50 protein-coding genes, 3 pseudogenes and 1 riboswitch (2 of these 54 running past the window's edge) are annotated in these 57,671 nt (G+C 37.8%); of the genes and pseudogenes, 51 read left to right on the top strand and 2 right to left on the bottom strand.

Annotated elements, in window-relative coordinates:
• The 50 genes and pseudogenes from IEV41_RS07025 to mutL all read left to right on the top strand — a co-directional run.
• Positions 1 to 1,159 carry the end of a PolC-type DNA polymerase III gene (locus tag IEV41_RS07025; protein WP_188387683.1) on the top strand. 3,152 nt of this gene lie to the left of the window's left edge, so the window shows 1,159 of its 4,311 coding nt (coding positions 3,153-4,311); its start codon lies off the left edge, out of view; it ends in the stop codon at positions 1,157 to 1,159.
• Positions 1,160 to 1,482: 323 nt separating this feature from the next.
• Positions 1,483 to 1,953, top strand: a complete 471-nt coding sequence (gene rimP / locus IEV41_RS07020) for a ribosome maturation factor RimP (protein ID WP_188387682.1) — start codon at positions 1,483 to 1,485, stop codon at positions 1,951 to 1,953.
• A 17-nt stretch (positions 1,954 to 1,970) separates the two neighbouring features.
• Positions 1,971 to 3,071 carry a transcription termination factor NusA gene (gene nusA / locus IEV41_RS07015; protein WP_188387681.1) on the top strand — a complete coding sequence of 367 codons (1,101 nt, stop codon included), beginning with the start codon at positions 1,971 to 1,973 and terminating at the stop codon, positions 3,069 to 3,071.
• 12 nt (positions 3,072 to 3,083) lie between these two features.
• On the top strand, positions 3,084 to 3,350 hold the full coding sequence (rnpM, locus tag IEV41_RS07010) for an RNase P modulator RnpM (protein WP_188387680.1): 267 nt from the start codon (positions 3,084 to 3,086) through the stop codon (positions 3,348 to 3,350).
• Between the two features lie 6 nt (positions 3,351 to 3,356).
• On the top strand, positions 3,357 to 3,659 hold the full coding sequence (locus IEV41_RS07005) for a YlxQ family RNA-binding protein (protein ID WP_188387679.1): 303 nt from the start codon (positions 3,357 to 3,359) through the stop codon (positions 3,657 to 3,659).
• Positions 3,660 to 3,678: 19 nt separating this feature from the next.
• Entirely contained in the window at positions 3,679 to 5,829 is a 2,151-nt protein-coding gene (gene infB, locus IEV41_RS07000) for a translation initiation factor IF-2 (RefSeq protein ID WP_188387678.1), read from the top strand.
• Positions 5,830 to 6,004: 175 nt separating this feature from the next.
• Positions 6,005 to 6,355 (top strand): 30S ribosome-binding factor RbfA, encoded by a 351-nt coding sequence (rbfA, locus tag IEV41_RS06995; protein WP_188387677.1) that lies wholly within the window; start codon positions 6,005 to 6,007, stop codon positions 6,353 to 6,355.
• A gap of 91 nt (positions 6,356 to 6,446) precedes the next feature.
• Complete coding sequence (gene truB / locus IEV41_RS06990; protein ID WP_188388715.1) at positions 6,447 to 7,370, top strand: tRNA pseudouridine(55) synthase TruB; 924 nt, start codon at positions 6,447 to 6,449, stop codon at positions 7,368 to 7,370.
• Between the two features lie 76 nt (positions 7,371 to 7,446).
• Positions 7,447 to 8,419: pseudogene (gene ribF / locus IEV41_RS06985) on the top strand (bifunctional riboflavin kinase/FAD synthetase).
• A 97-nt stretch (positions 8,420 to 8,516) separates the two neighbouring features.
• Complete coding sequence (gene rpsO, locus IEV41_RS06980) at positions 8,517 to 8,786, top strand: 30S ribosomal protein S15 (protein ID WP_188388714.1); 270 nt, start codon at positions 8,517 to 8,519, stop codon at positions 8,784 to 8,786.
• Positions 8,787 to 9,038: 252 nt separating this feature from the next.
• On the top strand, positions 9,039 to 11,156 hold the full coding sequence (gene pnp, locus IEV41_RS06975) for a polyribonucleotide nucleotidyltransferase (protein ID WP_188387675.1): 2,118 nt from the start codon (positions 9,039 to 9,041) through the stop codon (positions 11,154 to 11,156).
• Between the two features lie 119 nt (positions 11,157 to 11,275).
• Positions 11,276 to 12,208, top strand: coding sequence for a polysaccharide deacetylase family protein (locus tag IEV41_RS06970; protein WP_373284202.1), 933 nt, complete (start codon positions 11,276 to 11,278; stop codon positions 12,206 to 12,208).
• 84 nt (positions 12,209 to 12,292) lie between these two features.
• Positions 12,293 to 13,531, top strand: coding sequence for a M16 family metallopeptidase (locus IEV41_RS06965; protein ID WP_188387674.1), 1,239 nt, complete (start codon positions 12,293 to 12,295; stop codon positions 13,529 to 13,531).
• Between the two features lie 139 nt (positions 13,532 to 13,670).
• Entirely contained in the window at positions 13,671 to 14,564 is an 894-nt protein-coding gene (gene dpaA / locus IEV41_RS06960) for a dipicolinic acid synthetase subunit A (protein WP_188387673.1), read from the top strand.
• Positions 14,564 to 15,160, top strand: a complete 597-nt coding sequence (locus IEV41_RS06955; RefSeq protein WP_188388712.1) for a dipicolinate synthase subunit B — start codon at positions 14,564 to 14,566, stop codon at positions 15,158 to 15,160. The genes dpaA and IEV41_RS06955 overlap by 1 nt, the downstream gene beginning before the upstream one ends.
• Positions 15,161 to 15,252: 92 nt before the next feature.
• Positions 15,253 to 16,290 (top strand): aspartate-semialdehyde dehydrogenase, encoded by a 1,038-nt coding sequence (asd, locus tag IEV41_RS06950; RefSeq protein ID WP_188387672.1) that lies wholly within the window; start codon positions 15,253 to 15,255, stop codon positions 16,288 to 16,290.
• A 25-nt stretch (positions 16,291 to 16,315) separates the two neighbouring features.
• On the top strand, positions 16,316 to 17,539 hold the full coding sequence (gene dapG / locus IEV41_RS06945; protein WP_188387671.1) for an aspartate kinase: 1,224 nt from the start codon (positions 16,316 to 16,318) through the stop codon (positions 17,537 to 17,539).
• 11 nt (positions 17,540 to 17,550) lie between these two features.
• Positions 17,551 to 18,417, top strand: a complete 867-nt coding sequence (gene dapA / locus IEV41_RS06940) for a 4-hydroxy-tetrahydrodipicolinate synthase (RefSeq protein ID WP_188387670.1) — start codon at positions 17,551 to 17,553, stop codon at positions 18,415 to 18,417.
• A gap of 64 nt (positions 18,418 to 18,481) precedes the next feature.
• A complete protein-coding gene (locus tag IEV41_RS06935) occupies positions 18,482 to 19,288 on the top strand; it encodes a GNAT family N-acetyltransferase (RefSeq protein ID WP_188387669.1) in 807 nt (268 codons plus the stop codon).
• 85 nt (positions 19,289 to 19,373) lie between these two features.
• The gene (locus tag IEV41_RS06930) at positions 19,374 to 21,035 is read left to right on the top strand and encodes a ribonuclease J (protein WP_188387668.1); all 1,662 of its coding nucleotides are present in this window, start codon (positions 19,374 to 19,376) and stop codon (positions 21,033 to 21,035) included.
• Positions 21,036 to 21,175: 140 nt separating this feature from the next.
• Positions 21,176 to 21,853, top strand: a complete 678-nt coding sequence (locus tag IEV41_RS06925; RefSeq protein ID WP_229722220.1) for a ClpP family protease — start codon at positions 21,176 to 21,178, stop codon at positions 21,851 to 21,853.
• Positions 21,850 to 22,053, top strand: a complete 204-nt coding sequence (locus IEV41_RS06920) for a YlzJ-like family protein (RefSeq protein ID WP_188387667.1) — start codon at positions 21,850 to 21,852, stop codon at positions 22,051 to 22,053. Before IEV41_RS06925 ends, IEV41_RS06920 begins: the two co-directional genes overlap by 4 nt.
• A gap of 84 nt (positions 22,054 to 22,137) precedes the next feature.
• The gene (locus IEV41_RS06915) at positions 22,138 to 24,477 is read left to right on the top strand and encodes a DNA translocase FtsK (RefSeq protein ID WP_188387666.1); all 2,340 of its coding nucleotides are present in this window, start codon (positions 22,138 to 22,140) and stop codon (positions 24,475 to 24,477) included.
• A gap of 69 nt (positions 24,478 to 24,546) precedes the next feature.
• Positions 24,547 to 24,649, top strand: a riboswitch (purine riboswitch).
• Between the two features lie 206 nt (positions 24,650 to 24,855).
• A complete protein-coding gene (locus tag IEV41_RS06910; protein ID WP_188387665.1) occupies positions 24,856 to 25,584 on the top strand; it encodes a GntR family transcriptional regulator in 729 nt (242 codons plus the stop codon).
• 96 nt (positions 25,585 to 25,680) lie between these two features.
• Positions 25,681 to 26,721, top strand: coding sequence for a BMP family lipoprotein (locus IEV41_RS06905; protein ID WP_188387664.1), 1,041 nt, complete (start codon positions 25,681 to 25,683; stop codon positions 26,719 to 26,721).
• 192 nt (positions 26,722 to 26,913) lie between these two features.
• The gene (locus IEV41_RS06900; protein ID WP_188387663.1) at positions 26,914 to 28,446 is read left to right on the top strand and encodes an ABC transporter ATP-binding protein; all 1,533 of its coding nucleotides are present in this window, start codon (positions 26,914 to 26,916) and stop codon (positions 28,444 to 28,446) included.
• Entirely contained in the window at positions 28,439 to 29,488 is a 1,050-nt protein-coding gene (locus IEV41_RS06895; protein WP_188387662.1) for an ABC transporter permease, read from the top strand. The genes IEV41_RS06900 and IEV41_RS06895 overlap by 8 nt, the downstream gene beginning before the upstream one ends.
• A gap of 1 nt (position 29,489) precedes the next feature.
• Positions 29,490 to 30,449 (top strand): ABC transporter permease, encoded by a 960-nt coding sequence (locus tag IEV41_RS06890; protein ID WP_188387661.1) that lies wholly within the window; start codon positions 29,490 to 29,492, stop codon positions 30,447 to 30,449.
• A 137-nt stretch (positions 30,450 to 30,586) separates the two neighbouring features.
• Complete coding sequence (gene yfmF / locus IEV41_RS06885) at positions 30,587 to 31,864, top strand: EF-P 5-aminopentanol modification-associated protein YfmF (RefSeq protein WP_188387660.1); 1,278 nt, start codon at positions 30,587 to 30,589, stop codon at positions 31,862 to 31,864.
• Positions 31,865 to 33,151 (top strand): EF-P 5-aminopentanol modification-associated protein YfmH, encoded by a 1,287-nt coding sequence (gene yfmH, locus IEV41_RS06880; RefSeq protein WP_188387659.1) that lies wholly within the window; start codon positions 31,865 to 31,867, stop codon positions 33,149 to 33,151. It begins immediately after the preceding gene.
• A gap of 30 nt (positions 33,152 to 33,181) precedes the next feature.
• Complete coding sequence (gene ymfI / locus IEV41_RS06875; protein WP_188387658.1) at positions 33,182 to 33,907, top strand: elongation factor P 5-aminopentanone reductase; 726 nt, start codon at positions 33,182 to 33,184, stop codon at positions 33,905 to 33,907.
• 68 nt (positions 33,908 to 33,975) lie between these two features.
• Entirely contained in the window at positions 33,976 to 34,221 is a 246-nt protein-coding gene (locus IEV41_RS06870) for a DUF3243 domain-containing protein (RefSeq protein ID WP_188387657.1), read from the top strand.
• A 227-nt stretch (positions 34,222 to 34,448) separates the two neighbouring features.
• Positions 34,449 to 35,240 carry a YmfK family protein gene (locus tag IEV41_RS06865; RefSeq protein WP_188387656.1) on the top strand — a complete coding sequence of 264 codons (792 nt, stop codon included), beginning with the start codon at positions 34,449 to 34,451 and terminating at the stop codon, positions 35,238 to 35,240.
• A gap of 21 nt (positions 35,241 to 35,261) precedes the next feature.
• Positions 35,262 to 36,176 (top strand): helix-turn-helix domain-containing protein, encoded by a 915-nt coding sequence (locus IEV41_RS06860; protein WP_188387655.1) that lies wholly within the window; start codon positions 35,262 to 35,264, stop codon positions 36,174 to 36,176.
• 95 nt (positions 36,177 to 36,271) lie between these two features.
• On the top strand, positions 36,272 to 36,847 hold the full coding sequence (pgsA, locus tag IEV41_RS06855) for a CDP-diacylglycerol--glycerol-3-phosphate 3-phosphatidyltransferase (RefSeq protein ID WP_188387654.1): 576 nt from the start codon (positions 36,272 to 36,274) through the stop codon (positions 36,845 to 36,847).
• Positions 36,848 to 36,880: 33 nt separating this feature from the next.
• Positions 36,881 to 38,116 (top strand): competence/damage-inducible protein A, encoded by a 1,236-nt coding sequence (locus IEV41_RS06850; protein WP_188387653.1) that lies wholly within the window; start codon positions 36,881 to 36,883, stop codon positions 38,114 to 38,116.
• 182 nt (positions 38,117 to 38,298) lie between these two features.
• The gene (gene recA / locus IEV41_RS06845; protein ID WP_188387652.1) at positions 38,299 to 39,333 is read left to right on the top strand and encodes a recombinase RecA; all 1,035 of its coding nucleotides are present in this window, start codon (positions 38,299 to 38,301) and stop codon (positions 39,331 to 39,333) included.
• Between the two features lie 362 nt (positions 39,334 to 39,695).
• Positions 39,696 to 41,261: a ribonuclease Y gene (rny, locus tag IEV41_RS06840; RefSeq protein ID WP_188387651.1), complete on the top strand. Its 1,566-nt coding sequence runs from the start codon at positions 39,696 to 39,698 to the stop codon at positions 41,259 to 41,261.
• 124 nt (positions 41,262 to 41,385) lie between these two features.
• Positions 41,386 to 42,183 (top strand): 2',3'-cyclic-nucleotide 2'-phosphodiesterase, encoded by a 798-nt coding sequence (gene ymdB, locus IEV41_RS06835; protein WP_188387650.1) that lies wholly within the window; start codon positions 41,386 to 41,388, stop codon positions 42,181 to 42,183.
• 113 nt (positions 42,184 to 42,296) lie between these two features.
• The gene (gene spoVS / locus IEV41_RS06830) at positions 42,297 to 42,557 is read left to right on the top strand and encodes a stage V sporulation protein SpoVS (RefSeq protein ID WP_101593997.1); all 261 of its coding nucleotides are present in this window, start codon (positions 42,297 to 42,299) and stop codon (positions 42,555 to 42,557) included.
• Between the two features lie 84 nt (positions 42,558 to 42,641).
• Positions 42,642 to 43,571, top strand: a complete 930-nt coding sequence (locus IEV41_RS06825; RefSeq protein WP_188387649.1) for a dipeptidase — start codon at positions 42,642 to 42,644, stop codon at positions 43,569 to 43,571.
• A 378-nt stretch (positions 43,572 to 43,949) separates the two neighbouring features.
• Entirely contained in the window at positions 43,950 to 45,686 is a 1,737-nt protein-coding gene (locus IEV41_RS06820) for a 2-oxoacid:acceptor oxidoreductase subunit alpha (RefSeq protein WP_188387648.1), read from the top strand.
• Position 45,687: 1 nt separating this feature from the next.
• Positions 45,688 to 46,554: a 2-oxoacid:ferredoxin oxidoreductase subunit beta gene (locus tag IEV41_RS06815; protein WP_188387647.1), complete on the top strand. Its 867-nt coding sequence runs from the start codon at positions 45,688 to 45,690 to the stop codon at positions 46,552 to 46,554.
• 279 nt (positions 46,555 to 46,833) lie between these two features.
• Positions 46,834 to 47,874 carry an L-threonine 3-dehydrogenase gene (tdh, locus tag IEV41_RS06810; protein ID WP_229722166.1) on the top strand — a complete coding sequence of 347 codons (1,041 nt, stop codon included), beginning with the start codon at positions 46,834 to 46,836 and terminating at the stop codon, positions 47,872 to 47,874.
• Between the two features lie 18 nt (positions 47,875 to 47,892).
• Positions 47,893 to 49,068: a glycine C-acetyltransferase gene (locus tag IEV41_RS06805; protein ID WP_188387646.1), complete on the top strand. Its 1,176-nt coding sequence runs from the start codon at positions 47,893 to 47,895 to the stop codon at positions 49,066 to 49,068.
• Between the two features lie 181 nt (positions 49,069 to 49,249).
• Positions 49,250 to 50,767: pseudogene (gene miaB, locus IEV41_RS06800) on the top strand (tRNA (N6-isopentenyl adenosine(37)-C2)-methylthiotransferase MiaB); the annotation flags it as partial.
• Positions 50,744 to 51,226 carry a YlbF/YmcA family competence regulator gene (locus IEV41_RS06795; RefSeq protein WP_308420335.1) on the top strand — a complete coding sequence of 161 codons (483 nt, stop codon included), beginning with the start codon at positions 50,744 to 50,746 and terminating at the stop codon, positions 51,224 to 51,226. The pseudogene miaB and the gene IEV41_RS06795, both read left to right, overlap by 24 nt.
• Before the next feature lie 321 nt (positions 51,227 to 51,547).
• Positions 51,548 to 52,093 (top strand): outer spore coat protein CotE, encoded by a 546-nt coding sequence (cotE, locus tag IEV41_RS06790; protein WP_188387645.1) that lies wholly within the window; start codon positions 51,548 to 51,550, stop codon positions 52,091 to 52,093.
• Positions 52,094 to 52,307: 214 nt separating this feature from the next.
• Entirely contained in the window at positions 52,308 to 54,941 is a 2,634-nt protein-coding gene (mutS, locus tag IEV41_RS06785; protein WP_188387644.1) for a DNA mismatch repair protein MutS, read from the top strand.
• 21 nt (positions 54,942 to 54,962) lie between these two features.
• A complete protein-coding gene (gene mutL / locus IEV41_RS06780) occupies positions 54,963 to 56,885 on the top strand; it encodes a DNA mismatch repair endonuclease MutL (protein WP_188387643.1) in 1,923 nt (640 codons plus the stop codon).
• 81 nt (positions 56,886 to 56,966) lie between these two features.
• Here the strand turns inward: mutL and IEV41_RS06775 are convergent.
• A pseudogene (locus IEV41_RS06775) lies at positions 56,967 to 57,176 on the bottom strand (tyrosine-type recombinase/integrase); the annotation flags it as partial.
• Positions 57,177 to 57,207: 31 nt separating this feature from the next.
• On the opposite strand from IEV41_RS06775, the gene IEV41_RS06770 reads away from it, so the two are divergent.
• The gene (locus tag IEV41_RS06770) at positions 57,208 to 57,381 is read left to right on the top strand and encodes a hypothetical protein (protein ID WP_229722165.1); all 174 of its coding nucleotides are present in this window, start codon (positions 57,208 to 57,210) and stop codon (positions 57,379 to 57,381) included.
• Positions 57,382 to 57,480: 99 nt separating this feature from the next.
• On the opposite strand, the gene IEV41_RS06765 is transcribed toward IEV41_RS06770, so the two are convergent.
• Positions 57,481 to 57,671, bottom strand: the final stretch of a protein-coding gene (locus tag IEV41_RS06765; RefSeq protein WP_188387642.1) for a hypothetical protein. 331 nt of this gene lie beyond the right edge of the window; only the last 191 of its 522 coding nucleotides appear in the window; its start codon lies off the right edge, out of view — the gene reads right to left on this strand; its stop codon occupies positions 57,481 to 57,483.

Here is a 57,671-nt window from a genome sequence, read left to right as displayed (position 1 = left end):
TTACATGGATATTTACGATTTCTCACCAATTCAATATCCTGCTGATGCTCAAACAGCAGAATGGCGTACAACGCACTTTGACTTCCATTCGATTCATGATAACTTATTAAAACTTGATATTCTTGGACACGATGATCCGACCGTTATTCGTATGCTTCAAGATTTAAGTGGAATTGATCCTAAGACAATTCCAACAGATGACCCAGAAGTAATGAAGATTTTTGCTGGGCCAGAGCCGTTAGGTGTAACAGAAGAACAAATTAAATGTAAGACAGGAACACTTGGTATTCCAGAGTTTGGGACGAAGTTCGTTCGTCAGATGTTAGAGGAAACGAAACCTACGACTTTCTCTGAGCTTGTCCAAATTTCTGGTCTTTCTCACGGAACAGACGTATGGTTAGGGAATGCGAATGAATTAATCTATAGCGGTACATGTACGTTAAGTGAAGTTATCGGTTGTCGTGATGACATCATGGTGTACCTTATTTATCAAGGTTTAGATCCATCCTTAGCCTTCAAAATCATGGAGTCGGTTCGTAAAGGTAAAGGTGTACCGCCAGAATGGGAAGAAGATATGAGAAATAACGGTGTACCAGAATGGTATATTGATTCATGTAAGAAAATTAAGTACATGTTCCCGAAGGCCCATGCAGCAGCTTACGTATTAATGGCCGTTCGTATTGCATACTTTAAAGTTCATCATGCACTTCTGTATTATGCGGCATACTTCACAGTACGTGCAGATGATTTTGATGTGGAAGCAATGGTTCGTGGTTCGAATGCACTTAGAGCAAAAATTGATGAAATTAGTGGTAAAGGCTTAGATGCATCGGTAAAAGAAAAGAACTTAATGACAGTATTAGAGCTTGCATTAGAAATGTGCGAGCGTGGCTACTCTTTCCAAAAAGTAGATTTATACCGTTCAAGCGCAGATGAATTTATTATCGATGGAGAAACACTTATTCCACCGTTTAATTCGATTCCTGGATTAGGAACGAACGCGGCGCTGAACATTGTAAAATCACGAGAAGAAGGGGAGTTCTTATCGAAAGAAGATTTACAGCAACGTAGTAAAATTTCTAAAACAATTTTAGAATATCTAGATAATCATGGATGTTTAGAATCGTTGCCAGATCAAAACCAATTATCGTTATTTTAATGAATAATCATGAATTTTTCTTTGCAAATATGGGAAAACTATGCTATATTATTTGTTGAATATACACAGTATGTAATGAACGAGCAGAAAGAGTGGGGAAACCCGCTCTTTTGTGTTACTATATGCTTTTTATGCTTAAGCAGAAAGAGAGGATTTCATCATCTTCTCTTTCTTGTATGTTTTCTTAGTAATACATATTTTGGTAATTTTTTTTACGGTTTTAGTTGGTAATACTAAGAAAAACAAGTCCCTGCTAAGAAAAGCGGGGTATTTTCATCATATAGTAAATAGTTAGGGGTTCATCTGTAGGAAGGAGGCTATATATGAGCAAGAAAGTAACAGAAATTGTTGCGGAATTAGCACAGCCGATTGTAGACGAATTAAATTTAGAATTAGTAGATATAGAGTATGTAAAAGAAGGAAAAGATTGGTTCTTGCGCGTATTTATTGATTCTGAAGATGGTATTGATATCGAGGATTGTGGAAATGTGAGTGAGAAGCTAAGTGAATTATTGGATGAGCAAGATCCAATTGATAACCTTTACTTCTTAGACGTTTCTTCTCCAGGAGCAGAACGCCCATTGAAGAAAGAGAAAGATTTCCAAAAAGCCATTGGGAAACAAGTAGCTATCAAAACATATGAGCCAATTAATGGAGAGAAAATGTTTGAAGGTCAGTTACTGAATTTTGATGGAGCTGAAGTGACACTATTACAAACGATCAAAACAAGAAAAAAAGAAATTGTTATTCCATATGAAAAGGTAGCAAGTGCAAGACTTGCTGTTACTTTTTAATAATAAGGGGGATCAGCATGAGCACTGAGTTAATGGATGCCTTACTAAAGTTAGTAGAAGAAAAAGGCATTGGTAAAGAAGTAATTATTGAAGCGGTAGAAGCAGCACTTATTTCTGCTTACAAACGCAACTATAACCAAGCACAAAACGTACGCGTAGATTTCAACCCTGAAATCGGAAGTATGCGTGTGTTCGCGCGTAAAGACGTGGTCGACAATGTATTCGATCCACGCCTAGAAATTTCTGTGCCACAAGCACGTGAAATCAACCCGAACTACCAATCTGGAGATATTATTGAAATTGAAGTAACTCCAAAAGAATTTGGTCGTATTGCAGCGCAAACTGCGAAGCAGGTTGTTACACAACGTGTACGTGAAGCAGAGCGCGGAGTTATCTATAATGAATATATCGATCGTGAAGAAGATATCATGACAGGTACTGTTCAACGTCAAGATTCAAAGTTCATTTATGTGCACTTAGGCAAAATCGAAGCGTTATTACCATTAAGTGAACAAATGCCTTCTGAGCATTATAAGCCACATGACCGTATTAAAGTGTTCATTACGAAAGTAGAGAAGACGACAAAAGGTCCACAAATTTACGTATCACGTACACACCCAGGCTTATTAAAGCGTTTATTCGAATTAGAAGTACCAGAAATTTACGATGGAACAGTAGAAGTAAAATCTGTTGCACGTGAAGCTGGAGATCGTTCGAAAATCTCTGTACATTCCGAGAATGCTGACTTAGATCCAGTTGGTTCATGCGTAGGACCAAAAGGTCAACGTGTGCAAGCAGTTGTGAACGAATTAAAAGGTGAGAAAATTGATATCGTTCGCTGGTCAAATGACCCAGTTGAATTTGTTGCGAATGCACTTAGTCCTTCACAAGTATTAGAAGTACAAGTGAACGAAGAAGAGAAAGCAACGACGGTTATCGTTCCAGATCATCAATTATCATTAGCAATCGGTAAAAAAGGTCAAAATGCTCGTCTTGCGGCTAAGTTAACTGGCTGGAAGATCGATATTAAGAGCCAATCAGATGCAGAAAAATTAGGTATGTACAAAGCGGATGAAAATGCACCGTTGTTCGATTTACTAAGTGATGAAATCGAATAGGAGTGAAAAGTAGTGAGCATGAAAAAAGTACCTTTAAGAAAATGTGTTGTAACACAAGAAATGAGACCTAAAAAAGAACTAGTTCGTATTGTACGTTCAAAAGAAGGCGAAGTTTCCATCGATTTAACAGGCAAGAAGTCTGGCAGAGGTGCTTATGTGAGCAAAGATAAAGAATGTATCTTGCTTGCGCAGCAAAAAAATGTACTAGATCATCATCTGAAAGCAAAAGTAGGTGCAAGTGTATACGAAGAATTGCTTGCATTAGTAGATACGGAGTAAATAGACATGTCAGACAATAATAAGTGGAAATCTCTACTAGGAATTGCAAATCGTGCAAGGAAAATAACCTCTGGAGAAGAACTAGTAATAAAGGAAGTACGTAGTAATAGAGCGAAGTTAGTTATTATTGCAGCAGATGCTTCGAACAATACAATGAAAAAGGTAACGGACAAAGCGAGTTATTACAAGGTACCAGTAAAGACAGTAAGCGATCGCTATGAATTGGGGAATGCAATCGGAAAAGACGCAAGAGTTGTGGTTGCAGTAACAGACGCAGGGTTTGCCAACAAATTGAAGACGCTTATGTAAATTTGTCGGAGGTGAAGGTATGACAAAAATGCGAATATATGAATATGCAAAAAAGCAGAACTTGTCTAGCAAAGAAGTAATACTGAAACTGAAAGAGATGAATATTGATGTTACAAACCACATGACGACGATTGATACGGACGTTGTGACAAGGTTGAACGATTCGTTCAAACAACCAGTAACCAATGTTAATCTTTCGACACCGACACCTAAGACAGAACAACAAGATGTATTAAACGATCGTAATAAACAAGTACCTGTTCTTATCAAGGGGAAAAAGAACAGTAATAAAAAGAAAAAAAACGATAGCAAAAAACTAACAATCGAAGAATCTCACAGCAAGAATAGTTTGATGTCTACGAATAAGAAAGGCAAAAACCATATGAATAAAAAAAACAATAATCAAAACGAACAGTCGAATAAAATTGTGTATTCTGGATCATTAACAGTTGCAGAACTTGCAGCAAAGATGGGAAAAGAGCCATCGGAAATCATCAAGAAGTTATTCATGTTAGGTGTGATGGCTACAATTAACCAAGATTTAGACAAGGATTCAATTGAGTTAATCGCTGGTGACTATGGCATGGAAGTGGAAGAGGAAGTAGTCGTTGACGAGACAGATTTTGAAACGTTTATCGATAGTGAAGAAGACGCGGCAGACTTAGTAGAACGTCCTGCTGTTGTTACAATTATGGGTCACGTTGACCATGGTAAAACAACATTATTAGACTCTATCCGTAACTCAAAAGTAACAGCTGGAGAAGCTGGTGGTATTACACAGCATATCGGTGCATATCAAGTTGAAGTAAACGATAAGAAGATTACATTCTTAGATACACCAGGTCACGCAGCCTTCACAACAATGCGTGCACGTGGTGCGCAAGTAACAGATATTACAATTATTGTTGTTGCTGCTGATGACGGTGTAATGCCACAAACAGTAGAAGCAATTAACCATGCGAAAGCTGCGGAAGTACCAATTATTATCGCAGTTAACAAAATGGATAAGCCAACTGCAAATCCAGACCGTGTTATGCAAGAATTAACAGAATACGGTTTAGTTCCTGAAGATTGGGGCGGCGATACAATTTTCGTACCAATTTCAGCTTTAAGTGGTGATGGTATTGATTCATTACTTGAGATGATTCTTCTTGTAAGTGAAGTAGAAGAATATAAAGCAAATCCAAAACGTGCTGCATTAGGTACAGTAATTGAGGCAGAGCTTGATAAAGGAAAAGGTTCTGTTGCAACATTACTAGTTCAAAACGGTACACTACGCGTAGGTGACCCAATCGTAGTAGGTAATGCATTCGGCCGTGTACGTGCGATGGTTAACGATTTAGGTCGTCGTGTGAAAGAAGTAGGTCCATCTACTCCAGTTGAAATTACTGGTTTAAATGAAGTACCACAAGCTGGTGACCGCTTCATGGTATTCTCTGATGAGAAAAAAGCTCGTCAAGTAGGAGAAACGCGTGCGAAGAACCATCTTCTTGCACAACGTGGTGAAAAATCAAAACTTAGCCTTGAAGATTTATTCGAACAAATCAAACAAGGTGAAGTAAAAGAAATTAACGTAATCGTAAAAGCGGACGTTCAAGGTTCTGCAGAGGCACTTGTTGGCTCATTACAGAAGATTGAAGTAGAAGGTGTACGCGTTAAAATTATTCACACAGGCGTAGGTGCAATTACAGAATCTGATATAATTTTAGCTTCTGCTTCTAATGCTATCGTGATTGGTTTCAACGTACGTCCAGATGTTAACGCAAAACGTACAGCTGACGTAGAGAATGTAGATATTCGCTTACACCGTATCATCTACAAAGTAATGGAAGAAATTGAATCTGCGATGAAAGGTATGTTAGACCCAGAATTCGAAGAGAAAGTAATTGGTCAAGCAGAAGTTCGTCAAGTATTCAAAGTATCAAAAGTTGGTACAATTGCAGGTTCTTACGTAACAGACGGAAAAATTACTCGTGATAGCGGCGTTCGTGTTATCCGTGATGGTATCGTTATTTACGAAGGTAAAGTAGACGCACTTAAGCGTTTCAAAGACGATGCGAAAGAAGTTGCACAAGGTTATGAGTGTGGTATTACAGTTGAGAAATTCAACGACCTTAAAGAAGGCGATGTAATCGAAGCATTCGTAATGGAAGAAATCGAGCGTAAGTAATTAAGATATTCTTATAGAGATGAGAAAGACACATGGTAAGTAACGTGAACCATGTGTCTTATCATCAAAATTAAAAGAATTTCATAAAGTGGTACAAGTATTCAGTTACGTTCGTTCACTTTTGAAATAGAATAAATAGTAATAAAGATAGAATGGCTCTAGATGAGGTGACAGTATGAAAATACGTTCAAATCGAGTAGGCGAGCAAATGAAAAAAGAGCTTGGCGAAATCATTAGTCGTAAAATTAAAGATCCACGTATCGGATTCGTAACAGTAACGGATGTAGAAGTAAGTGGAGATTTACAAATTGCAAAAGTATTTATCTCGGTATTAGGTGACGAAGAGCAACGTCAAAATACGTTAAAAGGATTATCAAAGGCAAAAGGTTTCATTCGTTCTGAAATCGGCCAACGTATCCGTCTTCGTAAAACACCTGAGATTTTATTCGAATTTGATGAGTCTATCGATTACGGTAATCGAATCGATACGTTATTACATCAACTTAGAAGAGAGAATCAAGAATAAGAATAATGGATAGACGACTCCGTCTATCCATTTTTTTGAAGTATAGAGATACACATCTATAGGATGATAGAAAATAGAGGTGAAAGACATGATGGAGGGAATTGTACTTCTTCATAAACCAAAAGGATTAACTTCGCACGACTGTGTATTTAAGTTAAGGAAGTTATTAAGAGAAAAGAAAATCGGTCATACGGGAACGCTTGATCCAGACGTAACGGGTGTACTTCCAATTTGTGTAGGTAGAGCAACGAAACTTGTGGAATATTTAACAAGTGATACGAAGACGTATGAAGGAGAGGTAACACTCGGCTTTAGTACAACGACAGAAGATGCATCTGGAGAAGTTGTGGAGCAGAAGAGTGTCGAGCGTGTTATTAAACGAGAAGAAGTGTTACAAGTGCTTCAATCATTAACAGGGCAGTTGCAACAAACCCCCCCGATGTATTCTGCGGTAAAGGTAAACGGAAAGAAACTATATGAATACGCTCGCAAAGGAATAGAAGTAGAGCGACCAATTCGTACAATTACAATTGATACATTTGAGTTACTAGATGATCGTGAAACATTTGAAGGAGAAGAAATTTCATTCCGCTTCCGTGTTGCGTGTAGTAAAGGTACATATGTACGAACGCTAGCCGTAATGATTGGAGAAAGACTTGGTTATCCATCACACATGTCTGATTTAATTCGTACAGCATCTGGAAAATTTACGTTGGAGCAATGCTATACATTTGAACAATTAGAACAGTTTGTGGAAGAGGGAAATGTGCAGGAGGTCTTTATTTCTATTGATGAAGCACTTTCGATGTTCCCAAGATTTGAAGTAGACGGAGAGTTAGAACAAAAAATTCGAAACGGTGGTATAATTAAAGTACCGACAGAGCTCCTTTCGTCTGAACGAATAGCTATATATAATAACGAAGGACGTTGCCTAGCTATTTATCAAACATACGATAAGAATCCGTCGTTGTTTAAGCCAGAAAAAGTATTAGTAAACAATAATGAGTTAAAATAATTGAAAAACAAATCATATACGAGTATCGTAAAAGTGACGTTTCATTTTGTATTCTCTAACGAAAAGGTGAACACACGTGAAAACTATTTATTTAACACATCCACATACATTAAATAAAGATGAACTAGAGCCAACAGTAATGGCTTTAGGGTTTTTTGATGGTGTCCATTTAGGTCACCAACAAGTAATTAAAACAGCAAAAGAAACTGCAACGAAGCTTGGAATAAAAAGCGCGGTAATGACCTTTTATCCACATCCGTTAGTTGTGTTGAGAAAAGATAAGCAACAAGTGGAGTATCTTACGTCGATGAGAGATAAGGAAAGCTTAATAGAAGAACTGGGTATTGATACATTATACGTTGTAAAGTTTGATGAATTTTTTGCTGATTTACAGCCCCAACAATTTGTTGATGAGTATATCATTGGCTTACATGTGAAGCACGTAGTGGCTGGATTTGATTATTCATATGGACGTTTAGGGAAAGGTACAATGGAAACATTGCCATTCCATTCACGAGACCAATTCGACCAAACGGTTATTGGGAAAGTAGAATATGAAGATGAGAAGATTAGTTCGACTCGCCTACGTCAACTTGTTCAAGCAGGGAAGGTTGATAAAGTTCCGACGATATTAAGTAGGCATTATGCTGTGCGTGGTGTCGTTGTAGATGGCGATAAGCGTGGACGAACAATTGGCTTTCCTACGGCGAACGTCTTAGTAGAAGATGAATATTTGATGCCTCCACTTGGTGTATATGCAGTGAAGATTAAGATTCGCGATAAATGGTATGATGGAATGTGTAACATCGGATTTAAACCAACATTCCGTGATGACCTAAAGAAAGCAACAGTGGAAGTGAATGTCTTTGATTTCAATAACGATATTTATCATGAGCAAGTAATCGTGGAGTGGTATACTCGCATTCGTAGTGAAAAGAAATTTAATGGTATTCACGAGCTAATTGCCCAACTTCAAGAAGACAAACAACAAATTCAGACATATTTTCAGAACTCCCAAGAATGTACTTGCTTTTTCTCGTGAAAAGTAGTATTCTAAATAACGTACTTATGAACCATTGCGTGGCAAATCGAGTCACCGACGTTTGCTGGGCAAATGGGGATGAATTTAATTAGGAGGTGAATAGGATGGCATTAACAAAAGAACGTAAAAATGAAATTATTGCAGCTTACAGAACTCATGAGACTGATACTGGTTCTCCAGAGGTTCAAGTTGCTGTCCTAACTGAGGAAATCAATTCATTAAACGAACACTTACGTACTCATAAGAAAGATCACCACTCACGTCGTGGTCTTCTAAAGATGGTAGGTCGTCGTCGTAACTTATTAACTTACTTACGTAACAGCGATGTTACTCGTTACCGTGAGTTAATCCAAAAGCTTGGATTACGTCGATAATCTAGTAAAAAGCGGGAGCATTCCCGCTTTTTTATTAGGTAAAAAATATTTTCTTTCTAATGATGTTGATAGTAACGTATAATTAGGAGATAATAATAGTGGAATAATATTGATAAACGTATATCATTTATCTTTCATCAAAATGTATCCGTTATCGAATGTAAATAGAAAACGAATGCACATAACTAAAACATTATACGTTTAATATATAAATTACATAATGAAATTATTTAGAGAGGGGCACTTACAATAATGGCACAAGAAAAAGCTGTTTTCTCCATGGAATTAGCTGGTCGTCAATTAACAGTTGAAGTTGGTCAACTAGCAAAACAAGCAAACGGTGCAGCATTAGTTCGATATGGTGATACTGTTGTTTTAGCGACAGCAACTGCGTCAAAAGAACCAAAGAATGTAGGTTTTTTCCCACTTACTGTTAACTATGAAGAGCGTTTATATGCAGTAGGGAAAATTCCAGGAGGATTTATTAAACGTGAAGGACGTCCTAGTGAAAGAGCGATTCTAGCTAGTCGTCTTATCGATCGTCCAATCCGTCCATTATTTGCTGATGGATTCCGTAATGAAGTACAAGTAGTTAGTATGGTAATGAGTGTAGACCAAGATTGCTCATCAGAAATAGCTGCAATGTTCGGTTCTTCATTAGCATTATCTGTATCGGATATTCCGTTTGAAGGTCCAATTGCAGGTGTAATTGTTGGACGAGTAGATGGTGAATTCATCATCAACCCATCAGTAGAACAAGCAGAGTTAAGTGATATCGACTTAGTAGTTGCTGGAACGAAAGATGCAATTAACATGGTTGAAGCTGGTGCAAAAGAAGTACCTGAAGAAGTAATGTTAGAAGCTATCATGTTTGGTCATGATGCAATTAAGAAATTAATTGCTTTCCAAGAAGAGATTGTAGCAGCAGTTGGAAAAGAAAAGACAGAAGTTACATTATATGAAGTAGATGCAGAGCTTGAGAAAGAAGTTCGTGCATCTGCAGAGCAAGACTTATTAGCTGCAATTCAAGTGCATGAGAAGCATGCGCGTGAAGATGCAATTAATGAAGTAAAAGCACGTGTGAAGGCTTCTTACGAAGAGAAAGAAGTAGAAGCGGATGTATTAGGACAAGTTAGCGAAATCTTATCGAAAATCGTAAAAGAAGAAGTTCGCCGCTTAATTACAGAGGAAAAAGTACGTCCTGATGGCCGTAAAATTGACGAGATTCGTCCATTATCTTCTGAAGTAGGTATCTTACCTCGTACACACGGTTCAGGTTTATTCACTCGTGGACAAACACAAGCATTAAGCATTTGTACGTTAGGTGCATTAGGCGATGTACAAATCCTAGATGGCCTTGGTGTAGAAGAATCAAAACGATTCATGCATCATTACAACTTCCCTAACTTCAGTGTAGGGGAAACAAGACCGATGCGTGGCCCAGGTCGTCGTGAAATTGGTCACGGTGCACTAGGTGAGCGTGCGTTAGAAGTGGTTATGCCATCTGAGAAAGATTTCCCGTACACAGTACGTCTTGTATCAGAAGTATTAGAATCAAATGGTTCGTCTTCACAAGCAAGTATTTGTGCGTCAACACTTGCGATGATGGATGCAGGTGTACCTATCAAAGCACCAGTTGCTGGTATTGCAATGGGCTTAGTGAAATCAGGAGAGAACTACACAGTTCTATCTGATATTCAAGGTATGGAAGACCACTTAGGAGATATGGACTTTAAAGTAGCTGGTACAGAAAACGGAGTAACAGCACTTCAAATGGACATTAAGATTAGTGGCTTATCACGTGAGATTCTAGAAGAGGCACTTCAACAAGCGAAATTAGGCCGTATGCACATTTTACAGTCTATGTTAGCTACTCTTGATACGCCACGCACAGAGTTATCACAGTATGCTCCGAAAATCTTAACGATGGCAATTAATCCGGATAAGATTCGTGATGTAATTGGACCAAGTGGTAAACAAATTAATAAGATTATTGAAGAAACAGGTGTTAAGATTGACATCGAGCAAGATGGTACAATCTTCATCTCTTCTATTGACCATGAAATGAACAACAAAGCGAAACAAATCATTGAAGATATTGTTCGTGAAGTAGAAGTAGGCAAAATCTACTTAGGTAAAGTAAAACGTATTGAGAAGTTTGGTGCATTCGTTGAAATCTTTGCTGGCAAAGATGGCTTAGTTCATATTTCTGAATTAGCAGAAGAACGTGTTGCAAAAGTAGAAGACATTGTGAAGATTGGTGATGAAGTACTTGTAAAAGTAACAGAAGTCGATAAGCAAGGTCGTGTCAACTTATCTCGCAAAGCTGCACTGAAAGAACAAGACGCTGAGAAAACAGAACAAGAATAATACGAATAAAATGAAGGCTCTACTCTGAAACTAAGGGTAGAGCCTTTTTCTGTTGTTCTATGGAATATGTGAAACACATACTTTATATTTAGGGGGTCCTACTAATGAATGGACATACACTGCGTCTTAGAATAATTGGTTATACGGTCTTATTAATGCTACTGATACAAGGCGAATCCTCATTAGCGTACATGTCTACGATGAAAACAGACGATTCCACGAAATCAGCTGTACCACTTTATGAAGAAATAAAAAAACATGCTGCAACATATGAAATTCCCCCTGAAAATGCACGTATCGATAAAATTTGGAAAGCTGTTCCGGGTTATAACGGACAAACTGTCGATGTAGATGCAACGCATAAGAAAATGAAAGCAGGAGGAAAATTTGATCCTAAAAAGGTGGTAGTAAAACAAGTACCTCCGTCTGTTCATTTAAAAGACTTATCTCCAGCTCCAATTTTCAAGGGGAATGGCCAAAAGAAAATGGTTGCGTTTACAATTAATGTTGCATGGGGAAATGAATATTTACCGTCTATGTTAAAGACATTAAAAGAAAATAACGCGCATGCTACCTTTTTTTTAGAGGGACGATGGGTGAAGAAGTTTCCACATTTAGCAAAAATGATCGTGGAAGCAGGGCAGGAAGTAGGGAATCATTCGTATACACATCCGAATATGACTGCATTATCCTCTAGTCAGTTGCATGAGGAATTAACGAAAACAAATGATGTGATTAAAGCGATTACAAATAAAGATGTGAAATGGTTTGCGCCGCCTAGTGGAACACATAACGAGGAAGTAATTAAAAAAGTAAAGCAAATGGGCATGGAGACCATTATGTGGACGGCTGATACAATTGATTGGAAGAAACCGTCACGTGATGTATTAATTGAACGTGTAATGAAAAAAGTAGAGCCGGGTACAATTGTACTTATGCACCCGACTGAAGCGACAGACTCAGCTCTTAAGGAATTAATTCAGCAAATTAGAGAAAAAGGATATGACGTTGTGAACATCTCTACTTTATTAAATGAAGAAAGAGTGAATTAAGGCATGACACCGCTTCAGATAATTGTTAAGATAGGGAAGGGTTAGTTTATAAACAGAAGAAGTATGGTATAGGAGGAACCTTGTTTGATTAAAAAATATACATGTCAAAATGGCGTAAGAATTGTTTTAGAGAATATCCCAACGGTACGATCTGTAGCGATTGGTGTATGGATAAATACAGGTTCACGACATGAAAATGAACAAAATAACGGAATCTCACATTTCTTAGAGCATATGTTTTTCAAAGGAACGACAAATCGCAATGCGAAGGAAATTGCAGAATCATTCGATAGTATCGGCGGTCAAGTAAATGCCTTTACGTCAAAAGAATATACATGCTACTATGCGAAAGTGTTAGACGATCATGCATCATATGCATTAGAAGTATTAGCAGACATGTTCTTCAATTCAACATTTGATGAAGAAGAGTTAAAGAAAGAGAAAAATGTCGTGTTAGAAGAAATTAAAATGTACGAAGATACACCAGATGATATCGTCCATGATTTATTAACGAGAGCAACATACGGTAATCACCCACTAGGATATCCAATCTTAGGAACGGAAGAAACGTTAGAAACATTCAATGGTGATACGTTACGTACATATATGGATGAAAATTATACACCAGATAAAGTAGTTGTATCTGTTGCTGGTAATATTGATGAAGCATTTATTTCTCAAGTTGAGAAATATTTTGGGTCATATGAAGGAAAAGGAAGACAAGCAACGATTACAGCACCAAGTTTCCATGAAGAAGTATTAGTGCGCCAAAAAGAAACAGAACAAGCACACTTATGCTTAGGATATAAAGGACTTTCAGTTGGAGATAAGGACATTTATAGCTTAATTGTCTTAAATAATATCTTAGGTGGGAGCATGAGTAGTCGTCTTTTCCAAGAAGTGCGTGAGCAACGTGGTCTTGCATACTCAGTATTCTCGTATCATTCTTCATACGAAGATAACGGGATGTTAACAATTTATGGTGGGACAGGGAATACCCAGCTTAATACGTTGTATGAAACAATTCAAGAAACAGTACAAAAGTTAAAAGATACAGGTATTACGGCGAAAGAGTTAAACAATAGTCGTGAACAGCTAAAAGGAAGCTTAATGTTAAGTTTAGAAAGCACGAATAGTCGCATGAGCCGTAACGGAAAGAATGAGTTACTTTTAGGTACGCATCGTTCGCTTGATTCAATTGTTGAAAGCATTAATGGAGTAACGGAAGAGTCTGTACACCATTTAATTCACCGAATCTTTGGATCGAAGGGATCAGCTGCGTTAATTAGCCCGGACGGTAAGTTGCCAGCAGCGTTACAATAAGAGAACGACACAGCATTGCTACAATAGCGATGCTGTTTTTTTATTCACCGATTAGGCGCATGTGTCATATGATGTGGAGAAAAACCGAATAGGCAGGCACGTCTAATTATGATTTAGTATAGAAGAAGGTGAAGAAAGCTTGTTAACGAACATGCATATAGCCGTTATCGGAGGAGATGCAAGACAGCTGGAAGTTATTCGTAAGTTAATAGAATTAGATGCAAAAGTATCTCTCATTGGTTTTGATCAATTGGATCATGGTTTTGCTGGAGCAAATAAGGAGCAAGTTAGTGAAGGGTTATTTCAAGAATTAGATGCCATTATTTTACCGGTAGCAGGAACAAATCCAAAAGGGGAAGTAGATACGATCTTTTCAAATGAAAAAGTTATTTTAACGCAAGGATTAATAGAAAAAACACCAAAGCACGCAGTAGTTTATTCTGGTATTAGTAATGATTATTTGAATCAAATTACAGTGAATCGAAAGCTTGTCAAAATTTTAGAACGAGATGATGTTGCGATTTATAATTCGATTCCAACTGTAGAAGGTACCATTATGATGGTTATTCAACATACAGATTATACAATTCACGGTTCAACAGTAGCGGTTCTTGGATTAGGGAGAACAGGAATGAGCGTTGCAAGAGCATTTGCTGGTTTAGGTGCAAAAGTTCGAGTTGGAGCAAGACGATCTGAACATATTGCACGTATTAGTGAAATGGGATTAACGCCTTTTTATATGCACGAAATAGAAGAGGTCATGAAGGATGTAGATATTTGTATTAACACAATACCTCACCTTGTTGTCACAGCCAAAGTGATTTCACGAATGCCATCTCATGCACTTATTGTTGATCTAGCGTCGCGACCAGGAGGAACAGACTTCCGTTATGCAGAGAAAAGAGGAATTAAAGCAATACTAGCTCCAGGATTACCAGGGGTTGTTGCACCAAAGACCGCAGGAAAAATCCTCGCTGGGGTTTTGACACAGTTGTTAGGAGAAGAATGGAAAGCTAGAGAGGAGAAGGAATGATGTCGTTAAAAGGAAAGCGGATTGGCTTCGGATTTACAGGTTCTCATTGCACATATGAAGAAGTAATGCCGTACTTACAACAGTTAGTTGACGAAGGTGTGGAAGTACTACCAGTTGTGTCGCATACGGTGCAGTCGACAAATACACGATTTGGTGAAGGAGAAGAGTGGATTGCGAAAATGGAAGAAATCACGGGAAAGAAAGTGATTGATTCGATTGTAAAAGCAGAACCACTTGGACCGAAAATTCCATTAGATTGTATGGTTATTGCTCCTTTTACGGGGAACTCGATGAGCAAATTAGCAAATGCGATGACGGATTCACCGGTTTTAATGGCTGCGAAAGCGACATTGCGTAACTTAAAGCCAGTTGTACTAGGTATATCAACAAATGATGCACTTGGCTTGAATGGTGTGAATATTATGCAGTTAATGAGTACAAAGAATATTTATTTCATTCCATTTGGGCAAGATGCACCGCATGTTAAACCAAACTCGATGGTTGCGAGAATGGATTTGATTCGAGATACGATTGTGGCTGCAATTGAAGGAAAACAACTACAACCAGTTATCGTGGAAAAATATAAGTATCAGTAAAAATAATTAAATAAAAAAGATTCTACTAAGCTTCTTTCATATGATAAAATGGAGCAGAGTATAAAAAGGAGCATTTGAAAGGAGTTTGTACAATGAGTAAAGCTTATACGGTAGCCGTTGTCGGTGCAACAGGAGCGGTAGGACAACAAATGATGAAAACATTGGAAGATAGAGAGTTTCCTATTTCAAAGATTCTTCTATTATCTTCAAAACGCTCAGCTGGCAAAAAACTACTATTTAATGGTCAAGAAGTGGAAGTGCAAGAAGCAACTCCTGATAGTTTTGAAGGAGTGGATATTGCCTTATTTAGTGCAGGTGGTAGCATATCGAAAGAATTAGCATCCGAAGCAGTAAAGCGTGGTGCAATTGTCATCGATAATACAAGTGCCTTCCGTATGGATCCAACTGTTCCTTTAGTAGTACCAGAAGTAAACGAAGAAGATTTAAGAAACCATAATGGTATTATTGCGAATCCTAACTGTTCAACAATTCAGATGGTTGTTGCATTAGAACCACTTCGCAAAGCGTATGGCTTAAATAAAGTAATTGTTTCAACGTATCAAGCTGTTTCAGGAGCAGGAGCAGCAGCAATTAACGAATTAAAAACACAAGCGAAGGCAATGCTTGAAGGAGAAGAGGTAACATCAGAAATCTTACCAGTAGGTTCGTTAGATAAACATTACCCAATCGCCTTCAACGCAATCCCGCAGATTGATAAATTCGAAGAAAATGGTTTCACATTTGAAGAAATGAAAATGATTAATGAAACGAAGAAAATTATGCATCTTCCAGAATTAGAAGTAGCTGCAACATGTGTACGTCTACCAGTTGTATCAGGTCATTCGGAATCTGTATACATTGAGACAGACAAAGCACTAAAAGTGGAAGAAGTGAAAGCATTATTACGAGAGGCAGATGGTGTTGTTCTACAGGATAATCCAAGTGAACAACTTTATCCAATGCCACTTTATGCGGTAGGTAAATACGATACGTTTGTTGGACGTATTCGTAAAGATTTAAACAAAGACAACGGCTTACATTTATGGGTTGTGTCTGATAACTTATTAAAAGGTGCTGCATGGAATTCTGTACAAATTGCAGAGAGTTTAATAAAGTTACAATTAGTGTAAGATAGGCTAGCATTGAGGTGCAAAAATGAAAATTATTGTTCAAAAATTTGGTGGTACGTCTGTAAGAGACGACCGAGGTAGAAAGCATTCGTTAATGCATATTAAACATGCGTTAGAGGAAGGCTATAAAGTAGTTGTCGTTGTTTCTGCAATGGGAAGAAGTGGAGAGCCGTATGCGACAGATACGTTACTTAATTTAATTGAAGCGAAAGATACAGGTGTGTCAACGAGAGAACAAGATTTACTTTTATCTTGTGGAGAAATTATTTCTTCCATCGTGTTCTCTAATATGTTAAATAAAAATGGTGTGAAGGCAACAGCGATAAACGGGGCAGCAGCAGGATTCTGCACAAACGACGATTTCACGAATGCAAAGATTGTTGACATGAAATGCGATCGTTTACGTAGTATGCTAGAAGAACATGATGTTGTCGTAGTAGCAGGATTCCAAGGTCAAACGGAAGAAGGCGATATTACGACGTTAGGACGTGGTGGTAGTGATACGTCAGCTTCGGCATTAGGTGCTAGTTTGCAAGCGGATTATATTGATATTTTCACAGATGTAGAAGGTGTAATGACAGCGGATCCGCGCATTGTAGAAGATGCGCGCCCTCTAGATGTTGTGACATACAATGAAATTTGTAACATGGCATACTCAGGAGCAAAAGTTATTCACCCACGCGCAGTAGAAATTGCGATGCATGCGAAAGTACCGTTACGTGTTCGTTCGACATATTCTACATCGACTGGTACACTTGTAACTGTGAAAGGAAGCAATGAAATTCAAGAGCGAATTGTAACAGGTATTGCGCATGTTTCACACGTTACACAAATTAAAGTAATGGAAAAAGAAGGCGCATATGATCTGCAAGCGACGGTATTTAAAGCGATGGCAGCAGCGAATATCTCTGTTGATTTTATTAACATTTCACCAACAGGTGTTGCGTATACAGTGAATGGAGATGTAACAGAGCGAGCGGTTGCTATTCTTCGTGAGAAAGGATATGAGCCAATTGTAACGGAGCATTGTGCGAAAGTATCTATTGTAGGTGCTGGTATTGCTGGTGTTCCAGGAGTTACGTCCAAAATTGTAACAGCACTGTCTGAACAAGGGATTGGCATTCTACAATCAGCTGATAGTCATACTACTATTTGGGTATTAGTACGTGATGAAGATATGATCCAAGCGGTAAATGCACTTCACGGTGCGTTTGAATTATCAGGTGAAATGGCGAAGGATTTCGAATAGGAGTGTGTAAGATGATTGATTTTGGAAGTATTGCAACGGCAATGGTGACGCCTTTTGATAAGAAAGGGAACATTGACTTTGAGAAGACAACAACGTTAATAAATTATTTAATTGAGAATGGTACAACGTCTATCGTTGTAGCCGGTACAACAGGAGAATCGCCAACGTTAACGACAGAAGAAAAGGTAGCTCTTTTCCGTCATGTTGTAAAAGTCGTCGATAAACGTGTCCCAGTTATCGCTGGAACAGGAAGCAACGATACGAGATCATCGATTAGTTTAACGAAAAAAGCAGAAGCAGCTGGTGTAGATGCAGTGATGCTCGTTGTACCATATTACAATAAGCCAAACCAAGAAGGTATTTACCAACATTTCGCAACGATTGCGAGAGAAACGGCATTACCAGTGATGGTATATACGGTACCTGGTCGCACAGTAGCAGGTATGACAGTAGACACTGTGGTACGTTTATCAAAAATTGATAATATCGTAGCAATTAAAGATGCAAGTGGTGATCTTGTATCGATGACGAATATTATCGCCAATACAAGCGACGATTTTGCACTATATAGTGGAGATGACGGTATTACATTATCTGTTCTTGCGATTGGCGGAAGAGGAGTAGTATCTGTTGCTTCACATGTTATCGGAAACGAAATGCAAGACATGATGACGGCATTTAATGATGGTGACTTGAAAAAAGCTCAAACATTAAACGGGAAGTTAGTACCAATCATGACGGCTTTATTTATGGCACCAAGTCCAGCTCCTGTGAAAACAGCCCTTCAATTTAAAGGGCTAGATGTTGGATCAGTACGTTTGCCATTAGTACCATTAACAGAAAGTGAGCGTCTTCAGTTATCAGAAGTTCTCGCATAAATAGATGATAGATAAAAGAGCTATATAAACATATAGCTCTTTTTGTATACAATGGGGGGATAGTATGGATAATAGTTTGAATAATCAATGTATAGTGCAGGCGATTGAATCGCAGCACTGGGACTATGAAAAAGAATTAATACCAGATAGTGTAGAGTATATACACAGTGATCGGTTAATAATGATTAAAAACGAACTTGTACAATCTACCTATGCTAACAAAATCATTCGTTTTGCCTTTCAACAAAATAGGAAGGAAGAAGTGGAAAGGGTACTTATATACTTTGGGGATATTCCATTTGCATGGTGGATGACAGAAGAGCAGCTTCAAGAAGGGGTTGGCGAATTAGTGACAACATATGGATTCCAACTAAAAGATACATACAAAGGTATGGCCATGTTAGTAGCGGATTGGCAGTCTAATATGCGTGAGAAGTCATTTGTTGTTTATGAAGTAGAGACAGAAAAGGAAATCGAGGATTTAGTCGAGGTGAGTGCAGCGATTTGGGGCTATAATAAAGAATCATTGCCTTATTTGTTTGAACAACGAAAAGCGTATATAACCTCTCCATATAAAAAAGGGACGTATTACATATGTTATGAAGGAGACAAGCCGATAGGATATGCACAGGATCGAAGAAGTTCTGACGGAAAAACGTTATATTTAACCGGTTCTGGCGTATTATCAACTTATCGAAAGAAAGGGGCATATCGTGCTCTTTTAGAGGCTCGTCTACAAAAAGCAAAAGAAACGGGTATTCGTCTTATCACAACACATGCTAGAGACGGGCATAGTGCACCAATTTTAGAAAAGATGGGCTTTCATACATATATTACATATATCCAGCTAGAACAGAATAAACACTCCTAATCCAAGATGTAGGAACTATTTTCCACCTATGGTATAATAGAAATACTTAAGAAAGAACGGATTAAAACAAGGTAGGTGGAAATTGATGAAGACAGCAGAAAATATTCGTGTATTTGCACTAGGTGGAGTAGGTGAAATAGGAAAGAACATGTATGTAATAGAGATAGATGAAGATATCTTTATTATAGATGCTGGGATTATGTTCCCAGATGAAGAAATGTTTGGTATTGACCTTGTGTTACCTGATATTACATATTTAGTAGAGAATAAAGAGCGAGTGAAAGGGTTATTTTTAACACATGGCCATGAAGACCATATTGGTGGTGTACCATATTTGATTCAACAAGTACAAGTCCCGATATATGGGACAAAGCTGACGCTTGGATTAGTAGAAGATAAGTTAAGCCAAGTAGGTGTGTTAAGTAAGGCGAATTTGCAGGTAATAGATGCTGATTCTATCATGATGTTTGATAAGGCATCTGTCTCATTTTTTAAAACGACGCATAGTATCCCAGATTCGGTTGGGGTAAGTATTCATACATCACAAGGTGCTCTTGTTTGTACGGGAGACTTCAAATTCGATCAAACTCCTATTGATGATCAAGATGCAGATTTATACAAAATGGCCACGTTAGGTAAAGAAGGTGTCCTTTGTTTATTATCCGATAGTACAAATGCAGAGAAGCAAGGATTTACGAAGTCGGAGCGAATTGTCGGTGCAGAGATTCAAAAAGTATTTGCGAAGGCAGAGGGAAGAGTCATTGTTGCTTCTTTTGCATCGAATATACATCGTCTGCAACAAGTACTTGATGCAGCATATTTACATAATCGGAAAGTTGCGATTGTTGGTAGAAGTATGGTACGTGTTATTGATATTGCACAAACACTTGGATATTTACGTATTCCGGATGACTTACTTATTTCCATCATGGATGTCGATCATTATCCGGAACGAGATATTACAATTCTATCAACCGGGAGCCAAGGGGAGCCGTTGGCAGCATTATCTCGCATGGCAAAAGGGATGCATAAGCAGGTGACAATTAAAAAAGGAGATACGGTCATTATTTCTGCGACACCTATACCAGGGAATGAGCTATCTATTGCTAAAACGGTAAATTTATTGTGTCGTTCTGGAGCGGATGTGATTTATGGACGTAATAATATTCACGTATCCGGACATGGATGTCAAGAAGAGCTTAAATTAATGATTCAATTAATGAAACCAGCATATTTATTACCCGTACACGGGGAATATCGTATGCAAAAGGCACATGCGAAATTAGCCGAAGAAATGGGAATGGAAAGCGACCGGATTGTTGTATTAGATAAGGGAGAAAGTATTGAATTCACGAACAAAGTAGGAAAACGAGGACCGAAGATTCATACAGGAAACATGCTTATCGATGGTGCTGGCGTCGGTGATATCGGTGCAATTGTATTACGTGATCGCAAATTACTGTCCCAGCATGGTATTTTCATTGTCATTGTTACGCTTAGCAAAGAGAAAAAATGTATTGTTGCAGGGCCAGAAATTATTTCTAGAGGATTTGTCTACGTGAGAGAAGCTGAAGAAATGATGAATCATGCTGCGAAGTTAGTACGAGAAACAATTGAACAATCACTAGGAGAAAATCAGCGAGATTGGGGAACATTAAAAGGAAATGTACGTGATGTATTGTATCAATATTTATTTGAACAAACGAAGCGGAAGCCGATGATTTTACCTATTTTTATGGAGGTTTAATTCATCCGCATGAAAATACTTCTTTTGCCAATAATAACGTTATATTGGTGAAAGGGGTATTTTTTATGTCACATAAGCCTTACATAGAAGGGAAATTACAAAATGAGAGTGAGCCAGAGAAGAAAGAAGAAGGAAAAGAAATGAGTCTTGTAGAAAAGATACAACAGTTAGGACAAACGAATGTCCCGCAAATGTCAGATAGCAAAATTCATTGCTTAACCATTGTTGGCCAAATTGAAGGGCATGTACAACTTCCACCCCAAAACAAAACAACCAAATACGAGCATGTTATTCCACAGCTTGTCGCGATTGAACAAAATCCTAAAATTGAGGGGTTACTCATCATCTTAAATACAGTTGGTGGAGATGTAGAAGCTGGGCTTGCTATTTCTGAAATGATCGCATCCCTTTCAAAACCAACCGTATCTATTGTCTTAGGTGGAGGTCACTCGATTGGTGTACCAATAGCAGTATCGACAGACTATTCATTTATTGCGGAGACCGCTACAATGACTATTCATCCTATTCGCTTGACAGGGCTTGTCATTGGTGTCCCGCAAACATTTGAGTATTTAGATAAGATGCAAGAACGAGTTGTTCGCTTTGTGACAAAGCACTCAAAAATTACAGAGGAGCGTTTCAAAGAGTTAATGTTCACAAAAGGAAATTTAACACGTGATATTGGAACGAATGTTGTGGGTTCTGATGCGGTTAAATACGGTTTGATTGATGATGTAGGTGGGGTTGGACAAGCGATTACAAAGTTAAATGAATTAATGGACCAAAGACGAATTGCGAACGGAGCGGTGGCACAATGATTTTATATACAATTATGCCAGAGCAATTTGTGTACCCAACTGATAGTGCAACGTACATGAATCAACGGACAGTTATCGTAAATAACGTGGAAATGATTGTAGGGAATACGGATGGAAGTGAATATGAAGTAGTTCGTATTCTTAGTACAGATCCGCAACATTATTTATTGTATACACCAGGACAACGGCTTACGATGTAGGCGGAAACGAAGTAGTAAACGTATGTTCGTTATGTTATAATATACATAACAAGAAAGAAGCAGCCAAGCGGCTGCTTTCTTGTTATGGAAGGAAGAGGTGACGCAGTGGCGACGAAACAAAAAAAGCGAAGAACACGTAAAAAAGAAGGAATAAAGCAATTGCTTTATTATGAAGCAATTGGCTTAGCTATTTTTGCTTTATCAATCGTTACCATTTTAAAGCTAGGTATTGTCGGGAATGTACTTGTATTATTTTTACGTTTCTTCTTTGGACAATGGTATATGGTAAGTTTGATTGGCTGCATTAGTATAGCGGTATACTTTATGATAAAGAGGAAATGGCCAAATCTTATTTATCCGAAACTATTAGGTATATATTTGATTTACGGTGCTATTTTAATGTTTAGTCATATTAGTTTATTTGAAGCGCTATCGAAGGACGGTGTATTTACAAGTCCCTCTGTTATTATGAATACGAAAGACCTTTTCTTAGTAGAAGCGAATGGTCGAGTGGGTTCACAAGATTTAGGTGGCGGCATGATTGGTGCTGTTTTATTAGCGACATTTTATTTCCTATTCGCTGCAAAAGGAGCAGTTCTTGTTGGTATTATCTTTATTTTGTTAGGTATTTTACTTATTACAGGACAACCATTTAGTGACTTATTAACAAAAATATTTTCACCAATTACATCTTTTACGAAGAAACAAGTACTTGCGTTTCGTGAAGATATACGAGAATGGCGTTTAAAGCGCAGAACGAAAAAAGCACATAGGGACGAAGAAAGAGAAGAAGCGGTTGAGGAAGAATATGAAGAAGAGGAACGAAGCACTCATATTCCTTCAAAACCTATCATTTCTAATTTTGAAGAAGTAAGACAAGAAGTAGAGGTGGAAGAAGAGCCTATTCGTGTTACGAAAGTAACGTCCAAACAAGAAGTGGAAGAAGTAGTAGAGCAACCGACGTTACCAGCAATGGCCTTTGTTGATGAAGAAAACAAAGATTATAAGTTACCACCGATGAACTTATTGAAGTTACCGAAGAATAAGCGTGTTAGTGGAGAAAATAATCGTATCTATGAAAATGCAAGAAAGCTTGAGAAAACATTTCATAGTTTTGGTGTAAAGGCAAAAGTAACGAAAGTACATATGGGACCAGCTGTAACAAAATATGAAGTATATCCAGATGTAGGGGTGAAAGTAAGTAAAATTGTTAGTTTAAGTGATGACTTAGCATTGGCACTTGCTGCGAAAGATATTCGTATGGAAGCACCTATCCCTGGGAAATCAGCCATTGGTATTGAAGTACCTAACAACAATGTTGCGACTGTCACATTACGGGAAGTATTAGAGTCAAAAGAAAACAACCGTCCTGATGAGAAATTAGCAACATGTCTTGGACGAGATATTACTGGTGAAGCTATTTTTGCTAGCTTGAACAAAATGCCGCACTTATTAGTAGCTGGTGCGACAGGAAGTGGAAAGAGTGTATGTATTAACGGTATTATTACAAGTATTCTCATGCGTGCAAAACCACATGAAGTAAAGATGATGATGATTGACCCGAAGATGGTTGAACTAAATGTCTACAATGGAATCCCACATTTATTAGCACCAGTTGTAACAGATCCACGTAAGGCATCACAAGCACTAAAGAAAGTTGTTAGTGAGATGGAGCGACGATATGAACTATTTGCGCACTCTGGTACACGTAACATTGAAGGATATAATGATTACGTGAAACAACATAATCAACACGAGGAAGCGAAACAACCGACGTTACCTTATATTGTCGTAATTGTTGATGAATTAGCAGATTTAATGATGGTAGCATCATCGGATGTGGAAGATGCAATTACTCGTTTAGCACAAATGGCACGTGCGGCAGGTATTCACCTTATTATTGCAACACAAAGACCATCGGTTGACGTTATTACAGGTGTTATTAAGGCAAATATTCCATCACGTATTGCGTTTAGCGTATCATCACAAACAGACTCACGTACTATTTTAGATATGGGTGGGGCAGAAAAGTTACTTGGCAGAGGAGACATGCTCTTTATGCCAATTGGAGCGCCAAAACCAATTCGTGTGCAAGGAGCATTCTTATCTGATGAAGAGGTAGAGAATATCGTTAGTTATGTCATTTCCCAGCAAAAAGCACAATATCAAGCAGAGATGATTCCATCTGAGCCAAAAGAAGGGCAGATGGAAGTAGATGATGAATTGTATGACCAAGCAGTGCGATTAGTAAAAGAAATGCAAACAGCATCTGTATCGATGTTACAGAGAAGGTTTCGTATCGGTTATACACGAGCTGCTAGATTAATTGATGCAATGGAAGCAATGGGTATTGTAGGTCCGTACGAAGGAAGTAAGCCTCGTGAAGTATTAATTACGAAAGATGAAGAAGATAAAGAGATTTAAAAAATTATGTAAAAATAACAATTTAATTGTCAAAATTTGTTGACATAGGAAATATCTTAGTGATAAGATGTACACGAAAAGAATATGCCTCATATATTTTTGGGAATATGGTCCAATAGTTTCTACCTAGTAACCAGTAAATTACTAGACTATGGGGAAAGCGACGCTGAAGAGATTTTTTGTGTAGAAATTTAGCCTTGTATTAGTGCTTTCTCAATAGATGAAGAGAAGATTACATTAGTACAAGGTTTTTTTTACGGAGAAAAGTCAAAAAATGGAGAATTTTCTAATATTATACGTTGTTAATATAGCTTATGAATTAGGGAATTGGACGTCTAACATCGGAAGTCGGATATATCATGATGGAGGGAGATATAAATGAGTATTAGGGCAGATCATCGACATTTATACTTACAAGTTATTGATCGAATAAAACGTGATATTGAGAAAGGTACATATGGCGAGAAGCAAAAGCTTCCATCTGAATTTGAACTATCAAAGGAATTAGGTGTTAGTCGCGCAACGTTACGTGAAGCACTTCGGGTATTAGAAGAAGAGAGCGTTATCGTAAGGAAACATGGTGTAGGAACATTTGTTAACACGAAACCGTTATTTACATCAGGTATTGAACAGTTAGATAGCATTACTTCAATGATTAAAAAAGTAGGAAAAAACCCTGGAACTATTGTTCGTTCTTCGACACGTATATTGGCGTCAGAAGAAGTAAAAGAGAAGTTTGCTAGTTTAGAAGTAGAAGATATTTTTTTAATAGAGCGTGTACGAACGGCGGATGATATTCCTGTCTGTTACTGCCTAGACAAAATACCTATGACAATCTTACCATCGGTAGATTTTTGGGAAGAAGAGGAATCATTAATGGTAGCGCTGTCAAAACGAACGAAGCGCAATATTCAGTATGCGGTGACAGAAATTGAACCAATTGGTTATCATGAGGAAATTTCACCAATTTTACAATGTGGGCCAGAAACAGCACTACTTATTTTAAAGCAAGTTCACTATGATCAATATGATCAACCAATCTTGTATTCTATTAACTATTTCCGAGCGGATAAATTTAGCTTCCACGTTCTTCGTAAGCGTGGATAAGCAAAAAAGACATTTTTAGGAGGTGAGGCTGGCAGAGGAGCACGAGAGGTTTGTTTTACTATTTTCACATACATACAAAATTGGAGGGGTTTTTCGATGAAGAAGAAAGCAGGTATTTTATTATCATTAACACTTGCAGCTAGTACATTACTAGGCGCTTGTGGAAAGTCTGAAGAAACATCTGGCGGTAAATCTGAGAAAAAAGAAAGCGATTTTAAAGTAGGTATGGTTACAGATACTGGTGGAGTAGATGATAAATCATTCAACCAATCTGCGTGGGAAGGTATTAAACGATTTGGTGAAGGAAATGGCTTAAAAGACGGCAAAGGTTTTAAATATTTACAATCGAATGTAGAAGCAGACTATGTTCCTAACTTAACAAAGTTTGCTGAATCTAAATACGATATTACATATGCAATTGGTTACATGATGATGAAGAGTACAGAAACAATTGCGGATAAATTCCCCAAAAACAACTTCGCTATCGTTGATACAGTAGTAGAGAAACCTAACGTGGCGAGCATTGTTTTCAATGAACAAGATGGATCATTCTTAGTAGGTGTTGCAGCTGCAATGACATCGAAAACAGGTAAGATTGGTTTTATTGGTGGTACAGATAGCCCACTAATTAGAAAGTTTGAGGCGGGATTTGTACAAGGTGCGAAAGCAATTAACCCAAATATTGAAATCAATTCTAAATTTGCTGGTGACTTCAATAAGTCAGAGCTTGGAACACAATTGGCTTCGGCTATGTATGGACAAGGTGCAGATATTATTTATCATGCAGCTGGTGGTACTGGTAAAGGTGTATTCACAGAAGCGAAAAACCGTAAGAAAAAAGGTGAAAATGTTTGGGTTATCGGTGTAGACCGTGACCAACATGACGAAGGTCTACCAGAAGATGTTACATTAACATCAATGATTAAGCGTGTAGATATTGCTGTAGAGAAAATGTCTAAAGACGTAATGGATGGTAACTTCCCAGGCGGTAAAGTTGTGAAATATGGATTCAAAGAAGAAGGACTAGATTACGGTAAAAAGAATTTAAGTAAAGACATTCAAGCGAAAATGGAAGAATACAAAAAGCAAATTTTAGACGGTACACTTAAAGTAACTGAAACATTACCAAAGCAATAATAAAGAATAGTTTGCATGAGATAAATAAGAGGGTTAGTTCGTATCATGAGCTAGCCCTTACATGTGTAAGAAAAGGTTTTTTAGAAAAAGCAGCTAGCAACCGTTATTCAGAAGTGACGCTATAACGTCTAACAAGTAGTTTTATTTGCTAGATGTTATAACGGACATTTGTTCAGATGAAGGAGGATTACGATGGAACATGTGATTGAAATGAATAATATCACCAAAATCTTCCCGGGTATTGTAGCGAATGACAACATTACCTTACAAGTCAAAAAAGGTGAGATTCATGCATTGTTAGGCGAAAATGGAGCAGGGAAATCAACGTTAATGAACGTATTGTTTGGTTTATATCAACCAGAGCAAGGTGAAATTAAAATTAAAGGTGAAGCTGTAAAAATTACGAATCCAAACGTTGCAAATCGTTTAGGAATTGGGATGGTACATCAGCATTTTATGCTTGTTCATAACTTTACTGTAACAGAAAATATTATTTTGGGTAGTGAGCCAACAAAAGGTGGCAAAGTTGATATTAACTCTGCTGCAAAGGAAATCAAGAAAATTTCAGAGCAATACGGACTGTCTGTTGATCCATACGCGAAGATTGAAGATATTTCTGTCGGTATGCAGCAACGTGTCGAAATATTGAAAACATTATATCGAGGCGCAGAAATTTTAATCTTTGACGAGCCAACAGCTGTATTAACACCTCAAGAGATTAGTGAATTAATTACGATTATGAAGAACCTTGTGCAAGAAGGTAAGTCTATTGTCCTAATTACGCATAAATTAAAAGAAATTATGGAAGTGTGTGATCGTTGTACGGTTATTCGAAAAGGAAAAGGTATTGGTACCGTAGACGTAGCAGATATGAATCCAGATTCATTAGCGGAGTTAATGGTTGGGCGCGAAGTTAACTTTAAGACGGAGAAAACAGATGCGAATCCAGGCAATACTATATTAGAAATTAATAAGTTAGTAGTGAAGGATAGCCGTAACATTTCAGCTGTTAATGAATTAGATCTAACAGTTCGAGCAGGTGAAATTGTCGGTATTGCTGGGGTTGACGGGAATGGTCAAAGTGAATTAATTGAAGCAATTACGGGATTACGTAAAGTAGTGAGTGGTTCAATTGAATTGAATGGAAAAGAATTATCGTCGCTGCCTGTGCGAGAGATTACAAAAACAGGTGTAGGTCATATTCCAGAAGACCGTCATAAGCATGGTCTCGTATTAGATTATACAATTGGAGATAATATGGTACTACAGACTTATTATCAAGACCCCTTTTCAAATAAAGGATTCCTAAATATGAAGGAAATTAACAAAAAAGCAGAGGAACTAATTGAGCAGTTTGACGTCCGTACACCGAGCAAAGATACGCCAGCACGTGCATTGTCAGGTGGTAATCAACAAAAAGCAATTATTGCACGTGAAGTAGACCGTTCACCAGAATTACTTATTGCGGCGCAACCAACGCGTGGGTTAGATGTTGGGGCAATTGAATTTATTCATTCGAAATTAGTAGAAGAACGTGATAAAGGACGCGCGGTTTTACTTGTGTCATTTGAACTAGATGAAATTTTAAATGTAAGTGATCGCATTGCTGTGATGTATGAAGGAGAAGTAGTAGCGGTTGTTGATCCAAAAGAAACGAATGAACAAGAGTTAGGCTTATTAATGGCTGGAGGTAAGCGAAAAGGGAAGGTGAACAGCGATGAATAAGGATAAAGTATTTGCAATTATCGTTCCACTTGTATCTATTATACTAGGTTTAGTAGTAGGGACAATTGTAATGGTACTTGGTGGCTATGACCCAGTTGTCGGATATCAAGCATTATTAGAAGGGATGATTGGGAGTCCATCTGCGATTGGAGAAACAATTCGTGCGATGACACCGCTTATTTTAGCAGGCTTATCTGTAGCCTTCGCTTTCCGTACAGGATTGTTTAATATTGGGGTAGAAGGTCAACTACTAGTAGGATGGTTAGCGGCGGTTTCAGTCGGTATATTACTAGATTTACCTCCTTTGTTACATGTTGTTGTCGCAGTATTAGCGGCTGGTATAGCAGGTGGAATTTGGGGATTTGTTGCTGGTTTCTTGAAAGGTCGGTTTAAAGTAAATGAAGTAATCGTAACAATTATGATGAACTATATTGCTTTATTCTTAACAGCTGAATTAGTGCGTAGTAAGGCGCTTTATGGTGGGGATGAAAAGACGCATACAATTAAAGAATCTGCGTCTTTATCATCTGAATTTTTAGCATCTTTGACAGATAATTCTCGTATGCATTGGGGAATTGCAATTGCTATTATTATGGCTATTGTTGTGCATGTATTGTTACAAAAGACAACATTAGGATATGAGTTAAAAGCAGTTGGATTTAATCAACACGCTGCAAAATATGCAGGGATGAATGTGAAAAAAAATGTTTTCTTATCAATGACAATTGCAGGATTTGTTGCAGGGATTGGTGGGGCAATGGAAGGGCTTGGAACCTTTGGAGATATGACAGCGCTGGCAGCCTTTACAGGTATTGGATTTGATGGGATCGCTGTAGCGTTATTAGGCGCAAATAATCCATTTGGTATCCTATTTGCTGCTTTCTTATTTGGTGGCTTAAAGAATGCAGGACCAGCAATGAACTTTACAGCGGATGTTCCATCAGAGCTAGTAAATATTATTATTGGTTGTATTGTATTCTTCGTTGCTTCTGGCTACTTCATTCGTTATTTCTTACAACGTATGACAAAGGGGGCAAAATAAGATGGATGTATTAACAATTATTGCAATTATTGTTCAAGGAACGTTATTCGCGGCTGCTCCGTTAATATTTACAGCACTTGGTGGAGTGTTTAGCGAGCGTTCAGGTGTTGTTAATATTGGACTAGAAGGGTTAATGGTAGTTGGTGCATGTACAGGTATTACAGTATCGTTATTAATGCAAGAAACATGGGGAGCGGCAACACCTTGGTTAGCAGTTCTAATTGCGGCGGGTATTGCTGGTCTAGTATCGCTTTTACATGCATTAGCGAGTATTACTCTTCGCGCAGATCAAGTCGTTAGTGGTGTAGTTATTAATATTTTAGCAATCGGTGCAACAGTATTTGCGATTAAGAAAATTTTCGATAAAGGTCAAACCGATTCAATTGCTATTCGTTTTGATAAAATGGATATACCAGTATTATCAGATATACCAGTAATCGGAGAGGTGTTTTTCACATCCATTCCGATTACATCTTATATTGCAATTGGACTAGCGTTTGTTGTTTGGTACATTATTTATAAAACACCATTTGGTTTACGTCTTCGTGCAGTAGGGGAACATCCGATGGCTGCCGATACAATGGGGATTAATGTAACGAGAATGCGTTATGTAGCAGTATTTATTTCTGGCGTATTAGCAGGTGTTGGTGGTGCTGTCTATGCAATTGCAATTGCTGGAAGCTTCTCTGTTGTAACTATTACAGGGCAAGGTTTCTTAGCGCTAGCGGCGATGATTTTCGGTAAGTGGCATCCAATTGGAGCGTTAGGAGCTGCACTGTTCTTTGGATTTGCTCAGTCGTTAAGTGTTACAGCCGGCACAATTCCAGGTCTAGATGCAATTCCGCAAGTTGTTTTATACATTCTTCCATATGTATTAACAATCTTAGCATTAGTTGGATTCGTTGGTCGTTCGGAAGCACCAAAGGCACTTGGAACACCTTATATAAAAGGGAAACGTTAAAGAGAAAGAAGGGAAGATGTATACGTCTTTCCTTCTTTTATTTTTCTTTGGAATGGGAATAGTATGAAGGAAGTTGAAATAATAGGAAGGGTACGTGTATAGTGGGAATAATAAGTATTATAAGGAGGTATTCACATATGAAGTTCATGGAAGAACATACGAAAGCATTAACAGGGATTACACTTCATACAATTCCGACAAAAAAGTATAAAACAAATACATTTGTCCTACGACTTAAGGCCCCTCTTCAAGAAGATACCGTTTCATTACGAGCATTATTACCATACGTATTACAAAGTGCGACGAAGTCATTAGCAAGTACAAGAGAAGTGAGGCAATATTTAGAAGAAATGTATGGTGCTTCATTAAGTGTCGATGTAGGCAAAAAAGGTGACTACCATGTGATGAGTTTTTATATGGATATTGTAAATGAGAAGTATCTACAAGATACAACGCCACTATTTGAGAAAGCATTGGCACTTTTAAGTGAGGTTTTACTTCAGCCACTTGTAGAGGGAGATGGTTTCTCTACATCCATTGTGGAAAATGAAAAGCGTTCGTTAGTTCAACGTATTCAATCCGTTTTCGATGATAAGTTACGTTATGCAAATGAACGCTTGATGGAAGAAATGTGCAAAAATGAAGTGTATCAGTTAAATGCAAATGGGAAAGTAGCAGATGTCCAAAAAATTGATAATAAGATGTTATATACGTATTATAAACAAATGCTTGAGTCGGATTGTAAGGATATCTATATCATCGGAGATGTAGAAGAAAGTGATTGTATAGAGATGGTAAATAAATACTTTACACTGCCTTCATGTGCCACTGTTACAAACGAAAAGAAAACGGAATCAATCAAAGTAGAAGAAAAAGAAATAATCGAGAAGCAAGATATTCACCAAGGAAAATTACATATTGGCTACCGCACACATACATCCTATTGCGATCAAGACTACTATGCACTTCAAGTGTTTAACGGAATATTTGGCGGGTTCTCTCATTCGAAATTATTTATTAATGTTCGTGAGAAGAATAGTTTAGCGTATTATGCAGCTTCCCGTTATGAAAGTCATAAAGGTTTACTTATGGTGATGGCTGGTATTGAAGCAGAGAATTATGAGAAGGCTGTTACGATTATTAAAGAACAGATGCAAGCAATGAAAGATGGTGATTTCACAGATCAAGAAATTACCCAAACAAAGGCTGTTATTCGTAATCAGTTGTTAGAGAGCATTGATACGTCACGCGGAACGATTGAAATGATGTATCATAACGTTGTTGCTGGTTGTGAGCGCCCGATGAGTGAGTGGGTAGCGAATGTAGAGAAAGTCACGAAAGATGAGATAGTTGCAGTTGCAAACAAAGTAGAACTAGATACAATTTACTTCTTAAAAGGAACGGAGGGAAAGTAAATGGAGAAGTTGCACTTTGAACAATTAGATGAAACACTTTACTATGAAAAAATGCCAAATGGCTTAGCTGTATATATTTTGCCAAAACAAGGATTTAACAAAACTTTCGTAACGTTTACGACGAAGTACGGTTCAATTGATAATCATTTTGTACCGCTTGGGGAAAGTGAAGCGAAGCGAGTGCCGGATGGTATTGCTCACTTTTTAGAGCATAAATTATTTGAGAAAGAGCATGGCGATGTGTTCCAAGACTTTAGTAAGCAAGGGGCGTCGGCGAATGCGTTCACGTCTTTCACGCGAACAGCGTACTTGTTTTCTAGTACATCAGACGTAGAGAAAAATATTGAAACATTACTTGACTTCGTACAGGAACCATACTTTACAGAGAAGACGGTCGAGAAGGAAAAAGGTATTATCGGTCAGGAGATTAAAATGTATGATGATAATCCGGACTGGCGTCTATATTTTGGCTTAATTCAAAGTTTGTATAAAAACCATCCAGTTCATATTGATATTGCAGGAACAATTGAATCAATTACGCCAATCACAGCAGAATTATTATACGAGTGCTATCATACGTTCTATCACCCAAGTAACATGCTTGTCTTTATTGTTGGTGCTGTTACGCCAGATGAAACGATGGAGCTTGTTCGTGCAAACCAAGCGAAACGAACATTTGAAAATGCAAAGCCGATTGAACGATTTTTTGAAGAGGAACCAGTAGAAGTAAATGAGAAGAAAAAAGTGATGCACATGTCCGTGCAAACACCGAAATGTCTCGTTGGTATTAAAGCATATGAGCCAACAAGGCAGGCGGATGATTTATTGAAGAATGAATTATGCATTAGTCTCTTACTTGACTACTTATTCGGAAAAGGTTCAGAAGCATATCAACATTTATACGGAGAAGGGTTAATTGACGATAGTTTCTTCTTTGATTACTCAGAAGAGTATGGCTTTGGCTTTGCGATGATTGGCGGCGATACGAAGCAACCTGATGAATTAGCAACACGTATCCAGACGTTATTGTTGCAAACGAAGGAAGCTAATATTGAACAAGAGGCAATTGAGAGAGTGAAGAAGAAGAAAATTGGTAGTTTCTTACGAGCAATTAATTCACCAGAGTTTATTGCAAATCAATTTACTCGTTACGCATTTAATGAGATGAGTTTATTTGATGTTGTACCGATGTTAGAGAAGATTACAGTAGAAGATATTAAGCAAGTGGCAGATCAGTTTGTAGCAGAAGAGAGAATAAGTGTATGCCAAGTGCTGCCAAAAGCATAGTAAGACAGGGCTAGAAGAAAGAGGAAGAAAATGAAGAAATACGTATTAATTACAGGCGCAAGCGGTGGTATTGGTGCAGCTATCGCACGAAAATTAGGGGAAGAAGGCTACGGTTTATATTTACATTATTATCGAAATTTAGAAGGTATCCATTCGTTATATGATGAGTTACAGCGAGCTGGAATGGAATGTTACTGTGTAAAAGCGGATTTAGCACAAAGTACAGCAGTCGCTGAAATTGCTTCGCAAATTCACCACCCCATTGAAAATGTGGTGTATACAGCCGGAAAAAGTATGGTGGGCTTAGTGACGGACGTCTCTGAACAAGAAATGCAAACGATGATTCAATTGCATGTCACTAGCTTATATACATTATGCAATCGATTTATCCCATCTATGGTGAAACTAAAAAGTGGGAATATTGTTGTTATTTCATCTATTTGGGGGCAAATTGGTGCGTCGTGTGAAGTACTATACTCTATGCTAAAAGGCGCGCAAAATACGTATGTCAAAGCGTTAGCGAAGGAACTAGCGCCAAGTAATATTCGTGTGAACGGTATCGCACCAGGTGCAGTCGAAACGAAAATGATGGAGTCATTTTCAGATGAAGATATTGCACTTATCGAAGAAGAGATTCCACTTGGGAGAATGGCAAAGAGCGAAGAGGTGGCAAACGTTGTGTCATTTTTATTATCTCCGCAAGCAAGTTACGTAACAGGTCAAGTAATTGGAGTGAACGGAGGATGGCATTGTTAGGAATACTGTATAAGATAGGGAACTTCGTTTCATACTAACAATGAACTTTTAGGAAAAGGAGTGTTAGTATGTCTGTTCTCGATAATTTCGAACAATGGAAATCCTTTTTAGGAGAACGTCTAGATGCTATACAAGGAGAAGGTACAGCTGGTGGTGCTGTTTCAGAAATGGCATTTCGTATTGGTAACTATTTAGCAAATGAAGTAGAGCCGCGAAATGAGCAAGAAAAGCTACTTTCCGATCTTTGGAAAGTAGCATCAGAAGAAGAGCAACATATAATTGCAAATTTAATGGTAAAGCTTGTGGGTAAATAATTTTTTAAAAAACAGGGAGACCTCATATAGGTCTCCCTGTTTTTTTATTAGTGATTTTTATAATAGGAAGATATATCTATGTAGTCCAATCGATTTTTTTACAGAAAATAAAGAAGCACGGGTAGAAATGTGCATATTTTTACTTGTTAATTGATGAATATACCTTTTCTATTTCCAGAAAATCAGATATTATAGGAAGAGATGGGAAAAAGCGAGGGGGAAGCGGTATGGAGAAAACGGAATGGTATTTTGAGTACGAGATACATAAAAACCGTCCTGGTTTACTTGGAGATGTTTCTTCTCTCATCGGGATGCTCGGAATAAATATTGTCACAATTAACGGTGTTGATGATAGACTACGTGGTATGCTATTATTATGTGAAAATAATGAGCAAATTAGAAGACTCGAATCAATCCTTAATACAATGGATAATATAACGGTAACGAAGCTAAGACAACCTTCGCTACGTGATCGCCTTGCTGTGCGACACGGTAGGTATATTCAGCGGGATGCAGATGACAAGAAAACATTTCGTTTCGTTCGTGATGAACTTGGATTGTTAGTTGACTTCATGGCTGAATTGTTTAAGAAAGACGGACATAAATTAATAGGAATACGTGGTATGCCGCGAGTTGGAAAGACAGAATCAATCGTTGCATCTAGCGTATGTGCGAACAAAAGGTGGTTATTTGTATCGTCGACTCTTATTAAACAAACGATACGAAGTCAGTTAATTGAAGAGGAATATAGTGACAATAATATATATATTATTGACGGAATTGTTTCGACAATGCGGGCGAACGAACGTCATTGGCAGTTATTACGTGAAATTATGCAATTACCATCTACAAAAGTAATTGAACATCCAGATGTATTCGTAAGCCAGTCTGAGTATACGTTGGATGATTTCGACTATATTATTGAACTTCGTAATAGTGATGAAGAGGAAATCACATATGAAGTAATAGATGAAATGAAAGGGAATTCATCGGGTCATTTCTCTATGTTTGATTTTTAAAAAAGTATTGAGGTGTTATCATTGACAGAATTAGGACAAGTCTTGAAGGAAGCGCGTGAGGCGAAAGGGATATCGCTTGACGAATTACAAGAAAGCACGAAAATTCAGAAGAGGTATTTAGTAAGCATTGAAAAAGGGAACTTTAATGTGTTACCTGGTGATTTTTATGTGCGAGCATTTATTAAACAGTACGCAGATGCAGTAGGGTTGGATTCAAAGCAACTAATTGAAAACCATTTCTCTACGACTCCAAATACAATTCCTCAAACAGAGGATAAAGAAGAAAAAGAAGAGCCGGTATTAACAAGAAAAGAGAAAGTATCGGTAAAGAATTCAAAAGTGATGGATTACATTCCACGTATTCTAGTTGTATCAGCAATTATTGGAGTGTTGGTAGCAGCTTGGTTTATCTTTCAAGCAAAAGCGCCTACTGTAAATAATGTTGAACAACCAAAGCCGAAAACGAATGCGACAGAAGTAGAGAAACCGGCTGAACCGAAAGAAGAGCCGAAGGAAGAAAAGAAAGAAGAAGAAAAAGAAGAAGAAAAAGAAGAGCCACCGGCTGAACCAGTTTTAGAACAAAAACTTACATATAGTCCTTCAAAAGGAAAGAGAACAACGGCTGAGTTAACAAATAACCCAAATAAAGCATTTGTTCTTGAGTTAGTTGCGACAGACAAAGAGTCTTATGTGAGTGTTGGAAAACCAGGTAGTAAGAAAGGGCAACTTCTTACAACGACATTAAAAGCGGGTGACACGAAAGAGCTTATCTTGACAGAAGAAAGTGAAGTTGAAATCAACATTGGTAGTACACCGCATGTGAAATTTAAAATTAATGGTCAAGAGATGGAATACCCATTAGAAACAACGAAAAATATCCATCAAATTATTACTATTAAAAATATAGGTGAGAAGAAGGAGTCATCATCTTCATGATGACTTTTTCTCACATATATGACCTACATAATTAATGGTTATAATGAATATGACTATGAAAAATGATAGTACGATACATTGATGGAGGAATAAGAGTGAATATACCTAATAAAATAACACTTTCTCGAATCCTTTTAATTCCCTTGTTTTTAATTGTTATGTTAGCTCCAATTGACTGGGGCATTGTAACTATTGGGGATGAAATGATTCCATATACACATTTGGTTGGAGTGGTACTTTTCTCTGTGGCAGCGTTAACAGACTGGATTGATGGTTATTATGCTAGAAAACATAATCTTATAACGAATTTAGGGAAGTTTTTAGATCCGTTGGCAGATAAGTTACTAGTGTCATCAGCATTAATTGTTTTAGTAGATTTAGGATACGTCCAAACGTGGATGGTAATTGTTATTATTAGTAGAGAATTTGCTGTTACTGGTCTACGTTTAATTTTAGCGGGTAAGGGTGAAGTAGTAGCTGCTAATATGTTAGGTAAATTAAAAACATGGATGCAACTAACGGCAATTATATTGTATTTACTACATAATGTACCATTTAATTATATTAATGTCCCAATGGATGAAATTAGTATGTGGATTGCTGTTATTTTAACAATCGTATCTGGATGGGATTACTTCAATAAGAATAAAGAAGTTTTATCTCAGCGCTAAAAAGAGGAAATGTGCGAAGGTGGGGGATAGCAGATGAATGTGGAAATTATTGCAGTTGGAACAGAGCTGTTACTTGGCCAAATTGCAAATACAAATGCGCAATATATATCAAGGCAACTCGCAACGTTAGGGCATAATTGTTATTACCATACTGTGGTAGGCGATAATAAATTAAGGTTGCGTGATGCGATTTCTACTGCATCTAAAAGGGCTGATATCCTTTTATTCACAGGTGGTTTAGGACCGACGGAGGATGATATAACGAAAGAGACGATTGCTGAATTTTGTCAAACAAGTCTCATTTATCACGAGGAATCGTTACGTTCCATTGAATCGTTTTTTCAAGTGACAAATCGAGTAATAACGGAAAATAATAAGAAGCAAGCGCTAGTATTGGATGGGGCAACTGTATTTATGAACCATCACGGCATGGCTCCAGGAATGGCCAAAGAAGTGAATGGGACGCTATTTATCCTTCTTCCTGGTCCGCCAAAAGAAATGATACCAATGTTTGATCAAGTTCGAGACTATTTCATGCAAACATATGCAACAGATGGGTATATTCGTTCAAAAGTACTGCGCTTTTTTGGGATTGGTGAAGCGGCGTTAGAAACAGCTTTATTAGATCTTATTAAGGAGCAAACGAATCCGACAATTGCTCCTTTAGCTGGTGATGGAGAAGTAACAATTCGATTAACAGCGAAACATAAGTTAGAAGATGAAGCGAACCATCTATTGGAAGAGATGGAGCAGCAAATTCGAGAACGTGTTGGCACGTATGTATATGGGTATAACGATGAGACGTTAGCTAGTAAGGTTATTGAGTTACTACAGCAACGTGGATATACACTAGCTAGCGCAGAAAGTCTAACGGGTGGATTATTTGGAGATAGTGTTACAGCCTATAGTGGTGTTTCATCTATTTATAAAGGTGGCATTGTTTGTTACTCAAATGAAAGCAAAGAACAATTGTTACATGTACCAAAAGAGGTTCTGGAACATGACGGTGCTGTAAGTGAAAGGTGTGCGGCATATTTAGCAAAAAATGTACGTGAGCAATTTAATACGACAGTAGGTATTAGTTTTACAGGTATAGCTGGTCCTACTTCGGTTGAAGGGAAACCAGTAGGCACAGTCTTTATAGGTATCTCTGTACAAGGGAAAGAAGAAGTTGTACATTCGTTAAAAATAGCTGGAACAAGAGAGCAGATTAAATTGAGGGCTGTTAAGCACGGTCTCTATCATATATTGAGAAAACTAGAAGAGTGAGGATCTTCTAGTTTTCTTTTTCTTGTATTTTTTTATGAGGAAAATCGATGTTTCGTATAGGAAAATGAAAAAATGGCGAAAATAGGTGTGGAAAAATAATCGAATAAATGTTCGATTTTTACTTGGCAAATGGGTAAAAAAAAGATATAGTATTAATAGGTTAACACAAAGGAGGAAATATTGTGAGCGATAGACAAGCTGCTTTAGATATGGCGTTAAAACAAATTGAGAAACAATTCGGTAAAGGTTCGGTTATGAAACTGGGGGAACAGTCAGAGCGTAAAATTTCTACTGTGCCAAGTGGTTCATTAGCGTTAGATATAGCATTAGGAGTTGGCGGTTATCCGCGCGGAAGAATTTTAGAAGTATATGGACCAGAGTCTTCTGGTAAAACAACGGTTTCTCTTCATGCGATTGCAGAAGTGCAAGCCCAAGGTGGACAAGCTGCATTCATCGATGCGGAGCATGCTTTAGATCCAGTATACGCACAAAAATTAGGCGTTAACATTGATGAGTTACTTCTTTCTCAACCAGATACAGGTGAGCAAGGGTTAGAAATTGCTGAGGCACTTGTTCGAAGTGGCGCAGTAGATATTATTGTTATTGACTCTGTTGCGGCATTAGTGCCAAAAGCGGAGATTGAAGGGGATATGGGTGATTCACACGTCGGTCTTCAAGCACGTTTAATGTCACAAGCGTTACGTAAATTATCAGGTGCGATTAACAAGTCGAATACAATTGCTATTTTCATTAACCAAATTCGTGAAAAAGTCGGCGTAATGTTCGGAAACCCTGAAACAACACCAGGTGGTCGTGCACTGAAGTTCTATTCTACAATTCGTTTAGAAGTACGTCGTGCTGAACAATTAAAGCAAGGAAATGATATTGTAGGTAACAAGACGAAGGTTAAAGTAGTAAAGAACAAAGTAGCTCCACCATTCCGTGTTGCAGAAGTTGATATCATGTACGGAGAGGGAATTTCACGTGAAGGTGAAATCCTTGATATCGGTTCAGAACTAGATATCGTCCAAAAGAGTGGTTCATGGTATTCTTATCATGAAGAGCGCTTAGGTCAAGGAAGAGAAAATGCGAAACAATTCTTAAAAGAGAATGAAGATATTCGTTTAATGATTCAACAAGAAATTCGTGACCACTACGGCTTAGATGATGAATCAAATAAAGTCATTGTAGAAGAGCAAGTAGAGGAAGAATTATAAGAATAGTATCCGTTTAGCTTATGTTGACGGATAAGCAAGGAGCTTCTCTTTGTAGTGTCTCGTCGACATTATATAAGGAAGCTCTTTTTACTATACAGGAAAACGTCTACTCTTCGTGTACAAACAATTCATTAGTCAGGTGTTTTTATAGGGAAATAGTGTATATGACATTAGAAAGTCAATAATAAAGTGTAAAGTAAGGATTCCAACTCTTGACAATAAAAAATGTGGCATTTACAATTAGAATGTATATTCTTAATCTAAATGAGTTTAGAATACAAAAAAGTTAACATGCTTGTATATTGAACAATGTACATGCCTATGAAACAGAGTAGATAATCGTAGCAAGAGGAGGTGGAAATATGTCGTCAGTACCTGTAGCTATCATCTCCATTTTGCTTGCCAGTATTATTGGTGGATTTGTTGGATTTCTTGTTCGTAAATCCATTGCAGAAGCTAAGATTGGTGGAGCTGAAAATGCAGCAAAACAAATCCTTGCAGATGCAAAGCGCGATGGCGAAGCTGTAAAAAAGGAAGCTTTGCTTGAGGCGAAGGATGAAATTCATAAACTTCGTACAGATGCAGAATCCGAAGTTCGTAACCGAAGAAATGAGTTACAAAAACAAGAAAATCGCTTAATGCAAAAAGAAGAGAACCTTGATCGCAAGAATGAGCAAGTTGATAAGCGAGAGCTTCAGCTTGATAAGAGGGATGATTCTATAACGTTAAAACAACAGCAGATTGAAAAGTTGGAAAGCAAAGTGGATGAGATGATTTGCAAACAACAAGAAGAGCTAGAACGCATCTCAAGTTTAAGTCGTGAACAAGCGAAACATATTATTCTTGAACGAGTAGAGAATGAGTTATCACACGAAACGGCTTTACTAATGAAAGAAACAGAAACACGCGCGAAAGAAGAAGCGGACAAGAAGGCGAAAGAAATCTTGTCATTAGCTATTCAGCGCTGTGCAGCAGATCATGTGGCAGAAACAACAGTCTCTGTTGTTAATTTACCAAATGATGAAATGAAGGGTCGAATTATCGGCCGTGAAGGGCGTAATATACGTACATTAGAAACGTTAACAGGTATCGATTTAATTATCGATGATACACCTGAGGCAGTAATTCTATCCGGTTTCGATCCAATTCGACGTGAAACAGCTCGTCTTGCATTAGACAAGCTTGTACAAGATGGACGTATCCATCCTGCGCGTATTGAAGAAATGGTAGAGAAATCACGACGTGAAGTTGACGAGTATATTCGTGAAGTTGGAGAACAAACAACTTTCGAAGTAGGTGTTCATGGTATTCATCCAGATCTTATTAAAATTTTAGGACGTCTTAAATTTAGAACGAGTTATGGTCAAAACGTATTGAAACACTCTATGGAAGTTGCTTATTTAGCAGGTTTAATGGCTGCTGAACTAGGTGAAGATGAGAAGTTAGCTCGTCGTGCTGGATTACTTCATGATATCGGTAAAGCGATTGACCATGAAGTAGAAGGTAGTCACGTTGAAATTGGTGTTGAATTAGCAACGAAGTATAAAGAACATCCGGTTGTTATTAATAGTATTGCTTCACATCATGGCGATACAGAGCCGAAGTCAATCATTGCTGTATTGGTTGCAGCAGCAGATGCTTTATCTGCAGCAAGACCAGGAGCAAGAAGTGAGACGTTAGAGAATTATATTCGCCGTCTTGAAAAGTTAGAAGAAATCTCTGAATCTTATGAAGGAGTAGAGAAATCATTTGCTATTCAAGCAGGACGTGAAGTACGTATTATGGTGAAACCTGATACAATTGATGATTTAGATGCGCATCGATTAGCGCGTGATATTCGTAAACGTATTGAGAATGAGCTGGATTATCCGGGACATATTAAAGTAACGGTTATTCGTGAAACTCGTGCGGTAGAATATGCAAAATAAAGTGGCGATAGCCACTTTATTTTTTTTCGATGTACTCTCGTTTATAAATAAGAGAGTACGTGTTGTTCATGTAGGATAAAATAAGCGTTACACAGTGATGAGTAATAGAGAGGATAGTTAAGAAATGAGAATAATGTTTATTGGAGATGTTGTAGGTTCTCCAGGGAGAAAAATGATTCAAGATTATGTGCCAGCATTAAAGAAGAAATATGGTCCGACTGTTACGATTATTAATGGCGAAAATGCTGCGGGAGGAAAAGGAATTACGGAAGCAATATATCGTAACTTCTTAGAATGTGGTGCACAAGCTGTTACACTTGGTAATCATGCTTGGGATAACCGTGGTGTGTTTGAGTTTATTGATCAAGCAAAATATTTAGTACGTCCTGCGAATTTCCCTGAAGGGGCACCAGGGAGTGGAATTTGTTATGTAAAATGTAACAGTGTCGAAGTAGCTATTATTAACTTGCAAGGAAGAACTTTCTTACCTCCAATTGATTGCCCGTTCAAAAAGGCAGATGAGTTAATTGCTGAAGCAGAGAAACGAACATCTATTATCTTTGTTGATTTTCATGCGGAAGCAACGAGTGAAAAGCAAGCGATGGGCTGGTACTTAGATGGTCGAGTAACAGCAGTTGTTGGTACACATACACATGTTCAAACTGCTGATAATCGTATTCTACCTAAGGGTACGGCGTATATTACAGACGTTGGTATGACAGGCCCATACGATGGGATTTTAGGAGTAGAACGAGAAGCAGTGTTGAAGAGGTTCTTAACGTCTTTACCTGTTCGTTTTGAAGTAACGGATGGTCGTACGCAGTTAAGTGGTGTTGTAATTGATGTGTCACCACAAACTGGAAAGGCGACGAAAATTGAGCGTATTATGATAAATGATGATCATTTATCATTCGAAGTGTAATTTTTTTAAATTTTTAGAAAAATTAACAAAAATCAGCAGGAATATCTCTCCTTCCTAGTGAATATAGTAAAGTGTAGAATTCATAGCTTTTTATAAATGAGGAGGAACTAGGAATGGAGATATTAAAAGTTTCAGCAAAATCGAACCCTAACTCTGTAGCTGGTGCACTTGCTGGTGTGTTGCGTGAACGCGGCGCAGCAGAAATTCAAGCTATTGGAGCTGGTGCATTAAATCAAGCCGTGAAGGCAGTAGCGATTGCAAGAGGGTTTGTCGCACCTAGTGGAGTGGATTTAATTTGTATTCCTGCATTTACGGACATCATGATTGATGGCGAAGAGAGAACAGCTATCAAGTTAATTATTGAGCCTCGTTAATGAGCAAACCTGCTTGCATCGCAAGCAGGTTATTTTTTTAGGACTAGATATATGTTGAATCATTCTTTTAGAGGAGGAGAATGAATGAGTATCCCTATTTTCGATGCGCATTGTGATGTATTATATAAAATGTGGCTCAAGAAGAATACTTCCTTTCAACATAGCACTGACTTGCATGTCACATATGAGAAATTAAAGAAAACAAATGGAAAAGTACAGTGTATGGCATTGTATATTCCTGAGCATGTAAGACAAGAGCATCGCTTTGACGTTTGTTTAGAGATGATTGATATTTTCTATCGGGAAATCCTCCAGAAGCATCGTGATATAAAGCTTATTTTGTGTAAAGAAGATATCGCAAGATTAAAGAAAGAGGAAATAGGTGTTGTGTTAACGTTAGAAGGATGTGATGCGATTGGTAGCAGTTTAGTAAGGTTACGTACGTTGTATCAACTAGGTGTGCGTGCTGTTGGATTAACGTGGAATTATGGGAATGCGGTAGCAGATGGGGTACGTGAATCGAGGGGAGCAGGTTTAAGTTTATTTGGAGAAAAAGTTGTTAATCAGCATAATGTATATCGACTGTGGACGGACGTCTCTCATCTCCATGAAAGAGGATTTTGGGATGTAATGGAGAAAGCACTGTATCCAATTGCTTCTCATTCAAATGCTTATACACTATGCAAGCATCAGCGTAATTTGAAAGATGAACAAATTCGAGCTCTGTTGAATAGAGATGGAGTAATTGGAATAACCTTTGTTCCTGAGTTTTTGAATGATACACAAAAAGCATCTATTACGGATGTGTTAAGGCATATCGAGTATATATGTAGCCTGGGAGGGGAATATCAAATTGGCTTCGGGTCGGACTTTGACGGTATTACAGAGATGACAGAAGGGTTGACATCATATACGGATTATTACTACTTAATAGAAAGCCTAGTGAAACATTATTCATACGAACAAGTGAAGAATTTTTGTTATTACAATTTTATTCGTCATATTCCGTTCTAAATAATTGTAATTTTCTGCTTATAGATATATCATGATTAATGATAAAGATATATTTATATAAAGCAGTTCTTTATCATATTTTGTCATTATATGATAAACTTGGTATGTAAGGGGATTCAATGCTGTATTGCAAGCGCTCTATCCTTATAAGAAGAAGATTTTTTCATTTGAATTCTTATAAGTTCTTTACTGGGGGAATGAGCAAGGGTATAATTCTCTAGAACGAACGCTCTATCATCAGGGTTAGTGTAAAAAGGTCCTACTAAACTGCTTATCGTTCGGCGAAAGGGTAGTAGTCACTATGGTAGTTGCTGCTTTTATACGTAGCACAAATGATACTAGATGCATAAGTGTACAAGATTAAAAGGGGTGTAGGAGATGGTTAGTCAACTGTCGTGGAAAGTTGGAGGTCAGCAAGGTGAAGGTATTGAGAGTACAGGTGAGATTTTCTCAGTTGCTCTTAATAGATTGGGATACTACTTATACGGGTATCGCCACTTTTCTTCACGTATTAAAGGTGGGCATACGAACAACAAAATTCGCGTAAGTACAACACAAGTACGAGCAATCTCAGATGATCTTGATATTTTAGTCGCTTTCGACCAGGAAACAATCGATTTGAACTTCCATGAGTTAAGACCTGGTGGGGTTGTGATTGCAGATGAGAAATTCAATCCAACAATTCCTGAGGGAACAGATGTAACATTGTATGTAGTACCATTTACAGGTATTGCAACAGATCTAGGTACATCACTCATGAAGAACATGGTGGCTGTAGGGGCATCAAGTGCTGTATTAGATCTTGATATTTCTGTATTCCAAAGTGTAGTAGATGAGATTTTTGGTCGTAAAGGACAACAAATCGTCGAGAAGAACATGGAAGCAATTAAGCAAGGTATGTTACATATTAAAGAACTCCTTAAGGACGAGTCTGTTATGCAGCTTGATAAAGCTGATGGCAAGAAACGTATGTATATGATCGGTAATGATGCAATTGCATTAGGTTCATTAGCTGGAGGGGCGAGATTCATGCCAGCTTATCCAATCACTCCTGCATCTGAGATCATGGAATATTTAATTAAGAAACTACCTGCTGTTGGTGGAGCAGTCATCCAAACAGAAGATGAAATTGCGGCATGTACAATGGCAATTGGTGCTAACTACGCAGGTGTTCGTACGTTAACAGCTTCGGCTGGACCAGGACTTTCGTTAATGATGGAAGCTATTGGTCTTTCTGGTATTACAGAGACACCATTAGTTATCGTTGATACGCAACGTGGTGGACCAAGTACAGGACTTCCGACGAAGCAAGAACAATCAGACTTAATGGCAATGATTTACGGTACGCACGGTGAAATTCCGAAAGTGGTAATGGCTCCGAGTACAGTAGAAGAAGCCTTTTATGATATGGTAGATGCATTTAATATTGCAGAAGAATACCAAGTACCTGTTATTGTCTTAACAGACTTACAGTTATCACTAGGTAAGCAAACGGTAGAACCATTACAGTACGACCGTATTGAAATCCGCCGAGGTAAGTTAGACTTAAATGTTGAAATCCCAGAATCAGAAAATAAAGAGTACTTCCAACGTTATGAAGTAACAGAAGATGGTGTATCGCCACGTGTTATTCCGGGTATGAAGAATGGTATTCACCACGTAACAGGTGTAGAGCACGCAGAAACTGGTAAACCATCTGAGTCTCCAACAAATCGTAAAGATCAGATGGATAAGCGTATGCGCAAGTTAGATAATATTAATTTCAATACACCTGTTTATAAAAATGCTCCGCATGAAGATGCTGACATCTTATTCGTTGGATTTAACTCAACGAGAGGTGCAATTGAAGAAGCAATGGTTCAATTTGAGGAAGACGGCTACAAAGTAAACCATGCACATGTTCGTTTACTTCACCCGTTCCCAAGTGATGAAATGAAACCATTAATCGAAAAGGCTAAGCATGTTATTGTACTAGAGAACAATGCAACTGGACAGTTAGCAAATATTATGAAAATGAATCTTGGGTACGTAGACAAGATTAAGTCATTGTTAAAGTACGATGGAAATCCATTCTTACCAAAACAAGTATATAACGATAGCAAGGAGTTGTTATAAAATGGCTACATTTAAAGATTTTCGTAATAATGTAAAACCTAACTGGTGCCCAGGTTGTGGAGATTTCTCTGTTCAAGCAGCGATTCAACGTGCTGCTGCGAACGTAGGACTAACTCCAGAGAATTTAGCAGTTGTTTCAGGTATCGGTTGCTCGGGCCGTATCTCTGGTTATATTAATTCATATGGTTTCCATGGTATTCATGGCCGTGCTCTTCCAATTGCACAAGGTGTGAAGATGGCAAACCGTGATTTAACAGTTATCGCTTCTGGTGGTGACGGTGACGGATTTGCGATTGGTATGGGTCATACAATCCATGCAATTCGTCGTAATATTAACGTGACGTATATTGTAATGGATAACCAAATTTACGGTTTAACAAAAGGTCAAACGTCTCCACGTAGTAGCGCTGGATTCAAGACGAAGAGTACACCACAAGGTTCTGTTGAGCCAGCATTATCTGTAATGGAAATGGCATTAACAGCAGGTGCAACGTTCGTAGCACAAAGTTTCTCTAGTGATTTAAAAGAGTTAACGGCGTTAATTGAAGAAGGTATTAAGCATGATGGTTTCTCATTAATCAACGTATTCAGTCCATGTGTAACCTACAACAAAGTGAACACATATGACTGGTTTAAAGAGAACTTAACAAAGCTTAGCGATGTGGAGGGATATGATCCTCACAACCGTATGAGTGCAATGCAAACATTAATGGAAAACAACGGTTTAGTAACAGGTTTAATTTATCAAAATAAAGAGCGAAAATCATACCAAGAATTAATTCAAGGTTACAGCGAGGAATCGTTAGTACATGCTAACTTAACGTTAGGCAAAGAGAAATTTGATCAATTACTTGAAGAATTCATGTAATAATAGAGAACTCCTCATTTCATGTGAAATGAGGAGTTTTTTGTATGAAGAGAGTGTTAGTTTTAAAGTTTAAAATTCAGTCTATTCCGAAAATATCGATGTTTCCTCCAATTTCTTTACCAAGGAAAAATTGAATGATAGAATAATAGTGTAAACGCATACAAGTGTGTGATTCATAAACAAGTTCTTCATAAGGTATGTTGATACATATGGAAGTGGGGGAGTATTCCTCCTACAAATGATACTATCTGCTAGTGAGAGACAAAAGGAGTGTTCATCGTGCAAGGGAAAATGAGAGCAATCGTGAAACATCACCGTGGATTCGGTGCAGAGCTACAAATGGTAGATATTCCAAGTATTAAAGAAGACGAAGTATTGATTAAAGTGAAAGCAACATCTATATGTGGAACAGATGTTCATATTTATACATGGGATGAATGGTCACAAAGTCGTGTTCATCCACCATATGTTTTTGGACATGAATTTGCAGGGGAAGTAGTAGAAATAGGTAACAAGGTAACAAATGTGAAAATAGGAGATCACGTATCAGCTGAGACACATATCGTTTGTGGTGACTGTCTACAATGTTTACGTGGGCAATATCATATTTGTAAAAACACGAAAATTATTGGAGTTGACACCCAAGGATGTTTTGCTGAGTATGTGGCACTACCAGCAACGAATTTATGGAAAAATCCAAGTGATATGCCGTTCTCAGTAGCGTCTATTCAAGAGCCAATGGGAAATGCCGTTCATACTGTATTAGCTGGTGAAGTAGCAGGACGTACGGTAGCTGTTATTGGATGTGGACCAATTGGTTTAATGGCAGTAGCGGTAGCAAAAGCGTGTGGTGCTTCACAAGTACTTGCATTTGACGTGAATGAATATCGTTTAGAGCTAGCCAAGAAAATGGGGGCAACAACGGTTGTTCATTCAATGAATGAAGATCCAGTAGCCGTAGCACAAAGTTTAACGAACGGTGACGGTGTAGACGTTGTATGTGAAATGTCGGGCCATCCAATTGCAATGAATCAAGGTTTTGAAATGGTGACAAATGGTGGACGTGTGTCTATTCTAAGTTTGCCAGTTCGACCTGTGTCTGTTGATGTTACAAATCACATTGTATTTAAAGGAATAGAAGTTCAAGGTATTACGGGAAGAAAAATGTACGAAACATGGCAACAAGTATCGTCATTATTACATGCAAAGCAAGTAAGTGTAGAAGAGCTTATTACACACGAATTACCATTAGAAGAGTTTGAAAAAGGTTTCGAGTTAATGATAGAAGGAAAATGTGGAAAAGTTGTCTTAATTCCGTAACAAATGGAGGGGTATTTCATGAGAGGATTTGAACATTTAGAGAAAGAATTACAAGAGATGAGAGAGGGCGGAGTATTTCGTCGTCTAACAATCTTAGATTCAAAGCAAGGTTCGAAAGTGACAATTAACGGTAAAGAAGTAATTCAGCTATCTTCAAATAACTACTTAGGATTCACGGATCACCCACGTTTAACGAAAGCTTCTTTAGACGCAGTGGAGAACTACGGAGCTGGTACTGGTTCTGTGCGTACGATTGCAGGAACATTTACAATGCATGATGAATTAGAGAAGAAGTTAGCAACATTCAAACATACAGAAGCGGCACTTGTATTCCAATCAGGGTTTACAACGAATCAAGGTGTATTATCAGCCATTTTATCTGACGAGGACGTTGTAATTTCAGATGAATTGAATCATGCATCTATTATTGATGGTATTCGTTTAACAAAGGCGAAGCGCAAAGTATATAAGCACGTAAATATGGAATCGTTAGAAGAAGCACTGAAAGAATCAACAGGCTTCCGTAGACGTTTAATCGTAACGGATGGCGTCTTCTCAATGGATGGAAATATTGCACCACTTCCACAAATTGTGGAGTTAGCGGAGAAGTATGATGCAATTATCATGGTAGACGATGCACATGCTTCTGGTGTATTGGGGGAAAATGGTAGAGGAACAGTTAATCATTTTGGTTTAGATGGTCGTGTTCATATTCAAGTTGGTACGTTAAGTAAAGCAATTGGTGTATTAGGAGGATATGTTGCCAGTACGCGAACATTAATCGATTATTTAATTCATAAAGGAAGACCGTTCTTATTTAGCACATCTCATCCACCAGCAGTAACAGCATCTTGTATGGAAGCGATTGATGTTCTGTTAGAAGAACCGCAATGGATGGAAATGCTATGGGATAATGCGAAGTTTTTCAAAGACGGCTTAGAGAAGTTAGGATTTAATACAGGTAAAAGCGCAACACCAATTACACCTGTTATCGTAGGAGATAGTGTGTTAGCACATCAATTATCAGATAAGTTGTTGCAGTATGGTGTATATGCACAAAGTATTGCGTTCCCAACTGTTGCAAAAGACGCTGCACGTGTCCGAACAATTGTAACAGCGCAGCACACGAAAGAGGAGTTACAAGAGGCGTTAGCGGCTTTTGAGCAGGCTGGAAAAGAGTTGGGTATTATTTAATTCGTACTCTGTTAACCTTGAAAGTAGACGATATACTGTTATAATATATACATATATTTCTATTATTTTCTATCTATTTCTAGATAAGTATGTCATTTCTGGGCAAAGAGCGGCTATTTTTAATAGATGAGAGTAAGTGATATGTAGATATTGTGTATATTTTGTGAGAGGGGTTAGTTTCATGAACGAGCAACAAAGGCTACAATCCACGATTCCGGCGGGCAAAAAAGCGGAGAAGGATTATAGTAAGTATTTCGAAAATGTGTATCAATCACCGTCTCTAAAGGATGCGAAAAAACGTGGGAAAGAAGAAGTGCAAATTCACCGCGATTTCGAAATTCCTGAATCAATGAAGGCTATCGGCAAAGGTCATAAATTCTATATTCGTACATATGGATGCCAAATGAATGAACATGATACAGAAGTCATGGCTGGAATTTTGATGTCGATGGGATACGAGGCAACACATTCAACAGAAGATGCAGATATTATCTTGTTAAATACATGTGCAATTCGTGAAAATGCCGAAAACAAAGTATTTGGTGAAATAGGTCATTTAAAACCTTTGAAGAAAAGGAATCCAGACGTATTAATCGGTGTATGTGGCTGTATGTCACAAGAAGAGGGTGTTGTAAACCGCATTCTTCAAAAGCACCAATTCATCGATATGATTTTTGGAACACATAATATTCACCGTTTACCAAATATCATTCAAGATGCGATGTTTGGGAAGGAAAGAGTTGTCGAAGTGTGGTCGAAAGAAGGCGACATTATCGAGAACCTTCCGAAAGTACGTAAAGGGAAAATTAAAGGATGGGTTAATATTATGTACGGATGTGATAAGTTCTGTACGTACTGCATTGTACCGTATACACGCGGGAAAGAACGCAGTCGTCGTCCAGAAGATATTATCGCAGAAGTGCGCGAATTAGCACGTCAAGGATACCAAGAAGTAACCCTTCTTGGCCAAAACGTAAATGCATACGGCAAAGACTTAGAAAATATGGAGTACGGTTTAGGCGATTTAATGGATGATATCCGTAAGATTGACATTCCACGTATTCGTTTCACGACAAGTCATCCGCGTGATTTTGATGATCGCTTAATTGAAGTGTTAGCAAAAGGTGGTAACTTAATGGATCATATCCATTTACCAGTTCAATCTGGAAGTACCGAGGTCCTAAAGCTAATGTCGAGAAAGTATAGCAGAGAGCATTATTTAGAGCTTGCTAGCAAAATTAAAATAGCGATGCCAGAAGCTTCATTTACAACCGATATTATCGTAGGTTTTCCAAATGAAACAGATGAGCAATTCGAAGATACACTATCTTTATATCGCGAAGTAGGATATGATAATGCATATACATTTATTTACTCACCGCGTGAAGGTACACCAGCTGCGAAGATGATAGACAATGTTCCGTTAGAAGTGAAAAAAGAACGCTTACAACGTCTAAATGCGCTTGTTAATGAAATGGCATTAGAGAAGAATAAAGCATTCGTCGGTAAAGTCGTGGATGTACTTGTTGAAGGCACGAGTAAGAATAATGAAGATGTTCTTGCTGGTTATACGACAAAGAATAAGTTAGTGAACTTTGTAGGCCCTACATCAGTAATTGGTAAAATTATAAAAGTAAAAATCACCGATGCAAAAACGTGGAGTTTAAATGGTGAAATGATAGAAGAAATTGTAGAGGTGAGTAAGGTAATGACACATTACACAAAAGAAGAAATCGTAGCTCGTGCAAGAGAGCTTGCTAGCATGATTGCAAATACAGAAGAAGTAGACTTTTTCAAGCGTGCAGAAGCGCTTATTCATCAAAATGAAACAGTAAGAAATCACATTAATGAAATTAAAGCATTACAAAAGCAAGCAGTTAACTTTGAGCATTACGGAAAGACAGAAGCATTAAAGCGTGTAGAGGAAAAAATCACGAATCTTCAAGAAGAAGTAGATGCAATTCCAGTTGTTCAAGAGTTCCAATCATCACAAGTAGAAGTAAATGATTTACTTCAACTTGTGGCAAACACTATTTCAAATACAGTAACAGACCAAATTATTGAGTCAACAGGCGGCGATGTATTACGCGGCGAAACAGGTGCACAAATCCAAGCATCAGCAGGAAAAAGCTGTGGCACTGGTTGCGGTTGCCATTAATTTATGTGAAAGTCCAACGTATGATGCGTTGGACTTTTTTTCTGATTGGTTTCCTTTCTTTTGAAATTTCACTTACCATAATTTTATTATAAAAAAGAGGCACGTATTTAGAAATTCATGCATATGATACAGTAGATGTGCTTTTACTACTAGGCATTTATCCCGAAGTAGCAATCATTTCTTAGTCGTGAAAGACACAACAAAATTTGTGAGTAACGTTTCCTTTGAACCTGCATATTTATGGGAAGGTATTAGGAATGAATAAGGATTGTCTTGCATAGGATGAAATGAAGGAAGATGGACTGAGGAGGGTTAGTGAATATGTCTGGATACAGAGAGATTATTACAAAAGCAGTAATTGGAAAGGGACGAAAGTATACAAAATCCACGCATACAGTATGTCCTAGTCATTGCCCAACGAGTATTCTAGGATGCTGGGTTATTAACCACGTGTATAAAGCAAAGCGAAATGGTGATTACGTAGAGATTTACGGAAGCTATGATAGTAACGTTTGGTATTCGTATGATGACAATACAAAGACAGAAGTTGTAACAGAGACAATGACATACAAAGATGAAGTACGCCTACGCTTCAAAGATCAAGAAGTACTCGGTGATGATTATGAAATTATCGCTCGTGTTATTCAACATCCAAATTGTTTAGAAGCAGTTATTTCTCCAAATGGAAACAAAATTATTGTTCAAGTGGAGAGAGAATTTGTTGTGGAAGTAGTAGGGGAAACGAAAGTGTGTGTAATGGTAGATCCTCAAGGATGCGAACAGGATGACGATTGGGGTCTTGATGTGAACGATGAAGAATTTGAAGACTTAGATCCAAACTTCATTGTTGGATCAGAAGAAGAGTAATTGCTGGGAAGAATATTCTTCCTGGCTTTTTTTGTTGTTGAATAACAGGAAAATAGAGATACTTTATTAAGATTTATCTTCTACATCATGGAGAATCGTATCAATCGCACTGTGCTTAAAATCAGTCTCACCTCCCCAAATTTACTTCTAAGTAGAAGAGAAAGTTATGTTATAATAAGGGATATTATTAGACATGAGAGTGTGGAGGATGACAATGGCAAAGCATACGCCTATGATGCAGCAATATTTATCGATTAAGGCAGATTATCAAGATGCCTTTTTATTTTTCCGTTTAGGAGATTTTTATGAGATGTTCTTTGAGGATGCGGTGAAGGCAGCTCATGAACTAGAGATTACATTAACAAGCCGTGATGGTGGAGATGACCGTATTCCAATGTGTGGTGTACCGTATCATGCGGCAAAAGGATATATTGAAACATTAGTTGAACGTGGATACAAAGTAGCAGTTTGTGAACAAGTAGAAGATCCAAAGGCAGTTAAAGGTATTGTCCGCCGTGAAGTGGTTCAACTTATTACACCGGGGACAATGATGGAACGTAAAACGATGGATGAGAAGACGAACACGTATATCGTATCGGTAACGGACTTCGCAGACGGTTCATATGGAATTGCGTGTAATGACTTAACAACAGGAGAAAACACAGCGACGTTATTTAGGGGTACGTTAGAAGAGGTTATATTAGAGGTACACTCATTAGGTGCGAAAGAACTAGTTGTATCGTCTACTTTCCCAATCGAATCGATTCAAAAGGTCATTCAACAATTACAAATCGTTGTATCTTTGGAAGAAGATACGGCAATTTCTGATGCGTTCCAACCGTTAGTGAGTAAATTAACACAAACGAAGTTAAAAGAAACGTTCGGACGTTTATTAAACTATTTATTAAAGACACAAAAACGTGCCTTAGATCATTTACAACCAGTTGAATTGTACGATCGTAATCAATTTATGAAAATCGACGTGCATTCAAAGCGCAATTTAGAACTAACAGAAACAATTCGTTCAAAAGGAAAGAACGGTTCACTGTTATGGTTAGTAGATAAGACGAAGACAGCGATGGGAGGTCGTCTCTTAAAGCAATGGATTGATCGTCCATTAATTAACCGTGCAGCAATCGAACAGCGCCACCATATGGTCGAGACGCTTCAAGATAATTTCTTCATCCGCGAAGACATGAAAGAAAGCTTGAAGGAAGTATACGATTTAGAGCGTCTTGCGGGGAAAGTTGCATTTGGAAATGTGAATGCACGTGATTTAATGCAATTGAAGCGTTCATTAATGCAAATTCCAACGTTAAAAGATTTAGTTGGACAACTTGGCAATGACTATGCAGACAAAATGGCTGATTCATTAGATGCTTGTCCCGAGCTTACAGCACTATTAGAACGTAGTATTAAAGAAGAACCACCACTGTCGATTAAAGACGGGGACATCATTAAAGAGGGCTATAATGAAAAGTTAGATGAATATCGTTTTATTAGCAAGAACGGAAAGACATGGATTTCTGAGTTAGAGCGTAAAGAGCGCGAATTAACAGGTATTAGGTCGCTTAAAATTGGATATAATCGTATTTTTGGTTACTACATTGAAGTAACGAAATCAAATCTCGCTTCATTACAAGAAGGGCGTTACGAGCGTAAGCAAACGTTAGCGAATGCAGAGCGTTTTATTACAGATGAATTAAAAGAAAAAGAAGCGATGATCCTAGGTGCAGAAGAAAAAATCGTTCAATTAGAATATGATTTATTCGTGCAGCTTCGTGAACAAGTTAAAACATTTATCCCACGCTTACAACAATTAGCGAAAATTGTTAGTGAATTAGACGTCCTGCAAAGCTTTGCGACAGTAAGTGAAGAGAATCACTTTGTGAAACCAACTTTAACGGATAAACGTGAAATGTTCGTGAAAGAGGGGCGCCATCCAGTTGTGGAGAAAGTGCTAGAATCAAGCCGTTACGTACCAAATGACTGTATGATGCAAGATGGCTTAAATATTTTCCTGATTACAGGGCCAAATATGTCGGGTAAGAGTACGTATATGCGTCAAATCGCATTAATTAGCATTCTAAACCAAATTGGTTGCTATGTACCTGCAACAGAAGCGTTATTACCTGTCTTCGATCAAATCTTTACACGTATTGGAGCGGCGGATGATTTAATTTCTGGACAAAGTACGTTCATGGTTGAAATGTTAGAAGCAAATAATGCAATTGCACATGCAACAGAGCGAAGCCTTATTTTATTCGATGAAATTGGGCGTGGAACATCGACGTATGACGGTATTGCATTAGCACAAGCAATCATTGAATATATCCATGAACATATCGGTGCAAAAACGTTATTCTCAACACATTACCACGAGTTAACGGCACTAGAAGAACAATTACACGCGCTGAGGAATGTTCACGTAAGTGCAGTAGAGGAAAAAGGAAAAGTAGTATTCCTTCATAAAATTAAAGAAGGTGCAGCGGATAAGAGTTACGGTATTCACGTTGCAGAATTAGCAAATTTACCAAAAACATTAATTAATCGAGCGCAAGAAGTATTAAATAGCTTAGAAGAAGATGCACCAGTAGCTTCTATTCCAGTACAAATTGTTCGTGAAGTAGTAGAAGAAAAGAAAAAAGAAGAACCAAAGGCTGATATACTTGCAGATGACCAACTATCATTCTTTAGTACGGCTGAAGAGAAGCCAAAAAAAGAAGAAAAGCTATTGTCAAAAGAAAAAGACATATTAGAGATGCTTCGTAAATTAGACTTATTAGATACAACACCGCTTGATGCGATTAATACATTATATGCAATTCAAAAGAAACTAAAAAAATAAAGATGAAGGAAGGGGGATATCATGGGGAAGATTCAAAAGCTAGACGATATATTATCCAATAAGATTGCTGCTGGTGAAGTAGTAGAACGACCGGCATCGGTTGTGAAAGAGCTTGTTGAGAATGCGATTGATGCAAATAGTACAGTCGTTGAAATCGAAATTGAAGAAGGTGGCTTGTCACAAATTTGTATTCTTGATAACGGTGATGGTATTGCGGCTGAAGATGTGTTAGTAGCCTTTGAACGTCACGCGACGAGTAAGATTAAGGACGAGAATGACTTATTCCGTATTCGTACACTCGGGTTCCGCGGAGAGGCACTACCGAGTATCGCGTCTGTTAGTGAGCTAGAGTTGAATACAAGTACAGGTGATGCCCCTGGTACGCATCTTGTTTTAAAAGGCGGTCATGTTATTACACATGAACCAGGGCCAAGTCGTAAAGGTACCGAAATCAAAATAAAACATTTGTTCTTCAATACACCTGCACGCCTTAAATATATGAAGACTGTAAATACAGAGATAGGGAACATAAGCGATATCGTGAATCGTATCGCTTTATCTCACCCAGATGTAAGTATTAAGTTAACGCATAATGGTCGAAAGCTTCTTCATACGAACGGAAATGGTGATGTAAGACAAGTATTAGCGGCAATATACGGAATGGCTGTCGCGAAGAAGTTAAAGAAAGTAAGTGCGGAATCATTAGACTTCACGATGGAAGGATATGTGGCCTTACCGGAAGTAAACCGTGCATCACGAAACTATTTAACGGTTATCGTAAATGGTCGTTATGTGAAGAATTATCCTTTGCACCGTGCCGTCCAGCAAGGTTTTCATACATTACTACCAATCGGACGTTATCCAATTGGCCTGTTGTCCATCGTGATGGATCCAATGTTAGTCGATGTAAACGTACATCCATCGAAGCTAGAAGTACGTTTTAGTAAAGAAGCAGAGCTAAATGCATTAATTGAAGAATGTATTAAAGATGCCCTGCGTCAAGAACGACTCATACCGGAAATGGCTCCGGTGAGACCAAAGAAAAAGGTTGAGACTGTGCAAGAAACATTTATGTTTGAGCACCAGTTAAAGGATGTTCCGTTATCAAAGACAAGCATCTCTCCGAAAATAGAAGAAAAACAAGAAGCGATTACGTATGTACCGGTAGAGAAGGTGAAACAGGAAGTTGTTCATGAACAATCATCTACGCATGGAATCGAATATGACCTTGTTCCACCACCAATAACGGAATATGAACTTCCTGTATATGAAGAAGAATTACCTTTAGCGCCTGTTTTTGTAGAAGAGGAAGTAGAAGAAGAGATTCAGTGGGAGGAAGAGAAGTGTGAAGAAGATACAGAAAAAATTCCACCTCTCTATCCAATTGGTCAAATGCACGGTACGTATATTTTAGCTCAAAATGAAAATGGTCTTTATTTAATCGACCAACACGCAGCACAGGAACGTGTGAAGTACGAATACTTCCGCGAAAAAGTTGGACAAGTAGCAAATGAAGTACAAGAACTACTTGTTCCACATCATATCGAACTATCACTAAATGAATACTTGTTAATTCAGGAAAATATCGAAGAACTTGAAAAAGTAGGAATCTTCTTAGAAGAATTCGGACACCAGAGCTATATTGTCCGTTCACACCCACAATGGTTCCTAAAAGGACAGGAAATTGAGATTATTGATGATATTATTCAACAAGTATTGAAGGCAAAGAAAGTAGATATCAAAAAGCTACGTGAAGAAGCTGCTATTATGATGAGCTGCAAAGCATCAATTAAGGCAAATCATCACTTACGAAACGATGAAATCTTTGCACTACTTGAATCATTACGTCAATCAGAGAGCCCGTTCACATGCCCACATGGTAGACCAATTATGATTCATTATTCAACGTACGAGTTGGAGAAGATGTTTAAACGTGTAATGTAAATAAAGCAGCTCCAAAACCTTGATATAGAAAGGTTTTGGAGCTTTTTTATTGTTAAATGACCACATTTTGACCACGTTGAGTTAATTTGTTTGTTGAAATGCTTTCTCGAATCGCTCGGATGACTCTTTTTGCATATCGAATGTAACGTGAGAATATGTATTCATCGTCATTTCGATAGAGGAGTGGCCAAGTCTCTCTGAAACAATTTTAGGATGTTCTCCTAGAAATAACATAAGCGATGCATGAGTATGGCGTATATCATGGAAGCGAATCTTCTTCACACCAGATTTTTACGAGTTTAATAAGCAAGATTATTATGCGTTGATTTCGGTAAAAGAAGAAGGAATGCCGGAAGAATTAACACAAGAGCAGGCATTATCGACTTATTTAATAAACCTTGCTAAAGCAAAAGAAGATACAAATATTGGATCATTATACGAATACTTTTGTGAATGTGAAAACGGTCTTTTATTAGTTGATGGATGCTTAGTTTAAGATTAATACAAAAGCGTTATTTGGTATGAGAAAGAAACAAGAAATATAAAGAAGATGGCTTTATAAAAAAGAAGGCCATCTTCTAAAAAGTATTACAAGTTATTCAATTAGGCCACTCCAATTATAGAAGCCGATTATTCCTTTGTGTTTTACCTTGTTCCATTGTTCATCGACTAATTCTATCACGGTTACAGTGTAGTCACCAGGTTCCAGGTCATTAAAGTTATAAAACTGGTAGAATTCATCATTTGGCAAAAAAGGTAACTCTACAGAGGTTCGTATTTCTCCTG

This window comes from Priestia taiwanensis, from assembly GCF_014638355.1.
Lineage (GTDB): Bacteria > Bacillota > Bacilli > Bacillales > Bacillaceae_G > Priestia_D > Priestia_D taiwanensis.
Note: the sequence above shows the minus strand (reverse complement) of the source record. Positions and strands in the feature narration are given on the sequence as shown.

Excerpts from the sequence above, each read along its gene's own strand:
- IEV41_RS06815 (WP_188387647.1), top strand. The coding sequence starts at position 45,688 with ATGGCTACATTTAAAGATTTTCGTAATAATGTAAAACCTAACTGGTGC.
- IEV41_RS07005 (WP_188387679.1), top strand. The coding sequence starts at position 3,357 with ATGTCAGACAATAATAAGTGGAAATCTCTACTAGGAATTGCAAATCGT.
- IEV41_RS06920 (WP_188387667.1), top strand. The coding sequence starts at position 21,850 with ATGATTTTATATACAATTATGCCAGAGCAATTTGTGTACCCAACTGAT.
- IEV41_RS06805 (WP_188387646.1), top strand. The coding sequence starts at position 47,893 with ATGAGAGGATTTGAACATTTAGAGAAAGAATTACAAGAGATGAGAGAG.
- ymfI (WP_188387658.1), top strand. The coding sequence starts at position 33,182 with ATGAAGAAATACGTATTAATTACAGGCGCAAGCGGTGGTATTGGTGCA.
- IEV41_RS06795 (WP_308420335.1), top strand. The coding sequence starts at position 50,744 with ATGATAGAAGAAATTGTAGAGGTGAGTAAGGTAATGACACATTACACA.
- rbfA (WP_188387677.1), top strand. The coding sequence starts at position 6,005 with ATGAAAATACGTTCAAATCGAGTAGGCGAGCAAATGAAAAAAGAGCTT.
- IEV41_RS06895 (WP_188387662.1), top strand. The coding sequence starts at position 28,439 with ATGAATAAGGATAAAGTATTTGCAATTATCGTTCCACTTGTATCTATT.
- rpsO (WP_188388714.1), top strand. The coding sequence starts at position 8,517 with ATGGCATTAACAAAAGAACGTAAAAATGAAATTATTGCAGCTTACAGA.
- IEV41_RS06865 (WP_188387656.1), top strand. The coding sequence starts at position 34,449 with ATGGAGAAAACGGAATGGTATTTTGAGTACGAGATACATAAAAACCGT.
- IEV41_RS06955 (WP_188388712.1), top strand. The coding sequence starts at position 14,564 with ATGTCGTTAAAAGGAAAGCGGATTGGCTTCGGATTTACAGGTTCTCAT.
- rimP (WP_188387682.1), top strand. The coding sequence starts at position 1,483 with ATGAGCAAGAAAGTAACAGAAATTGTTGCGGAATTAGCACAGCCGATT.
- IEV41_RS06930 (WP_188387668.1), top strand. The coding sequence starts at position 19,374 with ATGAAGACAGCAGAAAATATTCGTGTATTTGCACTAGGTGGAGTAGGT.
- dapA (WP_188387670.1), top strand. The coding sequence starts at position 17,551 with ATGATTGATTTTGGAAGTATTGCAACGGCAATGGTGACGCCTTTTGAT.
- yfmH (WP_188387659.1), top strand. The coding sequence starts at position 31,865 with ATGGAGAAGTTGCACTTTGAACAATTAGATGAAACACTTTACTATGAA.
- mutL (WP_188387643.1), top strand. The coding sequence starts at position 54,963 with ATGGGGAAGATTCAAAAGCTAGACGATATATTATCCAATAAGATTGCT.
- pnp (WP_188387675.1), top strand. The coding sequence starts at position 9,039 with ATGGCACAAGAAAAAGCTGTTTTCTCCATGGAATTAGCTGGTCGTCAA.
- IEV41_RS06905 (WP_188387664.1), top strand. The coding sequence starts at position 25,681 with ATGAAGAAGAAAGCAGGTATTTTATTATCATTAACACTTGCAGCTAGT.
- IEV41_RS06825 (WP_188387649.1), top strand. The coding sequence starts at position 42,642 with ATGAGTATCCCTATTTTCGATGCGCATTGTGATGTATTATATAAAATG.
- IEV41_RS06900 (WP_188387663.1), top strand. The coding sequence starts at position 26,914 with ATGGAACATGTGATTGAAATGAATAATATCACCAAAATCTTCCCGGGT.
- infB (WP_188387678.1), top strand. The coding sequence starts at position 3,679 with ATGACAAAAATGCGAATATATGAATATGCAAAAAAGCAGAACTTGTCT.
- IEV41_RS06850 (WP_188387653.1), top strand. The coding sequence starts at position 36,881 with ATGAATGTGGAAATTATTGCAGTTGGAACAGAGCTGTTACTTGGCCAA.
- cotE (WP_188387645.1), top strand. The coding sequence starts at position 51,548 with ATGTCTGGATACAGAGAGATTATTACAAAAGCAGTAATTGGAAAGGGA.
- IEV41_RS06890 (WP_188387661.1), top strand. The coding sequence starts at position 29,490 with ATGGATGTATTAACAATTATTGCAATTATTGTTCAAGGAACGTTATTC.
- asd (WP_188387672.1), top strand. The coding sequence starts at position 15,253 with ATGAGTAAAGCTTATACGGTAGCCGTTGTCGGTGCAACAGGAGCGGTA.
- spoVS (WP_101593997.1), top strand. The coding sequence starts at position 42,297 with ATGGAGATATTAAAAGTTTCAGCAAAATCGAACCCTAACTCTGTAGCT.
- IEV41_RS06910 (WP_188387665.1), top strand. The coding sequence starts at position 24,856 with ATGAGTATTAGGGCAGATCATCGACATTTATACTTACAAGTTATTGAT.
- rny (WP_188387651.1), top strand. The coding sequence starts at position 39,696 with ATGTCGTCAGTACCTGTAGCTATCATCTCCATTTTGCTTGCCAGTATT.
- IEV41_RS06870 (WP_188387657.1), top strand. The coding sequence starts at position 33,976 with ATGTCTGTTCTCGATAATTTCGAACAATGGAAATCCTTTTTAGGAGAA.
- ymdB (WP_188387650.1), top strand. The coding sequence starts at position 41,386 with ATGAGAATAATGTTTATTGGAGATGTTGTAGGTTCTCCAGGGAGAAAA.
- IEV41_RS06820 (WP_188387648.1), top strand. The coding sequence starts at position 43,950 with ATGGTTAGTCAACTGTCGTGGAAAGTTGGAGGTCAGCAAGGTGAAGGT.
- yfmF (WP_188387660.1), top strand. The coding sequence starts at position 30,587 with ATGAAGTTCATGGAAGAACATACGAAAGCATTAACAGGGATTACACTT.
- mutS (WP_188387644.1), top strand. The coding sequence starts at position 52,308 with ATGGCAAAGCATACGCCTATGATGCAGCAATATTTATCGATTAAGGCA.
- IEV41_RS06935 (WP_188387669.1), top strand. The coding sequence starts at position 18,482 with ATGGATAATAGTTTGAATAATCAATGTATAGTGCAGGCGATTGAATCG.
- IEV41_RS06925 (WP_229722220.1), top strand. The coding sequence starts at position 21,176 with ATGAGTCTTGTAGAAAAGATACAACAGTTAGGACAAACGAATGTCCCG.
- nusA (WP_188387681.1), top strand. The coding sequence starts at position 1,971 with ATGAGCACTGAGTTAATGGATGCCTTACTAAAGTTAGTAGAAGAAAAA.
- IEV41_RS06915 (WP_188387666.1), top strand. The coding sequence starts at position 22,138 with ATGGAAGGAAGAGGTGACGCAGTGGCGACGAAACAAAAAAAGCGAAGA.
- truB (WP_188388715.1), top strand. The coding sequence starts at position 6,447 with ATGGAGGGAATTGTACTTCTTCATAAACCAAAAGGATTAACTTCGCAC.
- dapG (WP_188387671.1), top strand. The coding sequence starts at position 16,316 with ATGAAAATTATTGTTCAAAAATTTGGTGGTACGTCTGTAAGAGACGAC.